Here is a 57,671-nt window from a genome sequence, read left to right on the forward strand (position 1 = left end):
CGCTCGCGCCGCAGCGGCACCAAACCACCCCGTCCCCGATGAGGACAAGACGCCCCTTAAGGCTTTCGCAATGAACCTTACGAAAGCGCAACCTGACTGTAAGGCAAATCGATGGATACGTGCGGGGCGGCCTGCGACTATAGGGTCAGGAGGTGGTTGTCATGCAGGCAACGAACATGAATCCCTATCGTCGCAGCCCCTATGATGTTCCAGAGGAAACGCAGGGTGTCGGCATGGGTGCGGTTGAGATGGTTCTGTGGCTGCTCGTGATGGCAGCGCTCTCGATCGTCATGATCTGGCTGCTGTGGGCGCATACCCGCTAGCGGCAGCGATGCAACGTACGAGGCGAACGGGGCGAGACCGGCCCGCATTCGCCAGGACCGAAAGGAATCTCATGATGGGTAAGCACAGTATGGGAGCGCATGTCGAGGTGCCCTCGGACGCCGCCGGCGGTGCCGCGCGCTCCCGCGTACATATGACCCTGCCGACCGTGCCTGCGCCTGCGCGCACATCCGCCACGGAGGCCGCTGCGGCGCCCGTGCTCGACGTGCGCCATATCGAGAAGGTGTACGGTTCTCGCAACAACGTGACGCACGCGCTCGCCGACGTGTCGTTTACCGTCTCGCGCGGCGAGTTCGTGGGCATCATGGGCGCTTCGGGCTCGGGCAAGTCGACGCTGCTCAACTGCGTGTCGACCATCGACGCGGTCACGAGCGGCAACGTGCTGATCGACGGCGTCGACGTGACGGCCATGAAGGCGTCGAAGCTCACGAAGTTCCGCCGCGAGCAGCTCGGCTTCATCTTCCAGGATTCGAACCTGCTCGACACGCTCACCGCGCGCGAGAACATCGCCCTGCCGCTCACCATCAGCCGCGTGCCGGCGGGCGAGACACTCGTGCGCGTGGAGGACGTGGCGGCGCGCCTGTCCATCTCGAACGTGCTCGACAAGTATCCCTATCAGATGTCCGGCGGCCAGCAGCAGCGCGTCGCCGCGGCCCGAGCGCTCGTGACCGAGCCTGCGCTCATCATGGCCGACGAGCCCACGGGCGCGCTCGATTCCAAAAACGCGCGCCTTCTGCTCGAGTGCTTCGAGACCATGAACCGCGCCTACCGGGCGACCGTCCTCATGGTGACCCACGACAGCTTCGCCGCGAGCTATACGCAGCGCGTGCTGTTCATCCGCGACGGCCGCATCTTCACCGAGCTGCGTCGCGGCACGTCGAGTCGCCAGGAGTTCTTCAACCGCATCATGGAGGTCGTGGCGATGATGGGCGGGGAGGCATCCGATGCTCTTTAAGCTCGCTTGGGGCAACGTGCGGCGCGCCGGGCGCGATTACCTCGTGTACCTGCTCACGCTGACGCTTGCCGTCACCGTGTTCTACGCGTTCAACACCATCTCGGTCCAAGTCGATATCGCCGGGGTGACCGAGCAGAATGCCGGCATGGGCGAGACGCTCGGCGGCATCATCAGCGGCCTCACCCTGTTTCTCGCCTTCGTGATGGGCTTCCTCATGGTGTACGCCAACAACTTCATCATGAAGCGACGCAAAAAGGAGTTCGGTCTCTACCAGGTGCTCGGCATGAGCCGCGGGCAGGTCGCGCGCATCATGGCGCTCGAGACGGTCTTCGTCTCGGCGGCGGCCCTCGCCTTCGGCATCGTGCTCGGTGTGGCGCTCTCGCAGGTCATGGTCTTCTTCACGGCGTCGCTGTTCAAGACGCAGATCGCTGATTTCCATTTCTTCTTCTCGCCGACCGCTCTGCTCATGACCGTGGCCTGCCTGGCCGCGATCTTCGCGGTCACGCTCGTGTTCAACCTGCGCGTGGTGGCGCGTGCCCGCATCATCGACCTGATGAGCGCCGGCCGTCAAAACGAGGCTATCAAGGCGCGCAACCCCTGGGTGTCGGCCGTGATCTTCGTGGTCGGTGCCGCGGCCATCGCCATCGCCTATGCGCGCCTGCTGCACGATGGGCTGCCCTATGACGGCGACCCTGAAAAGATGCGGGACTTCCTCATCACCACGGCGACGGTCATCGTCGGCACCATCCTGTTCTTCTTCGGTCTTTCGGGCTTTCTGCTCAAGGTGCTCCAGAGCGTGCGCGGTCTGTACTGGCGCGGGCTCAACATGGTGACGCTGCGCCAGCTTGCCGCCAAGGTGAACACGGCGAGCTTCTCCATGGCCGTGATCGCGATGATCCTGTTTTTGGCCATCACCTCGGTGACGACGGGCATGTCGCTCGCGAGCGTGATGAACGCCAGCGTGGAGCGGGGGACTCCGGTCGACTACACGCGCTGCCTGGTCTATTTCAGCGAGGAGACGGTCGCCGAGATGAACGCCGACCCCGACATCACGGGGGGCACGGCGACCTACGCCGTGGCCGAGCAGCCGGTCGACCTGGTTGAGGCGAGCGCCAAAGATACCATCCAGGAGGGCGAGCACGCCGGGCAGCCCTTCGACGTGCTGTCGATCGCCGGCGACTACGTGCAGCTGGAGGCCTACGACTCCACGCCGCGCGGCGCACGGGAGCCCCTCGTCACACTCGACGGGCTGTGCGAGGCCGTGGGGATGCCGATGCCCAGCGGCACGGAGACCTCCGGCGTCACCGGTCTCGGCCTCATGGTGATGCGCGAGAGCGACTACAACCGCTACCTGAGGTTCCGCGGTATGGACGAGGTCGACCTCGGCTCTGGCGGGTACCTGCTGCTCTCCGACATGGGCGCCACCGTGAACGACATCTACAACGCCGTGCTCGCGCAGGGCGTGACGATCGACTTCGGCGGCGCGGAGCTCTCGCCTGTCGCGGAGCGGGTGGATGAGGACGCGAGCGTGTTCGGAAACTCCATGATGGGCATGAACTCGGGCACGATCGTGGTGCCCGACGGGCTCGTCGACGCTTGCGACCTGCCGCTCTACTACGGCTATCTCATGCTCGACTATCCAGAAGGCGCCGACGTGGCGGCCGCGGACGGCTACATCGGGGTACCGCGCACCTATGGCACGGTGACCGACGACGCCGGCAACATCGTGGCGGCGTGGGGCACCGAGGCCACGCGCACGACCACCTACGAGAGCGTGAACTCCATGAACGGCCTCATCAGCTACCTCGCCATCTACATCGGCTTCGTGCTCGTGGTGGCCTGCGCGGCGATCCTCACGATCCAGCAGCTCTCGGGCGTGGCCGACGCCGGCGAGAACTACCGGATCCTCTCGGAGCTCGGTACGTCGACGCCCGAGATCGCCCATTCGGTGCTCGCGCAGCAGACGATCTTCTTCGTGTTCCCGCTCGCGATGGGCGTCGCGCACTCCGTGGTGGCGCTGTCGGTCATCATCGACCTGGTCGAGCTGTTCGGCGGCCTCACGATCGGCGGCATGGTGGGCTTCACGGCGCTCATCTTCCTGATCGCCTACGGCGGGTACTTCTGCGTGACCTATCTTTTGGGCAAGGGCATCGTGCGCGATGCGGTTCGCACACGCCATGCCAACTGAGGCAACCAGTGTTCGATGCCGCGACGCGCTCCTCAAAGGGGCGCGTCGCCCGTTAGAGGGAGGGCGATATGCGCAACCGAATGTTTGCCGTCGTGGCGCTGGCGTGCATCCTTGTGGGATGCGGCGGGTGCAGCACCCAGGGGGTTGCACGTCAGTTTGCCGACGAGCTGGGCGAGGTGGCCCTGTCCGCGCCGCCGACGGGCGCCACCTACTACCTGCAAGTCGACAACGCGCGCGTGATCGAGGATGCCGCGGGCGATGTCGACATGCCGTACTGCTACGACCTGCCCGCATGGAGCGAGGACGGCGCCGAGACAAGCGTGGTGTTCCGGACGGCGCGCAAGCTGCGCGACGGGGCGTACCTGCGCTTCGATGCGGCCCTCTTGCGCGGGATGATCTCGTGGGAAGAGGTAGGCTACGACGAGCTTCCCGATGCGGTGCGGGAGGTTATGTAGGCGTTGCGCGGACACGGCGTGCCGCCGGGTTCGCGCCGCACTTCCCGAGCAGCTGCAGCATATCGGAGACCGAAAGGGTCGCAACGGGTGCATGGCGCAGGAGCTTGTCATTGCTGGTAATCAGGCAGTCTGCCTGAGCGCGCTGCGCTGCGGCGATCATCAGCGTGTCTTCCAAATCGTCGTGAAGCTGCAGGTAACGCCGGGCGAGCCATGCGTCGGAGGCGTCTGTGCCCACCGCACATCCCACCTCGGCCATCGTGTCGACGCACGCCGCGGCATAGCGTGAGGCTGCCCGGACATCGGTATCGGAGAGCGTGCCGTGCGCGTCGCGCGCACGGCGCTTGAGGGATTGACGCAGCAGGTAATAGACGTCCTTGACGGATTCCACGGCGAACAGCAGCGTGATATCCAGCTCGATGCAGCGTTCCAGCAATCGGCTCGCATCATGTGAGCGGCTGCTGTTCCCGTCGAAGAAGTCCAGCCACACGTTCGTATCGAGCAAGAGGAATTGCGGCCGGATGTCCATCATGCCTATCCTTCCAGCTGCTCGTCGTAGAATTCATCGCGCAGCTTGTCCCATGAGGGGGTTGCTGCCGATGATGAGGCGTCCGCAAGGCCAAGCTCTTGGACGGTCTGCTCGTATTGGGCGCGGATCGCTTTGAGCATCGCAAACTTTCGTTGCGCCTCGTCTGAGGGCGCTGCACTGGCGGGGACAAGGATCTCTTGTATCGCCGCGGCGTCATCCTGATGGTCAACCACGTATTCCCAAAGCCCGCGGACTGCGGTAGACGGGGAGATACCCAGCCTCTTGAGTACGGTATCGCCCGCGGATTTGAGTCTCCTGCCGATGCGTACATTCATCCGGACGGCAGAAGTTGCTGTGCGGATACCATATCAATCACGCTCCTTAACGGCGTGCGCTATCCGTACAGCACATCATGCGGGGAGATGGACACGGGTGCGCCCGGGTAATGGGCGCTTCGAATGCTGCCGCGCCGCCCGCGGCTGCCCTCATCATGAAAACCCCGCGCCCGGAACGTTTCCGGACGCGGGGTGAGTCGCCATATGTGGCTGGGAGGGCGTCGCGCGCTCGCTGCTGCGTGCTAAATCGAGGCCGCGTAGGGCCGCATGGGCCAGGTCTCAGACGGTGAGGGAACGCTCGACGCTGCGTCTCCCGCTATCTTGACGGCTTCCAAGAAGGCTTCATAGCTGCGCTTAAGGTTGAGTCGCTGGTCCTTCGAGCGCTTGGGCCGCTTGGCTGCCATCGTGATCTTGGTGCTGGCATTCGCCGCCTGCTCAGGGGCGGCAGCCGGAGTCGTAGCTAGGTGGGGGTCGTCTTTCCTCTTGCGTTTGGCGCGCATGAGATCATCTCCAATTCTGCGTTGTCGACGCCATCGGGCGCCGGCGGTCGGTTCTTCGTGCGCCGATATGAATGTACCTCAGCTCGTCGCGAATAATCTAAAGAACCGGTTAAGGTTTTTCGCTACCTGCGGCGATACATCCGAACGGCACGGTTGGACGGTAAACGGTCGGCGGATGTGGAGAACCTGCGGACGTGCGTCCGCCCGCTGCAGCAAGACGGACGCACGGGGTGTCAGTTGATGAAGAACGTGGTCGTGCGCGCCGTGTGGCGGAAGATGGCGCAGCCTCCTATCAGCGAACAGGCTCCCAGGGCGATCACGATGCCATGCGTTGCCGCAAGGCCTAACAGGTCCGGGAGCACGATAACGCTCAGCGCTCCGAGCGCGAACGCGCAGACCATGCCGCCGAGCACGCAGACCATGATGGACGCGCTGCGCTTCACGACCTCGTTCGCCACAGTCCAGGAGAAGTTGGGGTGCGCCGCATCGATGGCGAGGCCGACGTTGACCCATAGGAAGAACATCCCGAAGCCTACGAGCACAACCTCGCACGTGCTGAGTATGTCGATCTCGCCGAATGCCAGCATCGCTGCGGCGCTTGCGCCCAGGCAGGCGATGCAGGGCAGCGCATTCGAGGCGAGCTTCGCCCCCAGGATCGCGCGCGGGGAGAGTGGGGCGGTCGCCATGATCCAGGATGAGCGGCCCTCGAGCGAGATGGATACGGCGGCGCTGCTGCAGGTGGTCGCCAAGAAGGCGAAGACCCAGGGGAAAAGAAGCATGATGTACCCCATTGCCGCGTCGATCTGCGCGGGATCGAGCGTGACGCCGTCGATTACGCCCGAGGAGAGGATGCCGCGCATGCCGATCAGCGAGATGGCGAGCGCCGCGGCGATCATGAGCAGATAGCCGAACAGGCAGTTGAACGCATAGGAGGGGATGCCGACAAGCGTGCGCAGCTCCTTGATGACGATGGCGGCAAACGGGGAGCGGTCCTTTGCGCGGTCCCGCCGGGTGCGCGCCCGTCCGCGGCTGCGGGCCGCAAGGGCGTCATTGATACCGAGGTAGGTGCGCTGCATGATTTCGATGCAGACCGCGGGCACGGCGATCGAGATGGCGGCGAACGCCGCGTACGCGGGCACTGAGCCGTGCACGATGCCCTGCGTCGCCCATGCGGCAGGAGGATAGCAGGCGTAGATGGTGTTCGAGATCTGCGCCATTGTGTCGCCCAGGGAGGCGGCAGCCTGGCCGGCATCCGCTCGCATGGAGAACGACCAGCCGTATGCTGCAACGAGCACGACGAGCATAAGCGCCATGGCGCCGATGATAAAGGCGAGGTTAGCGTGGCGGAAGCGCGTCGAGAGGGCCGTGACGCCCGCGGCGGCGAAGGCGGCGATACCGGTGATGGGCAGCGGGGCGAGCACCGCGCTGGCGAGGGCGAGCAGGACGGAGGGTGCCGTGGCGCCCGCGAACGCGAAGTACACCGCGTAGAGCGGCAGCATGATGAGGATGGCGAGCAGGATGCTGGCGCCGAACAGCGTCGCGCTGCGTGCGAGGATCACCGTGCGCCGGGGGAGGGGCATGGCCATGATGAGGTCGTGGTCGCGCGTTCCGAAGAGCGTCCCGCGCGCCTTGATGAAGGTGAACACGGCACCTGCCAGCGCGCCGGCCGCGACGGCGAGCGGCACGATCGCCTCGGTGGCGCCCAGCAGGGCAAGGCTGAGGCCGAGCATGACGATATAGGCGACGATGAACGTGCCGAGCAGCACGGAAAGCACGCCCATGAGCGCCAGACGGCGCCCCCGCGCCCGACGGCTCAGCTTGGCGGCACCGGGCGCAAGCGAGTTGATGAGACCGCGCGCTTGCACGCCGAGCAGGATTATGAACGAGCGCATGGTCCTCACGCCTCCTTCTCCACCAGCTCGAGGAAGATATCCTCGAGCGAGGCGTTGCCGCGGACGTCCTCGGTGGCGCCGCTTGCCAGCAGCTCGCCTGCCCGAATGATCGCCACCTTGTTGCAGAGCTTCTCGACCACTTCGAGCACGTGCGACGAGAAGAACACCGCGCCGCCTCGTTCCGCCAGCTCATGCAGGATTTTCTTGAGCTCATGGGAGGCCACGGGATCCAGGCCCACGAAGGGCTCGTCGAGCACGAGCAGGCGCGGTTCGTGGATGAGCGCGCCGATGAGCACGAGCTTCTGGCGCATACCGTGCGAGTAGGAGCCGACGGTGTCCCCCAGCGCGTCCGCAAGCTGCAGGCGCTCGGCGAGCTCGGTGCGGCGTGCGCGGCGCTCGGACGCGGACACGCGGTAGATGTCGGCGATGAAGTCGAGGTACTGCAGCCCGGTCATGAACTCGTAGACATCGGGGTTGTCGGGCACGTAGGCGCACGCCGCCTTCGCGGCTATCGGGTCGCCGACCACGTCGTGGCCGCAGATGCGGATGCTGCCGCCATCGACGGGCTGCGCGCCCACGATGGAGCGGATGAGCGTGGTCTTGCCGGCGCCGTTGTGGCCGATGAAGCCGTAGATGTCGCCGGGCTCGACGGTAAGCGACAGGTCGCGTACAGCGACCTTATCGCCGTAGCGCTTGGTGTAGTGCGCGATGGCGAGCACGGGGGAGGACCCCCGATGGGTAGGGGTAACCTGAGCAGAGCGTTGCATGTCTGCCTCCTCGGTCTGATGAGGTTGTTGTTGAGGGAGAAAGTCTGCCCGCGGGGCGTGGGCGCGGCTGCCGTAAGGGTCGGAGCGCCTCGGTTAGCGTCCGTCTGCGTCCTGCGGGGTCGAGGTGTCGTCTGCTGCCGACTTCTTGGGCAGCCTGCCGTAGCGCTTGAGGGCGTCGCGCAAGATCCATTCCACCTGGCCGTTCGCGCTGCGCATCTCATCGTCAGCCCAGCGTTGGACTGCCTCCCAGATAGCGGGATCTATGCGGAGCGGATACTGTTTGCGGGCCATGGGGACACCTGCTTTTGCGCGGCCGGGGAAAGGCCTGGTGCCTTTCCCCGTCGGGTTATCTAGAAATTAGTAGAGCGAGCTCGTGTTGAGCACGGGGTGCGCCTCGGATTCGCCGCAGAGCACGACCATGAGGTTGCTGGCCATCTGGGCCTTGCGCTCCTCGTCGAGCTCGATGGTGCCGCCATCGGCGAGCTCCCGCACTGCCATGTCGACCATGGACACGGCGCCCTCGACGATCTTCTTGCGCGCGGCGATGACGGCTTCTGCCTGCTGGCGGCGCAGCATCGCCTGGGCGATCTCGGGTGCGTAGGCGAGGTGCGTCAGGCGGGCGTCATCCACGGCTACGCCGGCAGGGGCCAGGCGCTGGGTCAGCTCGCGCTTCAGGGCCTCGGAGACCTCTTCGATATTGCTGCGCAGCGTGATGGAGGCCGTGTCGTCGGAGTTGTCCTCCAGATGGTCGTAGGCGTAGACGCTCGCCACGTGGCGCAGCGCCGTCTCGGCCTGCGTGGCCACGAACTGCTCGTAGTTGTCGACGTCGAACAGGGCCTTGGCGGTGTCCTCGACATGCCACACCACGACGTTCGCGATCTCGATGGGGTTGCCCATCTTGTCGTTCACCTTCAGGATCTCGCCGTTGAGCGTGCGGGCGCGGACGCTCACCTTGGTCGACAGGTTGCTCGCGGCGCGCGTCGCCACGTTGATCTGCTTGCCGAGCGAAAGGTTCGACTTGGAGAGGACCTCGGCCGTGGCGTCCTCAGCCGAGGCGTTCGAGCCCATGGAGCGGCTGTAGAATGGATTCGCCCAGTGGAAGCCGCCGTCGCGCACGGTGCCCTTGTACTCGCCGAACAGGATGCACACGCGCGCCTGTCCGGGCTGCAGGGTGAAAAAGCCGCTGACCGGGAAGAGCCAGATCACCACGGTGAGCACGATGGCGATGACGAGCCCCGCGATATTGGCAGCGGACATGGGTATGCCCGCTTCTTCGGCTGCCGCCATGCCGCTGATCGACCAGATGTACAGCGCGACGATGACGGCGAACAGGACGATGGTGACGATAAGCATGCCCCAGCCGGACTTGGCTTTCATCTGCTTTTCCACGCTCATGGTAGTTCCTTTCGAACGTAAACATCCGCGTTTGCGTGACGGCCCGGATGCTGCCCTGAGTTGCCTTGGGGAAGGGCAAGCCCCGACGAGCGCCTTGGTCGGTCTCGTTGATTGCATTGTGATATCACATTGGTATCCCGTCAAGCGCCGTTCACCGATTCTGGCGCCGATGAGCGGTAGAAAAAGAAGCAAAACAGCGCACAGCATGCGACATATGAATATGGGATGAACGCAAGCGGGATCAACGGGAACGCGGCTTGCGCCCAAGCAAAAAGAATAGAGGGTTAAAAAATAACGGAAATGAAATAGAAGCGATTTGGTTTGTCGATTCTGTCCAATTGCGAACCCCGGGAAGTAAACAAAAGATAAGTAGAATGACAAGAAAACGTAAAAGGAGCAGTTGCTATCCCTCTGACCAGTTGTTGCGCAACAAATATAGACGCTTCTATGCTACATCGTTCGAAAAACAGGGTGTTGGAAGACGGTAAGCAATTCCATACTGGATAGTTAAAACGGGTTGTGCTAGTGTGAACCCATGCAGAGGGTTTAACGGTAGCGTTTTGCCCACTGTAAGGTTTGATGGAAAGGAACCGTGCAGCTCTGGCTTGGGAAGGGCTAGAAAACGGAGTGATGGGATGCTGCCTACGTGAGTGGGCGGCTTCGTTGTCAATAGGTCCATTTTCTCCCTTGTGAGCACAGCTCATGTTTCCTAGTTCATCTGGCCGAGGTTGGCCGTGCTTGCGGCCGGCAATATGTCCATACATGCCGGAGTAATCTGAACCAACGATTAAGGAGGACTAGGCATGAAAGTAAGGCACATGGCAGTTGCAGCCGGGCTGGGTATGGCCCTGGCTGTTTCTCCCGTCCTGGGGGGTGTCGCCGCATTCGCTGAGCCTGTAGCGAACGAGGCGTCTACTCAGTACACGGTTACGTTCAAGAAGGGTGATAACCTCTGGGGCACCTATGAGGGCACGGGTCCCATCAGCCTGGGCGGCATTATCGAAGCGAAGGGCATTCCGTACGAGGTGGGCCAGACGTTTTTGGGCTGGGCCGATGCAAGTGGCGTAGTGAAAACTGATGACTATCTTATTACGGGTGACACCACTCTGACCGCTAAGTTTACCACCTCCAGCTCTACGTGGCATAACGTCAGCTTCTGGGACGGCCTGACTGGTGAGTTCATTTCTTATGAGCGGCCTAATGAGGGCGCTAAGGTCTCGTTCCCCGCTGCCCCAGAGCACGAGGGATACAAGTTTGTCGGCTGGGTCGACAATTCCTTCATCCCGAGCGACGTCGATCCCGACGCCGTGACCATGGGTAAGAGCGACGCGCGCTACAAGGCAATGTACGAGAAAGTCTCTACTAAGTATACGGTCACGTTTGCTGACGGTGTTACAGGTGAAACGATTTCTACTGCAGAGTACGAGGAAGGCGAGACGATTAACTTCCCGACTCTGAAAGAGAAGCCTGATTATCAGTTTGTTGGTTGGGTTGATATGAGCTTCAATTCTGTTGAGCCTGGCACCCTTACGATGGGTAACGCCGACATGAAGATCATTGCCCTCTGGAAAGAGATTGATCCCAGTAAGCTGCTTACGGTGACCTTTAAGGCGCCTTCCGCCACGCTTAATATCCAGGTTGCTCCTGGCACCAAGCTGAGCACTGCCGCTGAAATCTATCGTCAGGCCTGCGATGGCAATCCCACTTGGGAGGGCAAGCAGTTCATCGGTTGGGCGAACAGCGTGGACGGTAAGCCCCTCGCCGATGACTATGTCATCGAGGACAATATTCAGCTGATTCCTGTGTTCAAGAGCGTTGATCCTGCGAGCAAGTATGCCGTGACATTCAGGGCTCCCGGTGCCGATGACGTTATTATTTACATCGATAAGGCGACCACGCTTGACGCTCTCGTTGAGATGTACGGATGGGGCCATGAGAATCCGACCGCTGATGGCTACACCTTTGTTGGTTGGGCCGTTGACGGTATGGTGCAGCCCGGCGATTTCCTCATCGATAAGGATACCGTTCTGACCCCTGTCTTCCAGAAGGACGGCGAGGAGGCCGCTCAGTACTCCGTGACGTTTACTGCTCCCGGTCAGAAGCCGGTGACTGTGACGTTCTTTGCTCCTACGGCGCTCGATTACTTCATCGACCTGTACAATGACTCCCATGCCAATCCGTATCTCGAGGGCTACACCTTCCGTGGTTGGGCTCTTCCCGACGGCACTATTCTCTCTGGTGACTACATGGTTCCCGAGGGCAACGTCGTTCTGAACCCCGTCTTCGAGAAGAATCCCACCGTTTACACGATCACGTTCTTCGACGCTGAGGGTAACGGTCTTTGCACCACTTCGCAGGCTGGTGAGGTTGCGTTCAGCAACTACGTTGCCCAGTTTGTCGAGTCTGGCGTCAAGGTTCCGCATATCCACGGCTACGTCTTTGACGGTTGGGTGACCAAGAGCGGCGACCGTATCCTGTTGAGCGATACTATCGCCACCAACCTCAATGTTTATGCCAGCTATCGCAAGGCTCCGAAGCCTCCCGTGGCTCCGAAGCCTCCCGTTCAGCCGGGTGACCCGGATGTTCCGAACATCCCGCAGGAGGATTGCCCGAGCGAGGACTTCATCGACGTCGATCAGGGCCTGTGGTATCACGAGGCCATTGACTGGGCTATCGAGAACGGTGTCATGACCGGTTATGATGCCACGCACTTTGGTCCCAACGATGTCCTGACCCGTGCTCAGGTTGCTCGCGTCCTGTACAACATGGCGGGCCAGCCCAAGGTTGACGGCAGCACGATTGACGACAAGTTCACCGATTGCGGTGCCGACGATTGGTATGCCGACGCTGTTGTGTGGGCTGTCGAGAACGGTATCTTCACGGGCTATGAGGATGGCGAGTTTGGTCCGAACGACGCTATCTCTCGTGAGCAGATCGCCGTTGTGTTCTGGCGTCTCCAGGGCGAGCCGCAGTCCGATAACGATCTTTCCACGTTCCCCGATGGCGCCAAGGTGAGCGACTGGGCTACCGAGGCTGTCGAGTGGGCCAACGAGAAGGGTCTGCTGAAGGGCTATGACAACACCGGCGAGCTCAATCCGACCGGTGGCCTGACCCGTGCCGAGTGCGCTACGGTTACCATGCGCTATGTCGATATGTTCGGCATGGAGCTCTAATAGCTCAACAAGCAAGCTGTCAGCTGCGTAGGGAAGGGAGGCCCCGTAATGGGGCCTCCCTTCATTTGCATAGATTTGTGCGGTGAGCTCGACAAGACCGATAGACGCCTGGCGATAAACGGTTAACCTTGGGTGTGCGTGTGTTATGCCATGATGCGCGGTGAGCTTCGCTGACGGTCAAGTGGTATACGCGCATGCCGGAATAGTACTGAAGCAGCGCAAGATAATTGCACTATCGTTTTGGCCGTTATGCAAAAATGTGAAGATGGTGTCAAACCTATACCTGGCACGGTATCTTAACGATAGTCTTTAGATACCTGCCATTGACCTGGTTGAGCGGGTTTGCGCATGGGGCATTGGGTACCATGACACGTATTATCAAGCAACATGCAGGGGGATACGCAATGGTGGGAATCGTATTGGTATCGCACTCACGTGCCTTGGTTGAGGCATTGCGCGACTACACCAGAGTGATTGCTCCTCGCGCGGCGGTTGCTATGGCGGGCGGTATGCCAAATGGCGAGTTTGGAACGAGCTATGGCAGCGTGTACCGCGCCGTCAGCGAAGTCAACAACCCCGATGGCGTCATTGTGCTTATTGACATGGGTGCAGCGGCTATGGTGGTCAAAATGGTGCTGAGTGATTTGGACGATCCACGTGTGCGCATGGTCGATTGCCCCTTTGTGGAGGGCGCCGTCGAGGCGACGGTACAGGCGCAGGCGGGCGTCGAGCGGGACACCATCATCGAATCCTTGAAGTCGCTTACGAATCTGCGTAAGTTCTAGGGAAACGCCGACCACAGCGTTTTGCGCGGGTTCCCGCACCGGGCGCCCGCGGATGCGTGCTGTGTCAGCCCGGCTCCAGGGCGCCTTCTGCGCTCTAACCCTCATCAATCTCGCCTGCGCTATCGGCTGCAAAGCCGGTGGTCAGCGCTTTTCGAGCGGGTATTTCCCGGGCAAAGGGGAAGAGGTGTTCCGGGAGCCTTCTTTTGCTATGCATTTCCGGTTTTAGGCGGCCTGAAATCCTTGCGCTGAAAATCCTCTCGTGGCGGTCAACCTTGAGCAGGCCTTTCTTTGTTGAAAACGAGCCGATGGAACTCCAAGTCGCCAGAGGGTGCCTAATACCGTCGTGGAGTTGCAGTTTGCAGGTGAACCACCGCCGCCCGGCTGCGCGTGTCCGGCGGGGCATCTCGGGTCGGTGGTGAGATCTGTGAAGAAAATATGTAATAAAACTAGTAGCATTTATCGCGTTTGACCCTCGTTCAGACGGGTATGTCTTGTCTCGGTTATAAAACTACTTAATGAGTAGGAAAATGTAATGCCAGCATAGCGTAGGTTTCTGCACCGCAACGGGGTTTCTCAAAAAGTAAGAAACTTCTAACTTGCAAAGCAGCGATCTATGTTATCCTTGGCTTACATTTGATGCGGCAGACGGCCGCCGTGGCTCGGATTTGCGGTCGCTGCGCATCAAGGCCCCACTCATGTCGCACGTATCGCTACATCCGGTGCGTGCGTGATCCGCGAGGAGCGTGGTTTGACGATGTACAAGGCATGGGAAGACTTTGCTGGAGGAATCTGGCAGGATGAGGTCGACGTGCGCGACTTCATCCAGCGCAACTACACACCGTATGAGGGCGATGACTCGTTCCTCGTCGGCCCGACCGAGCGCACCCAAACGCTGTGGAGCCATGTGCTCGGCCTGCTCGAGGAGGAGCGTCGCCGCGGCGGCGTGCTGGACATGGATACCAAGGTCGTCACGGGTATCACGGCGCATCCGGCCGGCTACATCGTGGCCGATCACCCCGAGCTCGAGACCATCGTGGGCCTGCAGACCGACAGGCCCTTGAAGCGCGCCCTGCACGTGAACGGCGGCATCCGCATCGCGTGCCAGGCGGCCGCGCAGCACGGTTACGAGGTCGACCCTGAGATCGTCGACATCTACACGAATAAGCGCAAGACCCATAACCAGGGCGTCTTCGACGTCTACAAGCCCGAGATGCGCGCCTGCCGAAGCGCGCACATCATCACCGGCCTGCCGGATGGCTATGGCCGCGGCCGCATCATCGGCGACTACCGGCGCGTGGCGCTCTACGGCGTCGACTACCTCATCCGCGACAAGGAGGCCCAGAAAGCCGCCACGCCGCACGCGATGACCGAGGCGGTCATCCGCGATCGCGAGGAGCTCGCTGAGCAGATTCGCGCCCTGCACCAGCTGAAGGAGCTCGGTGACATCTACGGGTTCGACATCTCCCGCCCGGCGGAGAACACCCAGGAGGCTATTCAGTGGATGTATCTCGCCTATCTCGCCGCGGTGAAAGACCAAAACGGCGCCGCCATGTCCATCGGCCGCACCTCGACGTTCATCGACATCTACGCCGAGCGCGACCTCGCCCGCGGCACGTTTAGCGAGGAGGAGATCCAGGAGTTCGTCGACCACTTCATCATGAAGCTGCGCATGGTCAAGTTCGCGCGCACCCCCGAGTACCAGAACCTGTTCTCGGGCGACCCGCAGTGGGTGACGGAGTCCATCGGCGGCATGGGTGTGGACGGCCGCACGCTCGTCACGAAGATGAGCTTCCGCTACCTGCACACGCTCGAGAACATGGGCACCTCGCCGGAGCCCAACCTGACGGTGCTGTGGTCGGTGCATCTGCCGCAGGCGTTCAAGGAGTTCTGCGCCAAGACCTCCATCGCGAGCTCGTCGATCCAGTACGAGAACGATGACGTCATGCGCGTGTACCACGGTGACGATTACGCCATCGCCTGCTGCGTGTCCTCCATGCGCGTGGGCAAGGAGATGCAGTTCTTCGGTGCCCGTGCGAACCTGGCGAAGTGCCTGCTGTACGCGCTGAACGGCGGTATCGACGAGGTTTCCAAGAAGCAGGTGGGACCGAAGTACCGTCCCGTCGAGGGCGACACCCTCGAGTACGACGACGTCATGGCGAAGTACCGCGACATGATGCGCTGGCTTGCCGGCGTATACGTGAACACGCTGAACATCATCCACTACATGCACGACAAGTACAGCTACGAGGCCATCCAGATGGCGCTGCACGACCATCATGTGGTGCGCTGGTTCGCCACGGGTATCGCGGGGCTGTCCGTCGTGGCCGACTCGCTGTCGGCCATCAAGTACGCGAAGGTGCATCCGATCCGCGATGAGCACGGCGTGATCGTCGACTTCGATATCGAGGGCGACTTCCCCAAGTACGGCAACGATGACGACCGCGTCGACCGGATCGCGCACGACATCGTCCATGAGTTCATGGAGTACGTGCGTCGCAACGATACGTACCGCAACTCCGTGCCGACGACGTCGGTGCTGACCATCACCTCGAACGTCGTGTACGGCAAGAACACCGGTGCGACGCCCGACGGGCGTGCAGCGGGCGTGCCGTTCGCCCCGGGCGCGAACCCCATGCACCAGCGCGACACGCACGGGGCCATCGCGAGCCTGAGCTCGGTGGCGAAGCTGCCGTTCCGCGACGCGCAGGACGGCATCTCCAACACGTTCTCCATCATCCCGGGTGCGCTCGGCAAGGAGGACCAGGTGTTCTTCGGCGACATCGACCTGGGCGACATCGAGTTCGAGAACCCGCAGCCCAGCTGCGATTGCTGCTAGAACGGCGCCATATCACACATCGGGTCTTGCGGCGGGGCCAAGTCCGTCCTCGCCATGACAAGAAAGGAAGAGAAGACCATGAAGGTATCCGAGGTTTCCCAGAACCAGGCCGATAACCTGGTGAGCATGATCGATGCGTATGCTGAGAAGGGCGGCCATCATCTGAACGTCAACGTCTTCAACCGCGATACGCTGCTCGATGCCCAGGCGCATCCCGAGAAGTACCCGCAGCTGACGGTTCGCGTGTCCGGTTATGCGGTGAACTTCCATAACCTGACGAAGGAGCAGCAGGACGAGGTGATCTCGCGCACCTTCCATGAGGGCATGTAGACGCGCTTGATCGTGGGCGGCCCCCGGGTCTTCACGTGCGCACGTCCTCGCGCCTGCGGCGCTGCGGAAAGTGCGCACGTGAAGACCCGGGGGTCGGCGTTCTCGCTCGGTACCTGCTGCGAGGTCGGGTGCGGAGGTGCTGCGGGTCGGTGGCTCGACGCGGCCCTCCTCGCGCCGTTGGCGCTCTGAGTGCGGGGTCGCGACGGGGCGCGGTACCATGGGGGTGAGGTTTTCACCCGGTTGCGAGGAGGACGCATGGAGCGCGTGGGGTTTGCGGTCGTGGGGACGAGTGCCATCGCGGAGGCTATGGTCGAGGCGATGGCGGGGGTCGATCGGGCCCAGTACGTGGGCAGCGTGTCGCGTTCTGCGGAGCGCGCAGCGAGCGTGACGGCTCGTCTGGGGGGCACGACTCCCTTTTTGAGTCGTGAGGCGGCGTGCGCATGTTCCGAGGTCGATGCGGTCTACATCGCGAGCCCCAACGCGCTCCATGCCGAGCAGGCGCTTGCCTGCATTCGCGCGGGGAAGCACGTGCTCGTTGAGAAGCCGCTCGCAGCGAACGAGGCCGAGGCCCAGATGGTGTTCGACGAGGCGCGCGCCCACGGTGTGGTTGCGATGGAGGCCATGCGCTCGGTGCACGATCCGGGCCTAGACGTGATCCGCCGCGCGATCGAGCGCGTGGGGCAGGTGCGCCGGGCGAGCCTTCGGTTCGGCAAGTACTCGTCGCGCTATGACGAGGTGCTCGCGGGGCGTCAGACGAACATCTTCGACGCGCGCCTCGCAACCGGTGCGCTGATGGACATCGGCGTGTACTGCGTCGAGGCGATGGTCGCCCTGTTCGGCGCGCCGTCTGCCGTCGCTTGCGCGCCTGTGCTCATCGGGCATGCCGACACGCAAGCGACGGGCGGCGCGATCGACGGTGCGGGCACGATCATTGCCCGCTATGACAATAAGGTCGTAGAGCTCTCGTACTCCAAGATCACGCAGGATCTGCTGGCGTGCCAGGTCGAAGGCGAGCTGGGAACCGTCACGTTTCGCGGGGCGTCCATTCCCTCGGAGGGGACGATACGCCTGCGTGCGCAGGCGGCGGCGCGGCAACAGGGGTACTCTGCGGGGGCGAGCGACGCCGATCGAGTCGAGGAGCTCGCGTTCGAGCCGTGCGCCAACAACATGTGCTATGAGCTCGAGGATTTCGTAGGGTGCATCTGCGAGGGCGACAGCGTCGAGCCGTACCGTACGTTCACGATCGAGACGCTTTCCATTATGGATGAGGCGAGGCGCCAGGCGGGCATCGTGTTTCCCGAGGACGGGCGCGCGATGCGATAGGGCATACCCGGCGCGCCGCCCGAAAGGCAAATAAAGAGAGGGGCAGTGGCGCGATATGGCACGAAAGACGTTCGATGCGGTCGGGGAACAGCCCCGGTCCGTCTATGCGCTCGGGCGCATCCATTCGGTTGAGAGCATGGGCACGGTCGATGGCCCGGGTATCCGGTTCGTGGTGTTTACGCAGGGCTGCCCCATGCGCTGCCTGTTCTGCCACAACCCCGATACCTGGCAGACCGGCCCCTCTGCGGGGTCGCTCGTGTCGGTGGAGCAGCTCGTCAATGAGTTCGAGAGCAACCGGGCGTTTTATCGCACGGGCGGCATTACCGTCTCAGGCGGGGAGCCGCTGCTGCAGCCTGAGTTCGTGGCCGACCTGTTCGCCGCGATGCACGCCCGTCCGGCGGGGCGGGTCCACACCTGCCTCGATAGCTGCGGCTACGCGTTCGACCCCGCGCATCCCGAGCGGGTTGGGCGCGTGCTCGACGAGTGCGACCTGGTGCTACTCGACATCAAGCACGCGGACCCTGCCGGGCATCGCGCGCTCACGGGTCGCGACCCGGCGCGCATCCTGGCGTTCGGCGACGAGCTGGCGCGACGCGGCATCAAGACGGTAATCCGCCACGTTATCGTGCCGGGATACACGGATACGGTGGAGGAGTGCACGGCGCTCGGACGCCTGATCGCCCCGTGGGGCAACGTCGTGGGGCTCGAGATGCTGCCGTATCACACCATGGGCGTGGTCAAGTACGAGCAGCTCGGTCTTGCGTATCCGCTCGAAGGCGTGCCGCCGATGGACAAGGAGCGCATTCCCGAGCTGCGCGCCGCTGTGCTTGGCGGGATGCGGGCCGCACGCGCCTCGTCGGGAGCCTGATGGCGCAGGGGGATTGCCTTCGCACGTCGCGGTGAGCGGGCAGTTGGGGCCGCTCATCGCGCCCTGCGCCGCGACGTTCGCCGTGCATATACATAAGATATTGTTCGGGGTACGATTTTTCGGTGCGAATCGTCCATACGAGAAATACCCCGTATCATTCCCGCAGGAACGAACTGCGGAAATGATACGGGGTATGTTCCTGGTGGGCGCAGGGCACCGAAAAATCGTACCCCTCATCATGTTTTATATTACGTGCCCTTTTCAGCCGCTTTGATGCGACATGGTTTTATGCACATACAAATAGTTCTACCAGGTCAGATACTTAATAGTATACAGACCGGTCAGATGGTCGAAATTGATACTGTCGGCAGCCGGGTGCCCTGGGGCGACCGGCTGCCGGCAGGGGTGCTGCGAGGTGCGGGTAGCGCGCTACCTCCCCAGCCATTTCATGATGAAGTTCACGATCGCCGCCGCGTCGTTGATGCTGATGAACGGCGGCAGCGTGCGGGGCGCTCCGGTCTCGGTGGCCTCGCGCGTCGCGCGGGCGCGGAAATCGCGCTCCACGACGTCGTTGCAGGCGATGGCGACCGTGTTGCCGTCGATGAGGTCGAACGAGGTGTCGCCGCGCAGACGGTCGACGCCGGAGCGCGTGACCACGATGTTGGGGAGGCCCGCCGTCTTGTAGCCCTCGACGATGACGATATCGACATCGGTGTAGTGCGTGAGCAGGTCCGTGACGGGAACCTCGCCCTCGGTATAGGCGTATTCGGCGTACTGCCCCGGGGCGATAAGTCCCACGTGTCGGCTTCCCGCCTGCGCATGGCGCCAGGAGTCCTTGCCGGGCTGATCGATCTCGAAGCCCTTATGGCCGTGGTGCTTGATGGTGCCCACGCGCAACCCGCGCTGCGTGAGACGCGTGATGACCTTCTCGACAAGCGTCGTTTTGCCGGAATTCTGGTACCCGATGAAGGCGAGCGCGGGTGCGGGCGTCGCCGACCCGGGGCCGCCGGGCAGCGGCGAGACGGGTTCGGCCGGCTCCTGCTCGGTCTTTTCCACCTCGGGCTGCGGAGCTTCTTCTGCTGCGCCGGCGCGGTTCCACACGCCCGAGCGGCCGCCCTCCTTGTGCAGCAGGCGCACGTCCACGATCTCCATGCCGCGGTCGACAGCCTTGCACATGTCGTAGATGGTGAGGCAGGCGACCGATGCCGCGCAGAGCGCCTCCATCTCGATGCCGGTGACGCCGGTGACGCCGAGCGTCGCGGTGACGTGGAAGCCGACGCGGCCGTCCTCGCGCGCACCCTCGCCGGTGGCGGGGATGGGCTCGATATCGACCTTGCTCTTCGTGATCATGAGCGGATGGCACATGGGGATAAGGTCGCTCGTGCGCTTGGATGCCATGATGCCGGCGATGCGCGCGCAGGCGAGAACGTCGCCCTTCTTCGCACGGTCCTCGAGCACCATCGCCTGGGTCTCGGGGTGCATGAGGATGGAGCCCTCGGCGATGGCGAGTCGCTGCGTGGTCGCCTTCTCGGACACGTCGACCATGCGGACGTCGCCCTTTTCGTCGACGTGGGTCAGGGTGTCGCGGTAGGCGTCTCGCTCTTTGGGCGCGGCCGCCCTGTGGGCCGCGTTCGCCTTGGGCTGTGCGGTTGCTTTCGTCGTTCGTCTCGCCATGGCGTCAGCCTCCGATCTGTGACATGAAGCGCGCGGTGCCGTCGGTCGTCTCGTGCTCGAGCGGCTTGTGGTGCACGGCGTCGCGGTAGATGGCGAGCACGCGCGCGTCGTCGCTTGCGCGCAGCGCGTCGCGCACCGGATACTCGTCATCCGAGAACAGGCAGGGCCGCAGCTTGCCGTCTGCAGTCAGGCGCAGGCGGTTGCAGCGGTTGCAGAAGTGGTTGGACATCGCCGAGATGAAGCCCACGGTACCCTGCGCGCCCGCAAACCGCCAATACTGCGCAGGGCCGGCGCCTGCCGGCGCGTGCTCACCTACGGGCAGAAGCGGGCCGACCCCGGCGCGCTTTCCGGCTTCGGAGATCTGCTCGCGAAGCTCATCGGAGGGCACGATGTCCGTCACGTCCCAGGCTTCCGGATGCAGCTCGGGGGCGGCACCGGAGACGCCGGGCGGGCAGTGGGGCTCGTTTTTGCAGGCGCCGATGGTCTCCTCGCTGCCGATGGGCATGTACTCGATGAAGCGGACGTGCACCGGTCGGTCGATCGAGAGCCGGGCGAGGCCGAACGTGTCCTGCTTGAGCCTGCGCACGACGACGGTGTTGACCTTGACCGGGTCGAAGCCGAAGGCGAGCGCGGCGTCGATGCCGGCGAGCGCCTGCTCCAGGCGACCCAGGCGGGTGATGCGGGCGAACTGATCGGCGTCGAGCGTGTCGAGCGAGATGTTGACGCGGTCGAGCCCGGCGTCACGCAGCTCGGGCGCCAAGCGCGGCAGCAGGGCGCCGTTCGTGGTGAGGGAGATGTCCTCGATCTCGGGAATGGCGCGGATCTCGCGGATGAGCGGGACGATGCGGTGGCTCACCAGCGGTTCGCCGCCGGTGAGGCGGATCCGCCGGATGCCCTCCTGCGCGACGAGGCGGACGAAGCGCGCGATCTCCTCGGCCGAGAGCAGCTCATCGTGTCCGCGCGCGGCCACGCCCTCGGCGGGCATGCAGTAGACGCAGCGGTAGTTGCACTTATCTGTTACGGAGATGCGCAGGTAGGAGATGCTGCGCCCGTATTCGTCGTGAAGGTCGTGGGATGCCAAGATGCCCTGCCCTCCCAGGTTGGATGATATTCGTTTAAGAATAACACCGATATGCGGGACCAACAGGGCACCGGGCAAAGCATTCCGCGCGCGTCGGTGCGCAGGCGTGCTGTGCGCATGGGCGCCGCACACCTGTGCGCGACCGGTGTCGTGCGCCCGTGCTATGCTGCACGGGAAAGCGCATGCGGCACGTGTGCCTGCGGACGCGAAAGGGGATTTGCCATGGATAAGATCGCAAGCTTCACCGTCAACCATCTCGTGCTCGAGCCGGGCGTCTACGTGTCACGCCAAGATCGCGACCCGGCGACCGGGGCTATCGTCACGACGTTCGATATCCGTCTCACCGCGCCGAACCGTGAGCCGGTCATGAATACAGCCGAGTGCCATACCATCGAGCATCTGGGTGCGACGTTTCTGCGGAACCATCCCGTCTGGGCGCCACGCGTCGTCTACTTCGGCCCCATGGGATGTCGCACGGGCTTCTACCTGGTGGTGTTCGGTGAGGTGAGCTCGGAGGAGATCCTGCCGCTCGTGCGCGAGCTCTTCGCGTTCGTGCGCGACTTCACCGGCGAGATCCCGGGCGCCCGTCCGGAGGAGTGCGGCAACTACCTCGACCAGAATCTCCCGATGGCGCGCTGGCTCGCGGAGCGCTACCTCACGCGCGACCTAGCCGAGGCCGATGAGAGCCGCCTGCACTATCAGGAGGCATAGGCCGGCTTCGGGTCGGTGTGCGCGCACCCGGCGAAACGAGCAAACTCGGACAGAGAGGACATGATGGCAACGCTGTATCTCATGCGTCACGGCCAGACGCTGTTCAATGTGCTGAAGCGCAAACAGGGGTGGTGTGACTCGCCGCTGACAGAGCTTGGTATCGAGCAGGCGCGCCGTGCCGGTGCGTGGTTCGCTGGGCAGGGGATTTCGTTCGACCACGCGTACGCAAGCACGTCGGAGCGCGCTTGCGACACGATGGAGCTCGTGGCGCCGGGGATGCCCTATGAGCGGGTAAAGGGCCTGAAGGAGTGGAACTTCGGCACGTTCGAGGGGCTCACGGAGGACACGAACCCGCCGCTGCCCTACGGCGATTTCTACGTGCCGTTCGGCGGTGAGGGAGAGATGGAGCTCCGTGCGCGCCTGATGGCCACGATCGACGAGATCATGCGCAGGCCCGGCCACGACAGCGTGCTCGCGGTGAGCCACGGTGCAGCATGCGCCCAGGTCCTGCGCGCGCTCGGGTATGACTGGCGCAAGGATGGCAAGCGCTTGGGCAACTGCTGCATCATTCGCCTTGGGTTCGATGCCGAGACGGGCTTTACCGTCGAGGACCTGGTGAATCCGAACGACTGATTGAGCCGCCAACCGAACCGCCGGTCGAGGCGTGCTGCACCTGGGCCCCTTCCGGGCGCGGTCCGCCCCGGTCGGCGGTTACTTATATGCCCTTGTCGGGTTCTGGTGAGAGGCGCGTGTAGGGGAGCGCCCGCTTGAGAAAGCCCGCGCTCCTATCGTAGTCGGCGGCGAAGACGCAGCTGAACAGCGAATCGAGCACGAACTGCACGGAGATATGGCTCGCGAACTGCGTGATGCGCTCCTGCAGGTGCTCGGCGTCGCTCACGAGCAGGTAGCAGGCGAGCCCGGGGTGGCGCCGCCTCGCCGCTGCGGTGCCGATGTAGATCACGGGTACGCGCCGCTCGGCGAGCAGCGCCAGCTTGCGGTCGATATCGGGTGCAAGCCCCGAGTACGAGATGAACAGCGCGACATCATGTTCGTCGCTTGCCAGGGCGCACCGGTATTGGCGCTCGACGTCCGCATGGCAGAAGGCGTCACGCCCGATGGAGAGCAGCCGGTCGCAGAACATCTGCGCGGGGTGCAGGTTGTGCGACTGCGTGTAGATGCCGATGCGCCGTGCGCCCCCGATGAGCTGGGCGGCGCGCACGAGCTCGGCGGTGTCGAGCACCTCGCAGGTGTCGCGCACCGTGGTGGCGTACAGCGAGCGCATCTGCGGAACGATGCGGCCGGGCTGCTCGCCGGGACCGAAGGGGAAGTTGATGTCCACGTCGGAGATCTGGCCGGCGCATACCGCGGCCGCGCGGGCGATCTCGACCTTGAGCTCTTTGAACCCCTCGAGGCCGATCTTTTTGCAGAAGCGGTGGATGCTTGCGATCGAGACGCTGGCCGCGTGGGCGAACTCCTTGATGGACACCTCCTGGAGCCGCTCTCCCATGGAGAGGATGACCGATGCGATCTGCTGCTCGGTTGGGGTGAGACCCCGCTCATCGCGGATGCGTCGGCGGATATCCAAGGCTAGCTCCTCTCGAAAAGTATCAAAATGTATCATACCGCTGCACAACGTGCTATGTTCCATAAAAAGAAGTGTCTGTTGTGGCGCGCGCGATTGAGTGGGGCGCCCGCGGGGGCATACAGTAGCTATGAGGAGACGCGACCGTGCCCGCAGAGGGGCGGGAAGCGATGATGCCGCGGTCGCCTGAGCAGAAAGGACGAAGATGGGTTTTCCTGAGGGCTTCCTGTGGGGCGGCGCGACGGCTGCCAACCAGTGCGAGGGCGCGTACAACGAGGGCGGGCGCGGCCTGGCGAACGTCGATGTGATCCCGCATGGACCTGAGCGCTATGCCGTGACGGCGGGTCTGCGCCGCATGCTCGATTTCGAGGACGGTTACTACTATCCCGCCCAGACCGCCATCGACATGTATCACCACTACAAGGAGGACATCGCGCTGTTCGCGGAGATGGGCTTCAAGACCTACCGCCTGTCCATCGGCTGGACACGCATCTTCCCGAACGGCGACGAGGAGGAGCCCAACGAGGAGGGCCTGGCCTTCTACGAGGACCTGTTCCGCGAGTGCAAGAAGCACGGCATCGAGCCGCTCGTGACCATCACGCACTTCGACTGCCCCATCCATCTCATCAAGGAGTACGGCGGCTGGCGCAATCGCAAGCTCATCGAGTTCTACAAGCGGCTCGTGACGGTGCTGTTCAACCGTTACAAGGGCCTCGTGAAGTACTGGCTCACCTTCAACGAGATCAACATGATCCTGCACCTGCCGTTCATGGGCGCCGGCCTCGTGTTCGACGAGGGCGAGGACCGCGAGGCGATCGAGTATCAGGCGGCGCACAACGAGCTCGTCGCGAGCGCGTGGGCGACCAAGATCGCGCACGAGATCGACCCCGAGATGAAGATTGGCTGCATGCTCGCCGCGGGCACGGTCTATCCGTACTCCTGCCGTCCGGAGGACGTGCGCGAGGCGCAGGTGAAAAACCAGGAGAACTATTTCTTCGTGGACGTCCAGAGCCGCGGCTCCTATCCCAACTATGCGAAGAAGTTCCTGGAGCGCCACGGTATCGATGTCGGCATGACCGAGGAGGACGAGCGCATCCTCGCTGAGAACACCGTGGACTTCATCTCCTTCTCCTACTACAACACCCGCTGCGCCGCCGCGCCCACGACCGAGGCGGAGCGGACCGAGGGTAACGCCTTCTCCGGCGCCAAGAACCCCTACCTCAAGGTGAGCGAGTGGGGCTGGGGCATCGATCCGTTGGGCTTCCGCATCACCATCAACGACCTGTGGGATCGCTATCAGAAGCCGCTGTTCGTGGTGGAAAACGGCCTGGGTGCGAAAGACGAGGTCAACCCGGACGGCTCCATCGATGACGATTACCGTATCGACTACCTGCGCCAGCACATCGAGGCCATGAAGGCCGCGATCGAGGAGGACGGCGTCGAAATGCTCGGCTACACCACGTGGGGCCCGATCGATCTGGTGAGCGCCGGCACCGGCGAGATGTCCAAGCGCTACGGCTTCATCTACGTCGATCGCGACGATGCGGGCAACGGCACGCTCGCGCGCTCCAAAAAGAAGAGCTTCGACTGGTACAAGAAGGTCATTGCCACCAACGGCGAGGACCTTGCGTAGGTCTCATGTGGATGGCCATCGCCGTGGTGCTCGCCATGGTCATCAGCTTCCTCCTGACGTTCTTCTTCTATGATCCCAACAAGTCCGCAAAGCAGGCGGCATAGGCTTCATCGCCTTTGGGGCGGCGGCCGGGCGCTTATCGAGCCCGTCGCCGCCCACTTCATCTCGGCCATCTGCGGCCGAGTGCGGCATCGGGGCTCGTTTGAGCAACAACACGAATCGTGTGCGATCATATGCCGGTATACATTCCCGCGCGTTCCGTAACGGGACGCGCAGTCCACGTAAAGGAGATAGACATGGCAGTCAAGTTCCCTGAGGGCTTCTTCTGGGGCGGTGCCACCGCGGCCAACCAGTTCGAGGGCGCGTGGAATGTCGACGGGCGCGGCCCGAGCGTCGACGACCACTTCATGGGCGGCAGCTTCGAGAAGCCGCGTGAGATTACGGTCGATATCGAGGCGGACAAGCTCTATCCCAACCACGACGGCATCGACTTCTACCACCACTACGCCGAGGACATCGCGCTGTTCGCCGAGATGGGCTTCAACATCTTCCGCATGTCCATCTCCTGGAGCCGCATCTTCCCGAACGGCGACGACGAGCAGCCGAACGAGGCCGGCCTCGCCTTCTACGACCGCGTGTTCGACGAGTGCAAGAAGCACGGCATCGAGCCGCTCGTGACGCTGTCGCACTACGAGATGCCCTACCACCTGGTCGAGAAGTACAACGGCTGGGAGAGCCGCGAGCTCATCGACCTCTTCGTGAAGTACGCCGCCACCGTGTTCGAGCGCTACCAGGACAAGGTGACCTACTGGCTCACCTTCAACGAGATCAACACCGGCACCTCCTCGCTCGGCGCCATGATGTCGACGGGCCTCATCAAGGGCTATGAGGGTCCGGCCTCCGGCATCGAGGTCACTCCGCAGCAGTGCTACCAGGCGCTGCACCACCAGTTCGTGGCGAGCGGCCGCGTGGTGCGCCTCGCCCACGAGAAGTACCCGCAGTTCAAGATGGGCAACATGGATTGCTTCATCCTCTCCTATCCGGCTACGTGCGATCCTGCCGACATCCTGGCCAATCAGGAGGAGATGCGCCGCATGAACTGGTTCTGCTCCGACGTGCAGGTCCGCGGCGCCTATCCCAGCTATGCGCGCCGTTACTTCCGCGAGCACGGCGTGGAGCTCAAGATCGAAGACGGCGACCTGCAGGATATTGCTGACGGCACGGTCGACTTCTACACCTTCAGCTACTACATGTCCTCGATCGTGGGCACGCACGATGACGTGGAGCAGACCCAGGGCAACATGACCTTCGGCGGCAAGAACCCCTACCTGGAGTCCACCGACTGGGGCTGGCAGATCGACCCGACGGGCCTGCGCTTCGCCCTGAACGAGATCTACGATCGCTACCAGATTCCGCTGATGGTCGTGGAGAACGGCATGGGCGCCAAGGACGAGGTCACGGCGGACGGCAAGATCCACGACGACTACCGCATCGAGTACCTGAAGAAGCACGTGCGCGCCATGGGCGAGGCCATCGACGACGGCGTCGATCTCATCGGCTACACCTGGTGGGGCCCGATTGACCTGGTGTCCGCGGGCACCGGCGAGATGCGCAAACGCTATGGCTTCATTTACGTCGACAAGCACGACGACGGCACGGGCACCTATGAGCGCCTCCGCAAGGACAGCTTCTTTGCGTACCAGAAGATTATCAAGTCCAACGGGGCCGAGGGCTTGGAGTAGACTGACAGCTCGAGTTCCCGGCTCCATGGGGGTTGTCCTCACATGGAGCCGGTCTGATATCGGAAGGGGCGGCGCATGTCCGACAAGAAGGTGATCTTTCTCGATGTGGACGGCACGATCACCACGTACGAGAACGTGATTCCCGCATCCGCCAAGCGCGCGATCCGCGCTGCGCGCGCCCGCGGCCACAAGGTGCTCATGTGCACCGGTCGCAGCAAGGCGGAAAACCCGCCCGAGCTGATCGAGATCGGATTCGACGGCATGATCGGCGGCAACGGCAGCTATGTAGAGGTCGACGATCAGGTGCTCATGCATGTACATGTGAGCTCCGAGCAGTGCGCACACATCGTGGACTGGTGTCATGGGCGCGGGCTCGAGTTCTACCTCGAGAGCAACAACGGCCTGTTCGCGAGCGAGAACTTCCGCGAGGCCGCGCGCCCGGTGCTGCGACGCTACGCGGGGCGCAAGGGCGTCGAGGGGGCGGATCGGCTCGAGACCGACGACGTCATGCACGGCATGGTCTATGGTGCCGAGCTGTACCGCGACGACGTCAACAAGGTGAGCTTCATCCTGTCGAGCTATCAGGATTACCTGGACGCCGTCGAGGAGTTTTCCGACATGAAGGTCGGTACGTGGGGCGGCGCGGGTGAGACCGCGCTGTTCGGCGATGTGGCCACGAAGGATATCGACAAGGCCGTGGCGGTCGAGAAGGTGGTCGAGCACCTGGGGGCCGGCCCGTCCGACACCATCGCCATGGGCGACGCGAAGGTCGATATCCCGATGTTTCAGGCCTGCGCGACGAGCGTGTGCATGGGCAGCGGAGGCGAAGAGGCCAAGACGGCCGCCGACTTTGTGACCACTGACGTTGCCGAAGACGGCCTTTGGAACGCTTTCTCGCGTCTCGGTCTGGTGTAGGCGAGTAAAGTATGGATATACAACGGGGTCCAAATGAGCAGGGGGTGCCCCGACCGGTAAGGAGTGATTAACCATGGGACTGTTTGACATGTTCAAGAAGAAGGCCGACGCCGCGCCTGCTGGCCCCGCTTCCGTGACCGCTACGGAGGGTGCCGACGTTGTCGCCGCGCCCGTGAGCGGTCGCATCATCAAGATGACCGATGTGCCCGATCCGGTGTTCTCCGGTGAGGTCGTGGGCAAGGGCTGCGCCATCTGGCCGGACGAGGAGACCGTGTACGCACCGGTCTCCGGCACCGTGAGCGTCACCATGGGCCACGCCGTGGGCATCACGGGCGACAACGGCATTGAGGTCCTCGTCCACATCGGCATCGACACCGTGGACATGGAGGGCAAGGGCTTCACCGGCTACGTCAAGCAGGGCGACAAGGTGAAGGCCGGCGATCCGTGCATCAAGATGAGCAAGGCCGCCATCGCTGAGGCCGGGCATCCCGACTGCGTCGTGTGCGCCGTGTCCAATTCCGCTGAGTTCTCCGATGTCGCGCTGTCCGTCGACGCCGAGTCGACCGTTGCCGCCGGCACCGCGGTGCTGAAGGTCACGAAGTAGCGTCAACCGCCGACAGGTGGTTTTGTTGGGAGGCGGGCGGTGCGCATGAGGCGTGCCGCCCGCCTGCATGAGGGGCGTCCGGCCCGCATCGCCCGCTATGCTCGAAGACCCGAATGAGGAGGCCCGATGATTCAGTTCTCGCATGCAATCGCCGACCCCGAAGGGCTGCATGCCCGTCCTATCGCCGCGATCGCGGCGACGCTCGCGCCGCTTTCCAGTGCCGTGACGATACGGGTGGGGGAGCGGTCGAGCGAGGCGCGCGACCTTATGGGCATGCTCGGGCTCGAGGCTCGCGGCGGCAGCACGATCGAGGTGACCATCGAGGGGCCTGACGAGGAGCAGGCGGCGGAGGCCCTGCGGGCTGTGCTGCCCTAAAAGCGGTTTTGGGTCCAGCATCTCGCACTCGGGTTGCCGTGGTGGTTCCCGAGGGCGCTATGCGAAAGGCGCGGTGGGGCCGGGGCCGCGTCGACGGCATCGTTCTCGCCGCCGCGCTTCGCGTGTCGTCTAGCCGCTTTCGGTGTCGACAAGGATATCGGCCGAACTGTCGTCCCGCGGGCGCAACGGTTGGCGTATAGTCTTCCCTATGGGCTTGTATTTCGAGCCGTCCGCTGTATCGCAGGAGGTATCCCATGATTAAGTTTCAGCATCTTATCGAAGCCGAAGAGGGTCTGCACGCCCGTCCCGTCGCGCTGGTCGCCTACACGCTGACCAAGTGCGCGAGCGATGTCCAGATCTCGTTTAACGGCAAGACCGCATCGGGTCGCGACCTGATGGAGATGCTGACGCTTGACGCCAACAAGGGCGATCTCATCGACATCACCATCGTGGGCGGCAACGAGGAGCAGACCAAGGAGGAGCTGCTCAAGGTGCTTCCGTAAACGGTGGAGCAACCAAAACGGTATGTGCGCAACCGGGCGCTGCGGGGCAACTCGCGGCGCCCGGTTTCATGTTGCCGCCGTGCGCGCTCCCGTTCGCGCTGCGCGGTCGATTTTGCGTGTCGCCGTCGGCTCGGAGACCGGTTCCGGCTCTCAAACCCTGCTCCGGACACGAAGGGTGCCCACTTTCAGTACTTTTTTCGGGCTGTGCCGGGAAGACTCGCCGCTGGCGTCGTTTCCCGTCATCATTCTCCCAGTTGAGCACTTTATCAAAATAAAGCGTACGTTTGGTCGCGCTCAACATGTACTGAAAGTGGGGGGTCCTCGTTTTCGGAAGGCCGCAATGCGACGATTGGGCGCATCCGGAGCGGCTTCGGTGAGCACCTGGCGGCCATCTTGCCTCGAGCGTGGAATCCGCGGCCCGGCGTTTCCCGGGCCGGCTTGTCCTATCGGGTCAGATTGGTTACGCCTTGTCGGCCACCTGCGGCGCCGCAGGTGGCTTGCGTATAATGGTGGGCGTTCGACCTTATACGGAAGGAGAGCGCCCATGGCACTCACCGAAACCGATGTGCGGGGCATCGCCGACTACGCCCGCATCGCCCTGGAGGGCGATGAGCTCGCGGAGATGACCTCCTACCTCAACGACGCCGTCGACATGCTCGCGCCGGTGCTCGACTACGACCTGCCCGACGTGGAGCCCACGTTCCATCCGATCGGCGACCTTGCGAACGTCATGCGCGAGGACGAGGAGCTGGGTCAGCGCGATCTGCCGCTCGAGGTTGCCCTCGAGAACGCAGGCAGCACGCGCGACCGGTATTTCCGCGTGCCCTCGATTCTGGGAGAGGCGGGTGATCGCTGATGGCGCAGTATATCGATACCCTGAGCGCGGCGCGCATCGCCGCCGGCATCAAGGCGGGGGAGTTTTCCGCCCGCGAGGTCGCGCAGGCCTCGCTTGATGCCATCGCCGCTCGCGAGGACGCGGTGCAGGCGTTTCTGCAGGTGTGCCCCGAGCTCGCCCTGGCCGCGGCGGACCGCGTCGACGCCGCGCGCGCGGCGGGCGGGGAGCTGCCGCCGCTTGCGGGCGTGCCGTTTGCCATCAAGGACAACATGAACCTCGTGGGAACGCGCACGACGTGCGCCTCGCGCATGCTCGAGAACTACGAGAGCGTCTACACCGCCACGTGCGTGCAGCGCATGCTCGATGCCGGCTGCGTGCCGGTGGGCAAGGCGAACATGGATGAGTTCGCCTTCGGCTCCACGACCGACAGCTCCGCGTTCCACCCCACGCACAACCCGTGGGATACCGAGCGCGTCCCGGGTGGCTCGTCGGGCGGCTCGGCTGCGGCGGTCGCCGCGGGCGAGGTGCCGCTGGCGCTCGGCTCCGATACGGGCGGCTCGATCCGCCAGCCTGCGGCGCTGTGCGGCGTGGTGGGCATGAAGCCGACCTACGGCGCGGTGTCGCGCTACGGCGTCGTGGCCTTCGGCAGCTCGCTCGACCAGGTCGGCCCCTTCGGCCGTACGGTCGAGGACGTCGCGCTCGCCATGAACGCGCTCACGGGTGCCGGGAAGGATCCGTATGACGGGACGAGCCAGGACTGCCCCGTGGACTTCTGCGAGCACCTGAACGATCCGATCGAGGGGCGCCGGGTGGGCATCATCCCCGCTTTCATGGAGGCCGAGGGCCTGACGCCCGAGATGCGTGCAGCCGTCGAGGCCGCCGCGCGCGAACTCGAGAACCAGGGCGCTGAGCTCGTTGAGGTCGACCTGCCGCATCTGGATGCGGCCATCGCCGCCTACTACGTCATCGGCCCCGCCGAGGCGTTCTCGAACCTCGCGCGTTTCGACGGCATCCGCTACGGCTATCAGGAGCCCGACTGTGCGAACCTCGATGCGCAGAGCTCGCTGTCGCGCGCCCACGGCTTCGGACCCGAGGCGAAGCGCCGCCAGATGCTCGGCGCGTACCTGCTGTCCTCCGGCGTGTACGACAAGTATTACTACGCCGCCCAGAAGGCGCGCACGCTCATCACGGCGGACTACGCGTCTGCCTACGAGCGCTGCGACGTGATTCTCATGCCGTCCAGCCCGCGCACCGCCTGGCGCCACGGCGAGATCTCGGATCCCACGCAGATGTATTTGGCCGACCTGTACACCATCTCCATCAACATCGCCGGCAACGGTGGCGTATCGGTTCCGCTGGGGCTGGGCGCCGATTCGGGCCTGCCGGTCGCCTCGCAGCTCGTGGGCCCCGCCTTCAAGGACCGCACGATGCTCATGTTCGCCCGCGCGCTCGAGCGCGGTCTGACCGATGCCGCCACGGGTGCGCCGGCGCTTTCCGTCGCGCCCGCATTCGCCGGGAAGGGGGGTGAGCTCGCATGAAGGAACTCTCCGAGGTCCTGAAGGACTGGGAGGCCGTCATCGGCCTCGAGATCCATACCGAGCTCACGACGCTCGAGACCAAGATGTTCTGCAACTGCAAGAACACCCACGATGCCAAGCCCAACGCCAACGTGTGCCCGGTGTGCCTGGGCCTGCCCGGTGCGCTGCCGGTGCCCAACAAGCGCGCGATCGAGAGCATCGTGAAGGCGGGCCTTGCCACGAACTGTGAGGTCCAGAAGCACTCGATGTTCTACCGCAAGCACTACTTCTATCCCGATATGGCGAAGAACTTCCAGACCACGCAGGGCCCGGTAGCGTTTTGCATGCATGGTCATCTGGACCTGGAGGTTACCGGCCGCGGTGCCGCCGAGCGCCCGGAGTGTGCCTTCGGAGCGGCTGAGGCGCAGAGCCTGGCGAGCGCGAGCGCGAACGCCGTGGGCCTGTCGACTGCTATGGCCACCCAGATGCGCGAGGGCTCCCACGGCGGCGCCTTGGCAGGTATGAGCGGGTACAACACTGCCAACCTCGCGCTGCCCGAGCGCCATGAGGACGGGTCCTACACGGTGCCCATCCGCATCCTGCGCATCCATATGGAGGAGGACGCGGCGAAGATGGTGCACGTGGGCGGCGAGGAGGGCCGCATCGCGGCGGCGAGCGAGTCACTGATCGATTACAACCGCTGCGGCACCCCGCTCATCGAGCTGGTGACCGAGCCCGACCTGCGCACGCCCGAGGAGGCGCGCCTGTTCATGGAGAAGCTCCGCCGCATCTTCCTGACGCTCGGCATCTCCGACTGCTCCATGGAGCACGGATCCATGCGCTGCGACGGCAACGTGAGCCTGCGCCGCCGCGGCGAGACGAAGCTCGGCACGAAGACCGAGCTCAAGAACCTGAACTCGTTCAAGGCGCTGCACGATGGCCTGGCCTACGAGATCTGCCGCCAGGCGGAGGTGCTCGAGGAGGGCGGCATCATCTACCAGGAGACGCGCCACTGGGAGCCGGGCCGCAAGCGCACGGTCGTCATGCGCGTGAAGGAGACCGCCGACGACTACCGCCTGTTCCCCGATCCCGATCTGGCGCCGTTCGACCTCTCCGATGAGTTCATCGCTCACTGCGCCGCCGAGATTCCCGAGCTTCCGGACGCCAAGCGCGACCGGTACGAGACCGCGTTCGGCATCAAGCGCGCGGACGCTGAGCAGATCGCCGGCGATCCCGAGACGGCGGCGTTCTTCGAGGCCTCTGCTGAGGGCCTGTCCGGCAAGCCCGCGCAGGCGGTGGCGAACCTTATCGTGAACGAGCTCGCCGCCTACCTGAAGGGCGTGGAGGGCGGCATCACCGACTGCGGCATCGCGCCCGCCCAGGTGGCTTCGCTCGCCAAGCTGCTCGCCGAGGACGCCATCAGCTCCAATCAGGCCCATGAGGTGTTCGGCCTGATGGCTGAATCCGGTGAGGACCCGGAGAAGATCGTGGACGAGCGCGGCATGCGCCAGGTGAGCGATGCGGGCGCGCTGCAGCCCATCGTGGACGAGGTGCTTGAGCGCTGCGCCGACCAGGCTCAGCAGTACCGCGACGGCAACCAGAAGGTGCTCGGCTTCCTTGTGGGCCAGTGCATGAAGGAAAGCCGCGGCCAGGGCAACCCGAAGCTGTTCAACGAGCTGCTGCGCGCGAGCCTGTCGTAAGGACGGCGCGAAGCGCGTGATGGTAGGGCTCCCCGTGACGGTGGCGGATTTGCTGCCGTTACGGGGAACCTTCTTTTTGGAGCGCGACTCCTCGGCATAAAGAAAAAGCGGCAACGCATATGCGCTGCCGCTCAAAGCAAGCTGTCTTATGTGCGTGCCGCGCGGGGGCGGCGAGTAGGTTCGTTTCTACAGCGTGGAGACCTGAGCCTTGATGACCTGGGACTCGGCGATGCGCTCGGCGGCCTCCAAGGTGCCAGTGTGCTCGATGGCCGCGAGCGAACGGTAGATCCAGGAGTTGACGTTCTGGTTCTCGTTCGTCTTCTCCTTGACGGCCGCGGCGACGTTCTGGAGCTCGCCCAGAAGCTGCGACTTGACGCCGCCGATCTTGAGCATGTCGGCGATGGAGTGGGCGGGCACGCCGCGCTTCTCGCTCACGTGGTCGATCATGTCGGTCACGGTGCTCATCTGCTCAGCGCGCTGCTCATCGGAAAGGGTCCGATCGAGTGCAGACAGGCCGTCGATGATGACGGATGCGGGGTGACCGCAGGGCACGAAGTCCTCGATCTCGTCCATGGCCTGCGTGATGGTGGCGCCCAGGCCGACCAGGGCTCCGGCGAGCTGTGCGTTCTGTGCGTTCATGTGTAACCTCCAAATACGAGGGCAAGCAATGTGCAGTGAGAACGATACCGGTTGTGTCCAGCCCCATTCAACAATTGTGGTGCAGTCTTCACGTTTGTGAAGACTATCAGAACAGTGGGTAAACAGCGTGATAAAACGATATATCACGAGGTAAACGGTATTATTTTGAAATATCTTCCAACTTTTTCATCATTACCGTTCGCCGATTGAACAGATGCGTCCGCCGGAAATGATTGAGTTGGAATGTCCATTATGGTTGTTTTTATGTACAAGAACGTGCTCTTTTGCGCACAAGGGATTATCGATTGCGCACGACGACATAGGTGTGCATGCCATCGTCACAAAAGAAGCCGAACCGCCAGCGTGCGGCAGTTCGGCTTCGCTGCGTGTGGTGGAGCCGCGGAGAATCGAACTCCGGTCCACGAAAGCCCCCTGATCGGCATCTCCAGGCTCAGTCGCTGATTTCATCTCGGGCACGTTGCGCGCAGCGACACGCTCGCGGTACCCCAATCGGTTCGATCTTAGCCCGCACCATACCGATTACGTGTGCGGGCGCATTCCCCTTAAATGACATCGGGCTCGGGTCGGGGAAGCTCCCGAGCGCGACGCGCTGCAATTAAATACTAAGCAGCGAGAGCCAGCTGGGGCTCATAAGAAGAATTCTTGTCAATTCATTTTGACGGTACCCCTGTTTAACGTGGGCGAGGAGACCACGGCCTGCTTCCTCTCTCAGAACTATCGTGTCGAAACCAGTCGGCCCCAAAAGGGTCGGAGGGCGGCATCTGCCGCTCGACCTGTCAATGTGCACGCACGCGAGAACGCGTACGGGATAGCTATTCTACCACGGCCGGCGCGTGCGTATACGCGCCCCAGATCGGGATAGCTCATCGCTTCGCGGTGTCCTCTGGGGGGGACGGGGTAGTTTGGGGACATCCTGCGCCCGGTCGGGCGCAGGATGTCCCCAAACTACCCCGTCCCCCCAGAGGAACCCTTCGTTTACGTTGGGCGATTTGTGGTAGAAGAGGACCAGGGAACATCGACGAAAAAGGATAGGCGGCTATGGATCAGCGGGCGGAGAATGCGGGCAAGACAGCGATCATCCTCGAAGGCGGAAGCTTCCGCGGGCAGTTCACCGCAGGAGTACTCGACGTGCTGATGGAGCACGGCATCTGGCCGGACGCGTGCTTCGGCGTGAGCGCCGGCGTCCTGAACGGCCTCAGCTACAAATCGCGCCAGATCGGACGTCCGAACCGCGTGAACCTGGCCTTTTGCAACGACGAACGCTACATGGGCACCCGTTCGCTCGCGCGCAGCGGCAGCTTCATCGGGTACGACTTCATGCTGAACGACGTGCAGGACCGGCTCGATCCCTTCGACAACGACGCTTATCTGGCGAATCCGATGCCGCTGTGGGCGACAGCGACCGATATCGTGTTCGGGACCGCGGCCTACCTGGAGGTCAAAAACGCCGTGCTCGACATCGACGCGGTGCGCGCCTCGACATCGCTTCCGCTCATGGCTCCACCGGTCGAGATCGACGGGCACCTGTACCTCGACGGCGGCGTGGCGGATTCCGTGCCCATCGAGCACGTGTTGGAGGACGACGGCTTCGATCGCGCTGTCGTGGTCCTCACGCAGCATCGCGCCTACAAGAAGGGCCCCTATGAGTTCATGCCTGCGGCGCGTGCGCGCTACGGGGAGTACCCGTATCTGCTCGACGCCATCGAGAGCAGGCATGAGCGCTACAACGAGCAGCGCGAGCATATCTGGGCCTATGAGGATGAGGGGCGCGCTCTCGTGATCGCGCCGGTGCGCCCGGTCGAGGTGGGGCACATTGAGCACGACGCCGCAAAGCTCCTCGACTTGTATATCCAGGGCCGTCAGGAATGCATCCATAGGCTTCCGGACATCAAGGCGTTTCTCGAGCGCTAGTGTCTTAACCGTGCAGCCGCGCCCGGCCCCGGAGCCACGCACACATGTGCAGAAACTCTGCGTGCGTGCAAACGCCACATTGACCCCGCATCCGTGCGCGCTATAATTCTTCAGTCATTTGCAGAGCCCCGTGAATCTCTGTTAAGACACGTACTGTACATGGAGGAGTCAAGTGATTCAGAAGTCGACTCACTACGCCAAGCAGGGTGAGGTTGCCCGCAATTGGGTCCTCGTCGATGCCGAGGGCGCTGTCCTGGGCCGTCTCGCCACTCAGGTCGCCATGATCCTGCGCGGCAAGAACAAGCCCCAGTTCACCCCCAACTCTGACTGCGGTGACTTCGTGGTGGTCATCAATGCCGATAAGGTCCAGCTTACCGGTAACAAGGCCGACCAGAAGGTCTACTACCGTCACAGCGGCTACAACGGCGGCCTCAAGGCTGAGAGCTTCCGTCAGGCCATGGCCAAGCACCCTGAGAAGGTCATCGAGCGCGCCGTCCGCGGCATGCTCCCCAAGACCACCCTTGGCCGTCAGCAGCTCAAGAAGCTCAAGGTCTACGCTGGCCCCGAGCATCCGCACGCTGCTCAGAACCCCACCAAGATCGAGCTGGAGGCATAAAAGATGGCTGAGAACACCGTTGTTTATTACGGCACCGGCCGTCGCAAGAACGCCGTTGCCCGCGTCCGCATCGTCCCCGGTACCGGCAAGGTCACCGTCAACAAGCGTGACGCCGCCGAGTACTTCGGCCGCAAGCAGCTCGTCGAGAACGCTCTCGCCCCCTTCAAGGTCACCGACACCGCCGGCACCTTCGACGTCATCGCCCTGTGCGACGGCGGCGGCATCACCGGTCAGGCTGGTGCCCTGCGCCTGGGTATCGCCCGCGCCCTGCTGAAGGCTGGCGATTACCGCGCCGACCTCAAGCGCGCTGGCTTCCTCACGCGCGATGCGCGTGTCGTCGAGCGCAAGAAGTACGGCCTCAAGAAGGCCCGTCGCGCTCCGCAGTTCTCCAAGCGCTAAGCTTTACTGCATGTATTGGCAGGGCCTGTCGACCGCCTCGACAGGCCCTGTTTTTGTGCGGAATTCCTGCCTTCTTACCAGGCCCGGTTCACATACGCTGGGCGAATGGGAGCAAGGGGGTCGATATACCGCGGCACGTGGTCCAAAACAGCCAAAATGGCGTGTGCCCGGTTGTTTCTTTGCGGTACGATAGCGATACGAACACTCTGTTTCTTCGCACGGGTGAACAAGGGGGATCATGTTCAGCGAGTTTCTCAAGTCGTTTGGCTTTGGGAAGCGGAACAACGTTCTGCTTTCTCCGATGGCGGGCAAGGTTATCCCGCTCTCCGAAGTCAACGACCAGACATTTGCTGCTGGCCTTTTGGGACAGGGCGTTGCGATCGAGCCGACGGGCAACAAGGTCGTGGCACCATCTGATTCTAAGATCGAGGCGATTTTTCCGACGGGGCACGCGCTCGCGCTCCATACCAACGAGGGCCTCGATATCCTGATTCACGTCGGCCTGGATACCGTCAAGCTTGACGGGAAGTACTTCAACGTGAAGGCTTCCGTGGGGCAGATGGTCAAGAAAGGTGACGTGCTGATCGAGTTCGACCGTGAGGCGATCGAGCGGGAGGGATACGACGTCACGGCGCCGATACTCATCTGCAACTCCGTTGAGTTCTCGAGCATCAAGGGCAACGTCGGCGACACCGTATCCGAACTCGACCAGCTGATCACCGCTCGCGAGCGGTGAGTGAGACCGGGTAGAATCGGCCCCGGCGCCGGATGTCGGGAGCGGTTGGATATCGTTAGGTATAGCGAGAAAGGGTTCCGGCATGATTTCTATCGTACGCGCGCGTGATTACAACGACATGAGCCGCAAGGCGGCGAATATCATCTCCGCGCAGATCATCCTCAAGCCGAACTGCGTGCTGGGCCTTGCGACCGGCTCGACGCCGATCGGCGCCTACCAGCAGCTTGTCGAGTGGTACAAGAAGGGCGACCTCGATTTCTCCCAGGTGTCCTCCTATAACCTCGACGAGTATCGCGGCCTGTCGGGCGACAACCCCCAGAGTTACCGCTACTTCATGAACACCAACCTGTTCGATCACGTGAACATCGACAAGGCCAACACCCACGTGCCCGACGGCATGGCCGAGGACGGCGAGGCCTCCTGCGCCGCTTATGATGCCGCCGTCGCCGCTGCCGGCTATCCCGATCTTCAACTTCTCGGTATCGGCAACAACGGCCACATCGGCTTCAACGAACCCGACGACCACTTCTCCAAGGGTACGCACCTGGTCGATCTGACCGAGTCCACCATTGAGGCCAACAGCCGCCTGTTCGACAGCATCGACGAGGTGCCGCGTCAGGCTTACAGCATGGGTGTTCAGACCATCATGTTCGCCAAGATGATCCTCGTTATCGCCAACGGCGAGAAGAAGGCCCAGGCCGTGCACGACATGTGCTTCGGCCCGGTGGCCCCGAGCTGCCCGGCGTCCATCCTGCAGCTGCATCCCAACACGGTGCTCGTGGCTGACGAGGAGGCCCTGTCGCTGTGCGCTGACGAGCTCGCGTAAGTTCCGCATACCAAAGATGGGAAGCTGGGCGCTTCCCGCTGACGCAAGGCGTCTCCTGAAGGAGGCGCCTTGTTTCGTAATCGAGCGGTCTAAGCCTGTGCGTCTTTTCGCGCCTGGCGGGCACAAAGCGCCTCGCGACAGAGCGGCCCCTATTATCAACTCTCAAAGAAATATAGCATACTTAACATAAAACTTTATATTAACGAACCAAAAGTTTGCGAAAAGTGCTTTACTGTACCTCACGCCAACGTGGCCGACCCGACACGGCATCGCGCGGGCGCATACCAAAGGGGCCCAGCCGGGCCGATGTGCAAGGAGGTAGCCATGGCGGACACGACGGTACAGAAGCAGGAGACGGTTCAGCAGGCGGAGGATGCCGGGGCGGAGCGCTCGCAGACCGCACGCGAGCAGGGGTATACAGGCCGTCTGGTCCGCCGCGACCACCTGCTGCGCAGCATCGGGGGCAAGGGGACGGAATCGGGCATCGTGCTGATCGTCGCCCCCGATGGATTCGGCAAGACGGCGCTGCTCATCCAGTACGCCCATGCGGCTGCAGCGCAGCGTGGGCGCGAGGGCGCGCTGGCCATCGATGGGGCGAATCTGAGCTGCGAGGAGCTGCTCGAGCGTCTTGCGTGCCCGGGGGATGCCCTGCCCTGGGCGACCCGTCCGCTTGTGACCCTTGATGGGATTCCGCGCCTGACGCGCAACGAGACGAAGGCGCTCGCTGCTGCCCTGCGCGCGCTGCGCGACCGCGGTGCCGAGGTGGTCGTGGCATGCACCCCTGCCCGCAGGCAGCTGTTGGATGAGCTGTCCGATGCAGCGCGCATCGAAGCGCAGGCGCTGCTGGTCTCGCCGCGCGAGTACTCCGAGTGGGTCGCGCTGTACTCCATCGCCCGGACGCTCGATGTCTACGGGTTGACGGAGGGCATTCCGGCGCTGGTGGCGTGCCTGGAGTCGGTCAGCGAGCGCGCGAGCGACACAAGCCCGCTCGAGGACGGCATCCAGAAGCTCTACCAGGAGACGCTGGACGACCTACGTCGCGAGCGCGATCCGCTCCACCGCGTCGTGTGCATGCTGCTGCTCATGGGTGCCGGGACGCTCGGCGATCTGACACATGGGGAGGTGAAGCTGCGCCAGGAGACGATCGGGCGGCTGGTGCGCGACTACCCTATGTTCAACATCGACCAGCAGCATGGGGCGTTTCGGTGCCTGACGCGGCGAAAAGATGCCCTGGCCGGTCTGCGCCGGAAGATCGCTTCGAGCAAGCCCGGCTACGCGCTGGTCGCCGCGCGCGCGTTGGCGCGGGCGGAGCGCATCGACGACGCGGTGGCGCTTGCGCAGGCCGTCCTGTCGCGCTCCGAGCGCGTCGAGCTGATCGTGCAGTTTCCCGCGGCGTTCGCGCTGGCAGGACAGGGTGCGTTCGTGGCCAAGACGCTTGCGGCGACAGGCGAGGTCCTGTCGAGCGGCATCGAGACGGGAGCGCTGATCGCCGCCTACGTCTCCGCGCTGACGATGGGCGATTACCGCCTGGCACGCGGGGCCGCCATCGAGCTCAGACGCCGCGCCACCGCGATTCCGCAGCAGGTGGCGCCTGCGGACTGGGCGTGCGCGCGGGCGGTGGCCGAGACGTGGGAGAGCGTCAGCGGCATCGCGCTGCCGGACGTGCGCGAGCCCGCCGCTGCACGCCTGGGCGTACGTGCCGCCACGCTGCTGCGCGCCCACGTGCGCGTCTACGATGAGCTCGTGGCGGGAACCGGCGATGTGACGTGGGGAGAGGACGTAAAGCTGCTCGAGGACGGCGCGAGTGCCAACGAGATCGATATCCCGCGGCTGCTGCTGCTTTGCGACAGGTATCTCGATGATATTATGCACGGCAAGGGGCTGGAGGTGGGCAACCGCGAGGCGCTTGAGCGCCTGGTCGAGCGCCTCATGATGCGGCGCCTGGCGCCTATCGCCGTGCGCGTGCGCTGCGTGGTGAACATGGCGCGCCTGTTCGCGGGGGACCCGGTGGTCGATGAGCGCGGCTTCGTCGACGCGGGCACGACGGCGGTTCGAGAGTCCGACCTGCCCACGCAGCTGTTGTGCCTGGCTGCGGAAGGGTGGCAGGGCCTCGCGGTCGGTCAGGCGATCAACGGGCAGTTCCGCGGGCAGCAGGTCATCAAGCTCGCAGGGGAGGACCAGGTGTTCCTGCACTCGTGGGGAACGCTGCTCGAGCGCGTGGCGCACCTGCGGGGCACCTCGCGCGTCAAGGTGCGCGAGGAGGCGGAAACGCTCGATCTGTCGGAGGAGGACCCCACGCCGGCGCGCGCCTGGTGCGTGGCGCTGCACCTGGCGGCAGCCCGCTTCGATTCGGAGCTTTCGGCATGGTACTCGCTGCACAAGGACCTGATGCTCGAGGCGCGCTTCAGGCCCTGCGCGCGGCTCGCCATGAGCATGCTCGGGAGCAAGGCCGACTCCATGCGCAAGCTGCTGCCGCGTACCGTCGCGCCGACGCTCGTGCCGGCAGGCGAGCCGGCACCCGCCCCGGACACGCTGTTCGAAGTCGTTCCGGGCGGTATCGCCTCGGAGGTGGGGCAGGTGGTCATCAACCTGTTCGGCGGCTTCCAGGTGGAGCGCAACGGCCATACGCTCACCCAGACCGTATGGCGCCGGAAGAAGGCGAGCGTGCTCGCGGCGCGGCTTGCGCTGTCGCTGGGAACGTTCGTGAGCAGGCGGACGATCATCGACGAGCTGTGGCCGAAGGCCGAGTACGCACGCGGGCGCGAGAGCCTATACGTGACGCTTTCGGCCTTGAGGTCGGCGATGGGGCAGCGCGCGGGCGGTCCGCAGTACGTGCTGACCCAGGGCGAGGGTATCGCGCTGAACGGCGAGTTCGTGTACTCGGACACGAAGCGATTCGAGGGATTGGCGCGCGAGATTCTCTTGAGCGGGGACACGGTGCCCGCGCAGCAGATCGTGGAGGCGGCACTCAAGATGGAGCAGATCTACCGCGGACCGCTCTACCTGCCCGACAGCGGCGATGCGAGCTTCTTTGCGAACATGCGCCGCGCCTACCTCTCGCGCTATATCGACTGCATGATGCGCGGGGTGGATGCGGCGCTGCGCATGGAGAACCTCAACTCGGCGGCGTGGCTGGTCGAGGCGGCGCTGAAGCAGGCGCCGACGCGCGAGGACGTGATTCGGCATGCGATGACGGTGTTCGACCAGTGCGGGCGCCGGCGTGAGGTGGTGGAGCTCTACAACAGCCATCTGCACTATCTTGAGCGCGAGCTCAGCACCCTGCCGGAGCAGGAGACGCGCGAGGCGTACGACCGCATCATCAACCAGACGCGTCGCGTGGCCATGCTGTAGGGGAGAGGGGCGTGCAGCTGTCGTGTCGGCGGCACGCGCGTTTAGCTTCGGGGCCGCCAGCGCGCGCGATGCGATGGCGGCCCCGAAGGCGATAGGCGGCGGGAAATCGCCGGTGCGTCCGCGCAGCCGGGGGATACGGCGGCTACGCGGACGCACCGGGGCACTCGGTGTCGCAGTGCCCGCAGGCACCCGGCTGGGCGGTTCGGGGTAGCTGCGCTCGAGTTGCCCGCCCGCAAAAGCCGGCATAAACAGGCCTGTCCGGCAGCGTCTACCTTAGCTGCCCGACGCGCGGTGTCGGCACTCCCCAGGAAGCGCCTTGACGAGCGCAGCGCTAGCAGAGCTTGATCTTCTCGATGTCCTTGCGGGAGCTCTCGCGGTAGATGGTGAAGCGGTGGCCAATCACTTGGACGACCTCGGCGCCGGCGAGCTCGGCGAGCGTGCTGGCCGCGTCGCGCGTCTCGAGGCCGCAGCCATCCTGCACCGCGCACTTGACGAGCTCATGGGCCTCGAGGGACTCCTCAGCCTGCTCGACGACCGCGTCACTGACACCGCCGCGTCCGATCTGGACGGTGGGGTTCAGGTGATGCGCAAGGGCGCGAAGCTGGCGAACCTGCTTGCCGGTAAGTGCCATAGGGTGAGCTCTCTTTCTTTGTGGTGATCGGTTAGCGGGTACACGATAGAACACCCCACCCGACAATGCCAGAGCGCAAGCCAATTTTGCACAAGTCGGGCTACCTGCGGGATGGATGCCCCGGGGTCGCCGAACGCGCGTCCCAGGAGAGGTGCGCCCAGCGGACCATGCGGATGTGATCGAGCATGTACGCGCCTTGCGGCCGTCCCTTGGAACCTGGCTCGCCGACGTGCGGGTTTTCAACCATGTGCTGGGCGATGTAGGCGCGAAGCTCGTCGATGCGGTCCTCGTTGCCATCTTCGAGCATGCGGGAGAAATCGGCCACGCCGTCCTCCAGCGAATCGAAGGTGTCGCGCCGCGGCGAGGCGATGTAGCGCACCTCGGGCGTGAGCCCCATGCCGATAAGGATGTTGAAGGCGTAGACGTAGTCGCCGGACCGTGTGACCGAGGCTCCGATGGCATCCATGATGTGCTCGTCATAGCGCGGGCTCGCGCCGGCGATCAGGGTGATCGCGCAGCGCCGACGGGCTGCGGCGGTGAGCTTTCCGAGCGCCGCCTTGAGGTCGGCGGTCGCGATGGACCGGCTCGCCAGGGCGACATCGACCGACTTGGGCTCGATGCCCGCCAGGCGCCAGTCATCATCCCAGGCGAGCTGGACGGGGTCTATGCGGTCGAAAAGGCCGCATTCGCGCGCCGTCTCGTCGAGCACGGCGAGCATACGCGGCGAGAAGTCCACGGCGATGACGCGATGCCCCGCATGCGCGAGGGGGATGGCGAGCGACCCCGCGCCGCATCCCATGTCGAGTACCGTCTCGCCCGCCCGGATGCCGGTGAGCTCCAAGAAGGCTTGGGCATAGGGATGCGTCTCCCGCGGTCGGAAATGCCGCGCCCGCGCGTCCCAGAACGAAGGGTCGTCCGGACCGCGCCGCTTGGCCTGCAGCGCCTTCCACTCCTCATTCCAATCCGTCTCCAACAGCCGCGACCTCATCGCATCCCCTTACGTAAAAAAGCGCGGCGCCCAAGCGCCGCGCGCCATATTTCCTCTAGCAAGAACCGCTTCCCACGCCGGTAGTGCCGCCCACCGCGCCGGCCGCTTCCCGGCGCCAACCGAGAAACATGGGCAACGGAGCCGGCAGCGGGGGCCTCCCATCACCCCCTGCGCGAGATTCCGCACGCAAAGGAGAGCCCAGCGGGCTCTCCGTCTTGCGCAGGACTGCCCGAGCGCAGGGGATGATGGGGGCCTCCCGCGCTCGGGCCAGAAACCTAGTTCTTCAGCGAGTTGAGCGGCGCCGGGAAGCGTCCGCCGCGGTGGGCGAACACGGTGCCGGCGTGGGGGTTTACCGGCATGATGGGCGCGCGCCCGAACAGCCCGCCGTAGTCCACGGACTCGCCGAGCCCCTTGCCGATGGCGGGGATGATGCGCACCGCCGTGGTCTTGTTGTTGATGACGCCGATGGCCATCTCGTCGGCGATGATGCCCGCGATGGTCTCGACCGAGGTATCGCCCGGAATCGCGATCATGTCGAGGCCCACGGAGCACACGCAGGTCATGGCCTCGAGCTTCTCAAGCGAAAGCGCGCCGGCCTCGACGGCCTCGATCATGCCGGCATCCTCGGACACGGGGATGAACGCGCCGGACAGGCCGCCCACGCTGGAGCTCGCCATGACGCCGCCCTTCTTGACGCAGTCGTTCAGCAGGGCGAGCGCCGCGGTGGTGCCGGGGCCGCCGCAGGTGCCCACGCCGATGATCTCGAGGATGCGGGCCACGGAGTCGCCGACGGCGGGGGTGGGGGCGAGCGAGAGGTCGACGATGCCCTTCTCCACGCCCAGGCGGCGGGCTGCCTCACGGCTCATGAGCTCGCCGGCGCGCGTGATCTTGAAGGCGGTCTGCTTGATCTTCTCGGCGACCTCCATCATGTCGGCGCTCTCGGGCAGCTGCTCCAGGGCGGCGGCCATGACGCCGGGACCCGAGACGCCGACGTTGATGACGGCGTCGGCCTCGCCGGAGCCGTGGGTGGCGCCGGCCATGAAGGGGGAGTCCTCGACCATGTTAGCGAACACGACGAACTTCGAGGCGCCGACCGACTCGCGGTCCGCCGTGAGGCGCGCGGAGTCGAGCACGGTCTGGGCGACCATGAGCACGGCGTCCATGTTGATGCCGGCGCGCAGGCTCGCCACGTTTACGCTCGAGCACACGCGGCTCGTCTGGGCGAGCGCCTCGGGGATGCTCTGGATGAGGCGACGGTCGGCGTTACCGATGCCCTTCTGGACGAGTGCGGAGAAGCCGCCGAGGTAGTCGATGCCGAGGGTCTCGGCGGCGCGGTCGAGCGCGTGCGCGAGCGGGGTGAGATCCTCGTCGGGGCAGGCGGCGGCGATCTGCGCGATGGGCGTTACGGAGACGCGCTTGTTCACGATGGGGATGCCGTACTCGCGCTCGAGCGCCTCCGCGGTCGGGACGAGCTGCTCGGCCGTCTTCGTGACGCGGTCGTAGATCTTCGTGCTCATCTTCTCGATGCTCTCGTCCGCGCATCCCATGAGCGAGATGCCCATGGTGATGGTGCGGATGTCAAGATGCTGCTCTGAGACCATGCCACGGGTCTCGGCGATTTCTGCGGGCGTGATCGCCATGGGCGCTCCTTTGTTCGCAACGGTTGCATGCCTATACCAAACCCCATTCTAACAACCCGCCTGCGCACCTGCGCTCTCGACGGGGTGCTGGCGGCTTCTCTGCAACAAATCGGTTGCCGTGGGGCAATGCGGTGCAGCAGCGAGATGGAGAGGGGCTCCCTTGCTGCTGTCCGATGTGGGGCGCTGCCGCCATGGCGTCTTCATCACCATCGCGAACGGCCGGGTAGCCTGCCGCCGGAAGTGCGGCCTGGTCTGCATGATTGCGGCAGTCACGCGCGGCTTCCGTGTGGTCGCTCTGGGCTGCCTGTTCCTCTTCGGTTCCTGGTTCGCCGTGCTCGGCGTCATAGGGTGGCGCCGCGCCGTCGCAAGCGTCCTTGGGCGTATGCGGCGCGGCCAGGGAAACGCTGGGTGAACCATTTCGCGCCCGGCGTGTTCGTGTGTCGGGCATCTGCAAGCGATCGCGCGCTACGCCGACTGAGTGGCTGCGCCGGTCTCGCCTGCACGTCGTTTCGCCGCGAGAGCCTTTCGTTCAACGGCTCCCACGGGTGCATCCGCACGGCTTCGCGCGCATGCGGCTACGCGTCCGCGCCGAAGAGCTCCTCGGCGATGCGCGCGGTCTCGGCGGCGTCCTTGGCGTAGTAGTCGGCGCCGATCTGGCTCGCATATTCCGGCGTGAGCACCGCGCCGCCCACGACGACCTTCACGCCCGGGACCTGCTCGTGCAGAAGGTCGATGGTCTGCTCCATGGCGGGAACCGTCGTGGTCATGAGGGCGGAGAGGCCCACGAGCTCGACGCCGCGGGCGCGGACCTCATCGACGATGGCCTGCGGGTCGACGTCGCGGCCGAGGTCGAACACGGTGTAGCCGTAGTTGTCGAGCAGCATCTTCACGATGTTCTTGCCGATGTCATGGATGTCGCCCTTGACGGTGGCCAGGCAGATGGAGCCCTTTGAGGCGATGTCGCTCGCGGGCATGAGACGCCGGATGGTGTCGAAGCCCACGCGCGCGCATTCGGCCGACGCCATGAGCTGGGGCAGGAAGTAGGCCCCCTTGTCGAACAGCTCGCCCACCTCGTCGAGCGCGGGGATGAGGTGGTCGTTGATAAGGTCCATGGGGTCGCATGTGGCCAGCAGGCGCTCGGTCGCCGCCGCCATCTCGTCCTTCTTGCCGGTGAGGATGAGGTGGCGAATCGGGTCGCCTGCGTCGGCGGCGATCGTGTCGCCGGCGGCTTGGGCGGTGTTCGCCGGATGCCCCTTGTAGGGGTCCGCCCAGGTGGCGTAGCGCTCGATATAGGCCACAGAGCCCGCATCCTCCATGTTGAGCACGCGGAAGGCGCGCACGGCGTCCATGTAGCGCGCCGATCCCGGGTTCATGATGGGGGCGTCGAGGCCCGCGCCGAAGGCGGCGGCGAGAAACGTCGCGTTCATGAGCTCGCGGGCAGGCAGGCCGAAGCTGATGTTCGAGACGCCGAGCGCGCAGTGGACGCCCAGGCGCTCGCGGCACATGGTCACGGCGCGCAGGATCTCGAGCGCCTGCGCTTGGTTCGTGGACGCCGTCATGACGAGGCAGTCGATGAGGATGCGGTCGGGCCCGATACCGTAGCGCGCGGCCTCGTCGACGATGCGCTGCGCGATGGCGAAGCGCGCCTGCGCGGTGTCGGGGATACCGTCCTCGTCGAGCGTGAGGCCGATGATGTTCGCGCCGTAGTGCGCGGCGATGGGCAGGATGGCATCCAGGCTCTCGCGCTTGCCGTTGACGGAGTTGATGATGGGCTTGCCCGCGTAGCGGCGCACGGCGCGCTCGATGGCGGCAGGGTCGGTGGAGTCGATCTGCAGGGGCAGCACCGTCGCGGCGGAGAGCTGCTCGCAGACGCGTGCCAGCACGGCGGGCTCGTCGATGCCGGGAAGTCCCACGTTGACATCGAGGATGTCGGCGCCCTGCTCCTGCTGGCTGATGCCCTGGCCGATCACGTAGTCGATATCGCCCTCGCGCAGGGCCGCCTGCAGGCGCTTTTTGCCCGTGGGGTTGATGCGCTCGCCGATGACGGCGACGCGCCGCTCGGCCTCGGGCAGCGCTACGAGCGTCTGGGCGCTCGCGACCGTGAGAGCGCCCGCAGCCGGGTGCGCCGCGGGCACGCGGTCGCGCACGATGTCGGCGAGCAGGCGGATGTAGGCGGGCGTGGTGCCGCAGCATCCGCCGATGACGCCCACGCCGCCCTCGACCATCGCCTGCACGCCGGCGGCATAGGTTGCGGGGTCGATATCGTAGACGGTCTTCCCGTCGCGCACCTTCGGCAGGCCGGCGTTCGCCTGCACCATGACGGGCTTTGCCGTTGAGGCGACCATGCGTCGGGCGAAGGGTGCAAGTTCGGCGGGGCCGAGCGAGCAGTTGATGCCCACGACGTCGGCGCCCAGGGCGTCGAGCGTTGCCGCCGCCACCTCGGGCGGGGTGCCCAGAAACGTGCGGCCGTCCGCCTCGAAGGTCATGGTGGCGAAGATCGGCAGGTCCGCGTGCTCTTTCGCAGCGAGCACCGCGGCGCGGACCTCGGCGAGATCGGTCATGGTCTCGATGACGATGAGGTCCACCCCGGCCGCGACCGCCGCGCGCACCTGCTGAGCGAACAGCTCGTAGGCCTCATCGAACGTGAGGGTTCCCAGGGGCGCGAGCAGGGCGCCGGTGGGGCCGATGTCGCCGGCCACGTAGCGCGCACCGGCGTCGCGGGCGCAGCGCACGGCGGCGCAGAAGACGTCCTCGACCGTGGCGGCATCCCCGAGCTTGCGGGCGTTCGCGCCGAACGTGTTCGTGGTCACGACCTCCGCGCCCGCCTCGACGTATGCGGTGTGCACGGCGCGGATCTCGTCGGGATTCGTGAGGCACAGAAGCTCCGGCAGCTCGCCGGCGGCAAGGCCCGCCGCCTGCAGCATCGTGCCCATGCCGCCGTCGAAGAGCAGGTGGCGCCTCCCTTCGAGGACGGCGCGCAGGTCGTCATCGGCGATGCGCAGGGTATCGAGCGTGCGGGGCGTGTAGTCGGTCATGGGGGTCCTCACGGTCGCGGTCGTGTTGCAGGTATTGTACTCGTGCGATGCGCGCGCGGTGCGCCATCAGGTGCCCGCGTAGCAGGTGGTGCCGCGCGCCCGGAAGGAGCAGGAGCCGGCCAGGCGGCAGATGGCGCAGCTCGGGCGCGTATCGGCGGCGTGCGCGTCGCCATCGAACAGCCCCACCATGGCCGTCACGCTCTTGGCGGGCAGCAGCAGATGGCTGTCGGTCACGGTGAGGCCGATGCGCCTCGTCGCGTCGAGGGCGGCGACGATCGCATCCTGCGCCGCAAGCGGGCAGTCGCCGTAGCCGCAGGAGAAGCGCCAGTTGCGCGTAAGGCCCGCCTCCTGGGCGGCGTTTCCCACTGCGGCGTCCATCTCGTCGACGGCGGCTTCGATGTAGGCCGATCCCGCGGCGTCCAAGATGGCGGCGTCCAGCGGATTTTGCCGCGCCAGCAGGCGCAGGCGCCGCTCGCTTGCCATACCGAGCGTGGCTGCGACAAGCGCGCAGCAGCGGGCGTCCTTCAGGTGGCGGAAGACGTCGCGGCCGCGCAGCTCGACGGTCGTGCCGACAAGGCGGATGCAGGGGTCGCCGGCAGCATCGGTCCCCGTCGCGTCGACGGCGAAGACGCGCCGCACGCCGCGCGGGGCGACCTCGTGCTCGAGTTCCGCCACGATGCGCTCGATGCGCCCGGCGAGCTCCTCGTCGATGTGCTGCCCAGCGTATCCCAGGTAGCGCAGGACCTCGGCGCGGTCGATGGCGGGGCGCTGCGCCGCATCCGGCTGGTAGGGGACGGGAGCCTGGAGCGCCTCGGGTACGGTGCACATGCGGATGTCACTCACGGTCGCGCCTACGCGCGCAGCGCGCTCATGGCGGCCTTCGCCACGTCGGCGCGGTTCATGGTGTAGACGTGCAGGCCGTCGGCGCCGTGGCGCTGCAGGTCCTCGAGCTGGCGGCAGGCGTACTCGATGCCCGCCTGGCGCAGCGAGTCGGGGTCGTTCTCATAGCGGGCGAGGATCTTGATCACCGGCGCGGGCAGCGATGCCGCGCAGGTGAACACCATGCGCGTGACCTGCTGCTTGCTCGTGAACGGCATGATGCCCGCCGTGATGGGGACGGTGATGCCCGCGGCGTCGGCGAGCTCGCGGAACCGGTAGAAGTAGTCGTTGTCGAAGAAGAGCTGCGTGACGAAGAAGCTCGCGCCCGCGTCCTGCTTCTGGCGCAGGTGCTTGACGGAGGTCGTCAGGTCGTCGCAGGTGAGGTGCCCTTCCGGATAGGCGGCGGCGCCCACGCAGAACCTGGCGTCCACGAGCGCGGGTATGAGGTCTTTGGCATAGGGGAAGGCGATCTCGCCGGCCTCGGCCTCGCTCATGCCCGCCGGCAGGTCGCCGCGCAGCGCGAGAACGTTTTCGACCCCCGCGGCGAGGAACTCCTCGATCTTGGCGGCGAGCGTCTCGCGCGTGAGCGAGATGCACGTGAGGTGCGCGACGGAGGGGATGTCGAGCTCCGAGGAGATCATGTGCGCGATCTTCGCGGTGGCGGCGGAGTTGCCCGAGCCGCCGGCGGAATAGGTCACGCTGATGAAGTCGGGCGCGAGCGGCGCGAACCCAGCTGCGACCTCGCGGGCGCGCTCGAGCGTGAGCTCGCCTTTGGGCGGGAACATCTCGAACGAGATGGGCTGGCATCCAGCGGATTTCGCACGGCTGAAGATCTGGTCGACTCTCATGATGTGTCCCCTTTGGCTGCACATGTTACGGCGTGGGGCATCATACACCGCGCGCGTGGGGGAACTGCGTGCGCCGGGAGGGCGAAACGCGTTGTTCACGGCATGACGGCGGCGGTTGTCGGGCGCGCGGCGCGCCTGATCGTCCGGTTCGGCAGAAGACACTGGCCCTTATGTCCGTTTGGTACCCACGTCACATCGAGGAGGTGCCACTTTCAGTACATTTTTTGCGGGCTCATCTGAAGAGCGGATTTTACATGCATAAAAAATATAAGAAACCGCAGGAAAATGATAAATTGCTGCATAAAATTGTTCCGGCAGCGAAGGTGGCTCCGAGAAAGGTACTGAAAGGGGCACCTTGTCGTCCGACAAGGTCGCAATCGTGGCGAAACGGCGGCGCGCCCGCGCGCTCGGCGACAGTGCCGAACGTGCGGGCGCGCACAATTTACAGCTTGCAGGCGCGGGCGAGCTCGTGCGCGCATGCGACGCCGTCGGCGATGGCGTTGACCACGAGCGACGAGCCGCCGCGGGCGTCGCCGCAGGCCCAGATTCCCAGATCGGGCGTAGCCGCACCGTCGACGCCGGCGCAGCGATGGCTCTCGGTGGCGTCCATGATGGGCAGCGGCCTGCCAGCGCCCGCGGCGGGGACGGCAACGCCGAAGGCGTCGAGCACGCCTCGCTCGGGGCCGGTGAAGCCGCAGGCGATGAGCACGAGCTGCGCGGGCAGCTCGCGGACGCTGCCTTCGATCTCGGCGGGCGAGCCGCCTGCCCACTCGACATCGACGACCTCGAGCGCCCGCACGTGCCCGCTCGCGTCGGCAAGTGCGGCGCGGGTGTTCACCGACCAGCTGCGGATTTCGGCGCCCGCGGCGGCGATGGCCTCCTGCTGGCCGTAGTCGGTCTTCTTGACGTTCGGCCACTGCGGCCAGGGGTTTTCGGGCAGGCGCTCAGCTGGCGGCTCCGGCATGACCTCGATCTGCCGGACGCTTGCCGCGCCCTGGCGCACGGCGGTGCCCACGCAGTCGTTGCCGGTGTCGCCGCCGCCGATCACGACCACGTCGAGCCCGCGCGCGGAGATGGCCGGCTGCGTGCCCGCGAGCACCGACTTGGTCGAGGCCGTCAGGTAGTCGACGGCCATGACCACGCCTTCACTGTCCATGCCGGGCACATCGAGCGTACGCGCCGCGCCCGCGCCCACGGAGAGCACGACGGCGTCGAACTCGTCGACAAGCTCGGCGGCGATGGCGGGGTCGGCGGCGTCGCTTTCGAGCCTGAAGGCGATGCCGCGCTCCTCCATCAAGCTGCAGCGGCGCTCGACGATCTCCTTCGGCAGCTTCATGTTCGGGATGCCGTACATGAGCAGGCCGCCGGGGCGGTCGGCGCGCTCGATTATCTCGACGCGCGCGCCCAGGCGGGCGAGCTCCCAGGCGCAGGCGAGGCCTGCGGGGCCGGAACCCACCACGGCGATGCGCGGCGCGTCCGCACGAGGGGCGGCAAACGCCGCAGGGCCGCCGTGTGCCCATTCCCAGTCGGAGATCGCGCGCTCGGTGTCGTGGATGGCCGTCGGCTCTCCCTCGACCGATCCCAGGTTGCACGCCGCCTCGCAGGGGGCGGGGCACACGCGGCTCGTGAACTCAGGCAGCGGGCTCGTGAGGGCGAGGCGGTCGGCCGCCTCGCGCCAGCGCCCGCGCCACACGAGGTCGTTCCACTCGGGGATGAGGTTGTGCAGCGGGCAGCCGCTTGAGCGCGCCCGTCCGAAGGGGTGCCCCGTCTGGCAGAACGCCACGCCGCACATCATGCAGCGGCTCGCCTGCACGCGCCGCTCGCCCTCGTCGAGCTCGCGATAGAGCTCATCGAAGTCGCGGACGCGCTCGTCTACGGGGCGCAGCTCGTGAACCTTGCGGCCGTATGTCAGAAACGCTCCCGGCTTACCCATGGCGCTTCACCTCCTGTGTACCGGTAACGACCTCGAAGGCCGTCTCGAGTGCCTCCTCATGCGTCGCGCCGGAGCGCTTTGCATCCTCCACGATGGCCATGACGCGCTTGTACTCGACGGGCACGACCTTCACGAAGTGCTCCGCGATCGCGTCGAAGCGGTAGAGCATCTTGATGCCGAGCGGGCTTTGCGTGGCGTGCACGTGGTCGACGATGAGCTGGCGGATGTCCTCGAGCTCGCGCGCGCTCGGCTGGCGCAGGACCACGGTGTCTTGGTTGCAGCGGTGGGCGAGCGTGCGGTACTCGTCGTACACATATGCGATGCCGCCCGTCATGCCCGCCGCGAAGTTGTGGCCGACCTCGCCCAGGATGAGCACGCGCCCGCCGGTCATGTACTCGCAGCCGTGCGCGCCGACGCCCTCGACGACGACCGTCGCGCCGGAGTTGCGCACGCAGAAGCGCTGGCCGGCGCGTCCGTTCACGAAGCCGCGCCCGCCGGTCGCGCCCATGAACGCCACGTTGCCCACGATGATGTTCTCGTCGAACTTGTAGCTTGCCGACGCGAAGGGGCGGACGGAGACGGTGCCGCCCGACAGGCCCTTGCCGAAGTAGTCGTTCGCGTCGCCCTCGACGTTGAGCGTGACGCCGCGTGGCAGGAAGGCCGCGAAGCTCTGGCCGGCCGATCCCGAGCAGTCCACGGTGATGAGCCCGTCGGGCAGGCCGTCGGGATGCGAGCGCGTGACGGTGTGGCCGAGCATGGTGCCCACGCAGCGGTTGACGTTGGCGATGTCGGCGTGGAAGCGCACGGGCGTGAGGTGCTCGCGCGCCCGCTCGGTGAAGGGGATGAACAGCGTCGCGTCGAGGGTGCGCTCCAGATGCACGTCGGCGGCCATCGAGGGGAGGAAGTGCGCGCCATCGGCGCCGGGGATGGTGGCTCCGAACTCGCAGGTGCTCGGCGCGAGGACGCGGGAGAGGTCGATGCGCTCGCTTTTCCAGTTGCCCTCGGCCGCGACCTGGCGCAGGCACTCGGGGTGGCCCACCATCTCGTCGACGGTGGTGAAGCCCAGGCGCGCCATCACGCCGCGCAGCTGCTCGGCCACGAACAGCATGAAGCGCTCGACGTACTCGGGCTTGCCGGAGAAGTGCGCGCGCAGGCGGCAGTTCTGCGTGGCGATGCCGGCCGGGCAGGTGTCCTGCTGGCAGTCGCGCTGCATGAGGCAGCCCATGGCGATGAGCGGCATGGTGGCGAAGCCGAACTCCTCGGCGCCCAGCAGGCAGGCGACCGCGACGTCGGTACCGTCCATGAGCTTGCCGTCCGCCTCGAGCACCACGCGCGAGCGCAGGCCGTTTTGGACGAGCGTCTGCTGCGTCTCGGCGAGGCCGAGTTCGAGCGGCAGGCCGGCATGCCAGATGGAGTCGCGCGGCGCCGCTCCCGAGCCGCCGTTGTGGCCCGAGACGAGGATCTTGTCGGCAGCGCCCTTGGCCACGCCGGTGGCGATGGTGCCCACGCCCGCCTCGGACACGAGCTTCACGCTTACGCGGGCGTGCGGGTTGGCGCACTTCAGGTCGAAGATGAGCTCGGAGAGGTCCTCGATGGAGTAGATGTCGTGGTGCGGCGGCGGCGAGATGAGGCCGATGCCCGGCGTGGACTGGCGCACGCGCGCGATCCACGGGTACACCTTCTTGCCGGGCAGGTGCCCGCCCTCGCCGGGCTTGGCGCCCTGAGCCATCTTGATCTGGATCTCGATGGCGGAGGTGAGGTAGCGGCTCGTCACGCCGAAGCGGCCGCTCGCCACCTGCTTGATGGCAGAGTTCGCGCTGTCGCCGCCGGGAAGCGGGGTCTCGCGGCGCGGGTCCTCGCCGCCCTCGCCGGAGTTCGAGCGACCGTGCAGGCGGTTCATGGCGATCGCCATGCACTCGTGGGCCTCCTGGCTGATGGAGCCGTAGCTCATCGCGCCGGTGTTGAAGCGCATCACGATGCTCTCGGCGCTTTCCACCGCGTCGAGGGGCACCGGCGCTCTCCCGCTTGCATCGAAATCCAGCAAGTCGCGCAGGCGCACGGCGCGCCCTGCTCGGTGCAGGTGGTCGCTGTAGGCGAGAAACGTGTCGTAGGAATCGGTGCGCACCGCCTGCTGCAGCAGGTAGATGGTATCGGGGTCGATGAGATGATCCTCGCCGCCCACGGGGCGCCACGCGGTGAGGCCGAGGCTCGGCAGCGCATTCGGGGCCGGCGAGGCGGCATGCCCGCGCGCGGCGTCGAAGCGCTCGTCGAGCTCGCGCTCGATGTCGTGCACGTCGAGGCCACCCACGCGCGACACGGTGCCCGTCAGGTAGCGCTCCGTGAGGCTCGGCGCTAGGCCCACAGCCTCGAAGATCTGCGCGGAGTGGTAGCTCTGGACGGTCGAGATGCCCATCTTGGACATGATGGACACGATACCCGCTACGGCGGCGCGGTTGTAGTTGGCGATGGCCTCGTCAGCGCTGAGCGCGTGCCCGTCCTTGGCCACCAGATCTCCCTCGTCCGCGAGCTGCTCCACGAAGGCGTGCGCCATATAGGGGTAGATGCCGCTTGCCGAGTAGGACACGAGCGCGGCGAAATCGTGGGCGGAGACGGCGTCGCCGCACTCGACCACGATGTCGGCGAACGTCCGCAGCCCCGCGCGCATGAGGGCGTTGTGCACCGCGCCCACGGCGAGCAGCATCGGGATGGGGACCTCGCCGTCCTGCGTGCGGTCGGAGAGCACGACGATGTTCACGCCCGCGCGTACCGCGTCGAGCACGCGCTCTCCCAGGCGCTCCAGCGCATCCTCGAGCGCCCCTGCCCCCGCGGCGCGCTCATAGGTCGCACCGAACGTGCGCGCTTCGAAGCCGGCGCGGTCGATGGCGCAGATGCGGCGGAACTCGCGTGCGGTCAGAAGCGGGCTCTCGAGACGGATGAGGCGGCAGGAGGCGCGGCAGTCCTCGAGCAGGTTGCCGTGGTTGCCGAGATAGAGCACGGTGGAGGTCACCAGATGCTCGCGCAGCGCGTCGATGGGCGGGTTCGTGACCTGTGCGAACAGCTGGTAGAAGTAGTCGTAGAACGAGCGGGCGCGCGTCGACAGGCAGGCGAGCGGGGCGTCGATGCCCATCGAGGCGAGCGGTGTGGCACCGGTCGCCGCCATGGGGCGCAGCACCTCCTGCACGTCGTCCCAGTGGTAGCCGTACTTCATGGCGCACGACGGGTGCGCCATGCTCGCGGCGGCCGACTCCCAGGTATCGGGCGCCGGGTCGTCGAGGTCGGCAAGCGACAGGGTCTCGTCGGCGATCCAGTCCGAGAAGGGTTTGAGCTTGGCGTAGCCGTTGCGGATCTCGTCGTTGTAGCGGATGCGCGCGTGCTCGAGGTCGACCTCGAGCATCTCGCCGGGACCCAAGCAGCCGCTCGTCAGGATGTTGGCGGGGTCGATCTCCAGCGCGCCCACCTCCGAGCACAGCAGGAACCGGTCATCGCGCGTGACGATGTAGCGGGCAGGGCGCAGGCCGTTTCTGTCGAGCGCCGCGCCGAGCGTGCGGCCGTCGGTGAACGCGATGGCTGCGGGTCCGTCCCAGGGCTCCATGAGCATGGACTGGTAGGCGTCATAGGCGCGCCGGGCCGGCGACAGGGCGTCGTTGCGGTCCCAGGGCTCGGGCATCAGCATCGAGACGGCGCGCGTGAGCGGCCTGCCGTTCATGACCAGAAACTCCAGCACGTTGTCGAGGATGGCGGAGTCGGAGCCCTCGCGGTTGATGATGGGCAGCACGCGCTTAAGGTCGTGCTGGAACACGGGGGAATACAGGTTGGGCTCGCGCGCACGGATCCAGTTGACGTTGCCCTTCAGCGTGTTGATCTCGCCGTTGTGGATGATGAGGCGGTTGGGGTGCGCGCGCTCCCAACTGGGCGTGGTGTTGGTGGAGTAGCGCGAGTGGACGAGCGCCACCGCGGTCTTCACGGCGGCGTCGTTCAGATCGGTGAAGAAACGGCGCATCTGCGTGGCCACGAGCATGCCCTTGTACACGATCGTGCGCGAGCTCATGGAGCACACGTAGAAGATCTTGTTGGCGAGTGCGTGCTCGGCGTCGGCGCGCTTCTCGATGGCGCGGCGGCATACGTACAGGCGGCGCTCGAACGCGTCGCCCGGCTCGGTGTCGGCGGGGCGTCCCAAAAACGCCTGCTTGATGGTGGGCATGCAGGCGCGCGCCGTCTCGCCCAGGTCGTGCGCGTCGACGGGCACGTCGCGCCAGAACAGCACCGGGATGCCCTCCTGCGCGCAGCCCTCCTCGAACAGGCGCTTCGCCACCTGGACGCTCACGGCGTCCTGCGGGAAGAAGAGCATGGCCACGCCGTAGTCGCCCTCTGCGGGCAGCAGCTGCCCGCACTTTTGGGCCTCTTTGCGGAAGAAGCGATGGGGGATCTGGAACAGGATACCCGCGCCGTCGCCCGTGTTGTGCTCGAGGCCCGTGCCGCCGCGGTGCTCGAGGTTGACGAGCACCGAGAGGGCATCGTCCAGGATCTGGTGGCTGCGCGTGCCGTCGAGGGCGGCCAGGGCGCCGATACCGCAGGCATCATGCTCGAACTCGGGCTGATACAGGGTCTGGTGGGGCTCACTGCTCATATATAGTCCTCCCGCGGGTCGAATCGTATGGATGGCGCGCCCGGGCGCGGGGTGCGCCCGGGGCCGGGCGACTTATGGTAGGAAGCCTTGATTGCGGGCGGTTTTCCCAACTATTGCAACGCGGTTTCGATTTGGGGGCGAAACGGTGTCAACAGGGTGGCGGCGCTGTGGGGAGCTCGGCCCCATGACACCGATGAGCTGCGCAAACGATGCGTTGTACAGCGAGGGGGCGACCGGGGTGCGCCGGGCCGTCCACCTGGTGCGCGCGACTTCAGATGGTCATCTGGGCGTTGCTGCGCGGTAACCTGCGTGAAATTGCCTCGAAACCCAGGGCCTGTAATCTACAATTCGTTCGTTGGGACAAAACGCCGGCGGCACGAGGCCGGCGTGATACGAAGGGAGCCCCTATGGCCGATACCGAGCTTACCAATCGATTCGGTACCATGGTCTTTTCGGAGGACGTGATGCGCAAGCGCCTGCCGAAAGACATCTACAAGCGCCTGGCCGCCACGATGGACCAGGGCGCGCCGCTCGATCTGGATGTGGCGAACGCCGTCGCGCACGCCATGAAGGAGTGGGCGATCGAGAACGGTGCCACCCATTTCGCGCATTGGTTCCAGCCCCTGTCGGGTATCACGTCCGAGAAGCACGACAGCTTCCTCGAGCCCAACCACGACGGCACGGCCATCACCAAGTTCACCGGCAAGAACCTCATCCAGGGCGAGCCGGACGCCTCGAGCTTCCCCAACGGCGGCCTGCGCGCCACCTTCGAGGCCCGCGGCTACACCGCCTGGGATCCCACGAGCCCCGCGTTCATCAAGGACGAGGTGCTGTGCATCCCCACCGCGTTTTGCGGCTACAACGGCGAGGCGCTCGACAAGAAGACGCCGCTGCTGCGCTCCATGAAGGTACTCGACACCCAGGCCAAGCGTGTGCTGGCGCTGTTCGGCAAGCACCCCAAGCGCGTCGTGCCCAACGTCGGCCTTGAGCAGGAGTACTTCTTGATCAAGAAGGATGCCTACCGCAAGCGCCGCGACCTCGTCATCTGC

At 65.0% G+C, this 57,671-nt stretch carries 47 protein-coding genes and 1 other RNA gene (1 of these 48 running past the window's edge); 29 read left to right on the top strand and 19 right to left on the bottom strand.

Annotation, left to right across the window (positions count from 1 at the left end; translation table 11 throughout):
* The first annotated feature begins 161 nt into the window (after positions 1–161).
* The 4 genes from H6A21_RS02110 to H6A21_RS02125 all read left to right on the top strand — a co-directional run bounded on the left by H6A21_RS02110 (position 162) and on the right by H6A21_RS02125 (position 3,940).
* Positions 162–323 (top strand): hypothetical protein, encoded by a 162-nt coding sequence (locus H6A21_RS02110; RefSeq protein ID WP_204559943.1) that lies wholly within the window; start codon positions 162–164, stop codon positions 321–323.
* 152 nt (positions 324–475) lie between these two features.
* On the top strand, positions 476–1,297 hold the full coding sequence (locus H6A21_RS02115) for an ABC transporter ATP-binding protein (protein WP_204560039.1): 822 nt from the start codon (positions 476–478) through the stop codon (positions 1,295–1,297).
* Entirely contained in the window at positions 1,287–3,485 is a 2,199-nt protein-coding gene (locus H6A21_RS02120; RefSeq protein WP_204559944.1) for an ABC transporter permease, read from the top strand. Before H6A21_RS02115 ends, H6A21_RS02120 begins: the two co-directional genes overlap by 11 nt.
* 68 nt (positions 3,486–3,553) lie before the next feature.
* Complete coding sequence (locus H6A21_RS02125) at positions 3,554–3,940, top strand: YxeA family protein (protein ID WP_204559945.1); 387 nt, start codon at positions 3,554–3,556, stop codon at positions 3,938–3,940.
* On the opposite strand, the gene H6A21_RS02130 is transcribed toward H6A21_RS02125, so the two are convergent.
* The 6 genes from H6A21_RS02130 to H6A21_RS02155 form a co-directional block, all read right to left on the bottom strand.
* A complete protein-coding gene (locus H6A21_RS02130) occupies positions 3,933–4,469 on the bottom strand; it encodes a type II toxin-antitoxin system VapC family toxin (RefSeq protein WP_204559946.1) in 537 nt (178 codons plus the stop codon). The two genes, H6A21_RS02125 and H6A21_RS02130, sit on opposite strands and share 8 nt — an antisense overlap.
* A gap of 2 nt (positions 4,470–4,471) precedes the next feature.
* Positions 4,472–4,606, bottom strand: coding sequence for a hypothetical protein (locus H6A21_RS11105; RefSeq protein WP_275052432.1), 135 nt, complete (start codon positions 4,604–4,606; stop codon positions 4,472–4,474).
* Positions 4,607–5,534: 928 nt separating this feature from the next.
* Positions 5,535–7,193: a hypothetical protein gene (locus H6A21_RS02140; RefSeq protein ID WP_204559948.1), complete on the bottom strand. Its 1,659-nt coding sequence runs from the start codon at positions 7,191–7,193 to the stop codon at positions 5,535–5,537.
* A gap of 5 nt (positions 7,194–7,198) precedes the next feature.
* A complete protein-coding gene (locus tag H6A21_RS02145; protein WP_204559949.1) occupies positions 7,199–7,960 on the bottom strand; it encodes an ABC transporter ATP-binding protein in 762 nt (253 codons plus the stop codon).
* 93 nt (positions 7,961–8,053) lie between these two features.
* Complete coding sequence (locus tag H6A21_RS02150) at positions 8,054–8,251, bottom strand: Arc family DNA binding domain-containing protein (protein ID WP_204559950.1); 198 nt, start codon at positions 8,249–8,251, stop codon at positions 8,054–8,056.
* Positions 8,252–8,317: 66 nt separating this feature from the next.
* Positions 8,318–9,355, bottom strand: coding sequence for an SPFH domain-containing protein (locus H6A21_RS02155; protein WP_204559951.1), 1,038 nt, complete (start codon positions 9,353–9,355; stop codon positions 8,318–8,320).
* Between the two features lie 803 nt (positions 9,356–10,158).
* Between H6A21_RS02155 and H6A21_RS02160 the strand changes: the two genes are divergently transcribed.
* The 6 genes from H6A21_RS02160 to pflA all read left to right on the top strand — a co-directional run bounded on the left by H6A21_RS02160 (position 10,159) and on the right by pflA (position 18,670).
* On the top strand, positions 10,159–12,528 hold the full coding sequence (locus H6A21_RS02160; protein ID WP_204559952.1) for an S-layer homology domain-containing protein: 2,370 nt from the start codon (positions 10,159–10,161) through the stop codon (positions 12,526–12,528).
* Between the two features lie 365 nt (positions 12,529–12,893).
* Positions 12,894–13,313: a PTS-dependent dihydroxyacetone kinase phosphotransferase subunit DhaM gene (locus H6A21_RS02165; protein WP_204559953.1), complete on the top strand. Its 420-nt coding sequence runs from the start codon at positions 12,894–12,896 to the stop codon at positions 13,311–13,313.
* Between the two features lie 754 nt (positions 13,314–14,067).
* The gene (gene pflB / locus H6A21_RS02170) at positions 14,068–16,149 is read left to right on the top strand and encodes a formate C-acetyltransferase (RefSeq protein WP_204560040.1); all 2,082 of its coding nucleotides are present in this window, start codon (positions 14,068–14,070) and stop codon (positions 16,147–16,149) included.
* Between the two features lie 78 nt (positions 16,150–16,227).
* Complete coding sequence (gene grcA3 / locus H6A21_RS02175) at positions 16,228–16,479, top strand: autonomous glycyl radical cofactor GrcA3 (RefSeq protein ID WP_204559954.1); 252 nt, start codon at positions 16,228–16,230, stop codon at positions 16,477–16,479.
* Positions 16,480–16,734: 255 nt separating this feature from the next.
* On the top strand, positions 16,735–17,802 hold the full coding sequence (locus tag H6A21_RS02180; RefSeq protein ID WP_204559955.1) for a Gfo/Idh/MocA family protein: 1,068 nt from the start codon (positions 16,735–16,737) through the stop codon (positions 17,800–17,802).
* A 55-nt stretch (positions 17,803–17,857) separates the two neighbouring features.
* The gene (gene pflA, locus H6A21_RS02185) at positions 17,858–18,670 is read left to right on the top strand and encodes a pyruvate formate-lyase-activating protein (RefSeq protein ID WP_204559956.1); all 813 of its coding nucleotides are present in this window, start codon (positions 17,858–17,860) and stop codon (positions 18,668–18,670) included.
* 429 nt (positions 18,671–19,099) lie between these two features.
* Here pflA and moaC read toward each other — a convergent pair whose 3' ends face one another.
* Both moaC and H6A21_RS02195 read right to left on the bottom strand, forming a co-directional pair.
* Positions 19,100–20,344: a cyclic pyranopterin monophosphate synthase MoaC gene (moaC, locus tag H6A21_RS11275; RefSeq protein WP_204559957.1), complete on the bottom strand. Its 1,245-nt coding sequence runs from the start codon at positions 20,342–20,344 to the stop codon at positions 19,100–19,102.
* Positions 20,345–20,348: 4 nt separating this feature from the next.
* The gene (locus H6A21_RS02195; RefSeq protein WP_239462581.1) at positions 20,349–21,425 is read right to left on the bottom strand and encodes a GTP 3',8-cyclase MoaA; all 1,077 of its coding nucleotides are present in this window, start codon (positions 21,423–21,425) and stop codon (positions 20,349–20,351) included.
* A 222-nt stretch (positions 21,426–21,647) separates the two neighbouring features.
* Here H6A21_RS02195 and H6A21_RS02200 point away from each other — a divergent pair, with 222 nt between their 5' ends.
* The gene (locus H6A21_RS02200) at positions 21,648–22,136 is read left to right on the top strand and encodes an S-ribosylhomocysteine lyase (protein WP_204559959.1); all 489 of its coding nucleotides are present in this window, start codon (positions 21,648–21,650) and stop codon (positions 22,134–22,136) included.
* Positions 22,137–22,199: 63 nt separating this feature from the next.
* Positions 22,200–22,769, top strand: coding sequence for a histidine phosphatase family protein (locus tag H6A21_RS02205; protein ID WP_239462582.1), 570 nt, complete (start codon positions 22,200–22,202; stop codon positions 22,767–22,769).
* Between the two features lie 82 nt (positions 22,770–22,851).
* Here the strand turns inward: H6A21_RS02205 and H6A21_RS02210 are convergent, their stop codons facing one another.
* The gene (locus H6A21_RS02210) at positions 22,852–23,721 is read right to left on the bottom strand and encodes a MurR/RpiR family transcriptional regulator (protein WP_204559961.1); all 870 of its coding nucleotides are present in this window, start codon (positions 23,719–23,721) and stop codon (positions 22,852–22,854) included.
* Between the two features lie 202 nt (positions 23,722–23,923).
* Between H6A21_RS02210 and H6A21_RS02215 the strand changes: the two genes are divergently transcribed.
* From H6A21_RS02215 to gatB, 9 genes are all read left to right on the top strand, one after another.
* Positions 23,924–25,351, top strand: a complete 1,428-nt coding sequence (locus H6A21_RS02215; RefSeq protein ID WP_204559962.1) for a 6-phospho-beta-glucosidase — start codon at positions 23,924–23,926, stop codon at positions 25,349–25,351.
* A 296-nt stretch (positions 25,352–25,647) separates the two neighbouring features.
* Positions 25,648–27,093: a glycoside hydrolase family 1 protein gene (locus tag H6A21_RS02220; RefSeq protein ID WP_204559963.1), complete on the top strand. Its 1,446-nt coding sequence runs from the start codon at positions 25,648–25,650 to the stop codon at positions 27,091–27,093.
* A 75-nt stretch (positions 27,094–27,168) separates the two neighbouring features.
* A complete protein-coding gene (locus H6A21_RS02225; RefSeq protein WP_204559964.1) occupies positions 27,169–28,008 on the top strand; it encodes a Cof-type HAD-IIB family hydrolase in 840 nt (279 codons plus the stop codon).
* Between the two features lie 73 nt (positions 28,009–28,081).
* Positions 28,082–28,612: a PTS sugar transporter subunit IIA gene (locus H6A21_RS02230; protein WP_204559965.1), complete on the top strand. Its 531-nt coding sequence runs from the start codon at positions 28,082–28,084 to the stop codon at positions 28,610–28,612.
* 126 nt (positions 28,613–28,738) lie between these two features.
* Complete coding sequence (locus H6A21_RS02235) at positions 28,739–28,987, top strand: HPr family phosphocarrier protein (RefSeq protein WP_204559966.1); 249 nt, start codon at positions 28,739–28,741, stop codon at positions 28,985–28,987.
* A 254-nt stretch (positions 28,988–29,241) separates the two neighbouring features.
* A complete protein-coding gene (locus H6A21_RS02240; RefSeq protein WP_204559967.1) occupies positions 29,242–29,490 on the top strand; it encodes an HPr family phosphocarrier protein in 249 nt (82 codons plus the stop codon).
* A 544-nt stretch (positions 29,491–30,034) separates the two neighbouring features.
* Positions 30,035–30,346 (top strand): Asp-tRNA(Asn)/Glu-tRNA(Gln) amidotransferase subunit GatC, encoded by a 312-nt coding sequence (gene gatC / locus H6A21_RS02245; protein ID WP_204559968.1) that lies wholly within the window; start codon positions 30,035–30,037, stop codon positions 30,344–30,346.
* On the top strand, positions 30,346–31,863 hold the full coding sequence (gatA, locus tag H6A21_RS02250; protein WP_204559969.1) for an Asp-tRNA(Asn)/Glu-tRNA(Gln) amidotransferase subunit GatA: 1,518 nt from the start codon (positions 30,346–30,348) through the stop codon (positions 31,861–31,863). Before gatC ends, gatA begins: the two co-directional genes overlap by 1 nt.
* Positions 31,860–33,542 carry an Asp-tRNA(Asn)/Glu-tRNA(Gln) amidotransferase subunit GatB gene (gatB, locus tag H6A21_RS02255; RefSeq protein WP_204559970.1) on the top strand — a complete coding sequence of 561 codons (1,683 nt, stop codon included), beginning with the start codon at positions 31,860–31,862 and terminating at the stop codon, positions 33,540–33,542. Before gatA ends, gatB begins: the two co-directional genes overlap by 4 nt.
* Before the next feature lie 186 nt (positions 33,543–33,728).
* Here the strand turns inward: gatB and H6A21_RS02260 are convergent, their stop codons facing one another.
* Both H6A21_RS02260 and ssrA read right to left on the bottom strand, forming a co-directional pair.
* Positions 33,729–34,181, bottom strand: a complete 453-nt coding sequence (locus tag H6A21_RS02260) for a hypothetical protein (RefSeq protein WP_204559971.1) — start codon at positions 34,179–34,181, stop codon at positions 33,729–33,731.
* A gap of 389 nt (positions 34,182–34,570) precedes the next feature.
* Positions 34,571–34,942, bottom strand: a transfer-messenger RNA (tmRNA) gene (ssrA, locus tag H6A21_RS02265).
* 298 nt (positions 34,943–35,240) lie between these two features.
* On the opposite strand from ssrA, the gene H6A21_RS02270 reads away from it, so the two are divergent.
* From H6A21_RS02270 to H6A21_RS02295, 6 genes are all read left to right on the top strand, one after another.
* Positions 35,241–36,113, top strand: coding sequence for a patatin-like phospholipase family protein (locus H6A21_RS02270; protein WP_204559972.1), 873 nt, complete (start codon positions 35,241–35,243; stop codon positions 36,111–36,113).
* Positions 36,114–36,285: 172 nt separating this feature from the next.
* Positions 36,286–36,729 carry a 50S ribosomal protein L13 gene (gene rplM, locus H6A21_RS02275; protein ID WP_204559973.1) on the top strand — a complete coding sequence of 148 codons (444 nt, stop codon included), beginning with the start codon at positions 36,286–36,288 and terminating at the stop codon, positions 36,727–36,729.
* Positions 36,730–36,732: 3 nt separating this feature from the next.
* Entirely contained in the window at positions 36,733–37,128 is a 396-nt protein-coding gene (gene rpsI, locus H6A21_RS02280; protein WP_204559974.1) for a 30S ribosomal protein S9, read from the top strand.
* Positions 37,129–37,366: 238 nt separating this feature from the next.
* Positions 37,367–37,864 carry a PTS sugar transporter subunit IIA gene (locus H6A21_RS02285; protein ID WP_204559975.1) on the top strand — a complete coding sequence of 166 codons (498 nt, stop codon included), beginning with the start codon at positions 37,367–37,369 and terminating at the stop codon, positions 37,862–37,864.
* Positions 37,865–37,946: 82 nt separating this feature from the next.
* On the top strand, positions 37,947–38,690 hold the full coding sequence (gene nagB, locus H6A21_RS02290; protein WP_239462583.1) for a glucosamine-6-phosphate deaminase: 744 nt from the start codon (positions 37,947–37,949) through the stop codon (positions 38,688–38,690).
* A gap of 324 nt (positions 38,691–39,014) precedes the next feature.
* On the top strand, positions 39,015–42,041 hold the full coding sequence (locus tag H6A21_RS02295; protein ID WP_204559976.1) for an AfsR/SARP family transcriptional regulator: 3,027 nt from the start codon (positions 39,015–39,017) through the stop codon (positions 42,039–42,041).
* Between the two features lie 331 nt (positions 42,042–42,372).
* Here H6A21_RS02295 and yhbY read toward each other — a convergent pair whose 3' ends face one another.
* The 3 genes from yhbY to H6A21_RS02310 all read right to left on the bottom strand — a co-directional run bounded on the left by yhbY (position 42,373) and on the right by H6A21_RS02310 (position 45,300).
* Entirely contained in the window at positions 42,373–42,672 is a 300-nt protein-coding gene (gene yhbY / locus H6A21_RS02300; protein WP_204559977.1) for a ribosome assembly RNA-binding protein YhbY, read from the bottom strand.
* A 100-nt stretch (positions 42,673–42,772) separates the two neighbouring features.
* The gene (locus H6A21_RS02305; RefSeq protein ID WP_204559978.1) at positions 42,773–43,660 is read right to left on the bottom strand and encodes a class I SAM-dependent methyltransferase; all 888 of its coding nucleotides are present in this window, start codon (positions 43,658–43,660) and stop codon (positions 42,773–42,775) included.
* Between the two features lie 275 nt (positions 43,661–43,935).
* Positions 43,936–45,300, bottom strand: a complete 1,365-nt coding sequence (locus H6A21_RS02310; protein WP_204559979.1) for a PFL family protein — start codon at positions 45,298–45,300, stop codon at positions 43,936–43,938.
* A 160-nt stretch (positions 45,301–45,460) separates the two neighbouring features.
* On the opposite strand from H6A21_RS02310, the gene H6A21_RS02315 reads away from it, so the two are divergent.
* Complete coding sequence (locus tag H6A21_RS02315) at positions 45,461–45,712, top strand: hypothetical protein (RefSeq protein WP_204559980.1); 252 nt, start codon at positions 45,461–45,463, stop codon at positions 45,710–45,712.
* 163 nt (positions 45,713–45,875) lie between these two features.
* On the opposite strand, the gene H6A21_RS02320 is transcribed toward H6A21_RS02315, so the two are convergent.
* The 5 genes from H6A21_RS02320 to gltB all read right to left on the bottom strand — a co-directional run bounded on the left by H6A21_RS02320 (position 45,876) and on the right by gltB (position 56,622).
* Positions 45,876–48,335, bottom strand: a complete 2,460-nt coding sequence (locus tag H6A21_RS02320; RefSeq protein WP_204559981.1) for a homocysteine S-methyltransferase family protein — start codon at positions 48,333–48,335, stop codon at positions 45,876–45,878.
* Between the two features lie 66 nt (positions 48,336–48,401).
* Positions 48,402–49,178, bottom strand: coding sequence for a hypothetical protein (locus H6A21_RS02325; protein WP_342636030.1), 777 nt, complete (start codon positions 49,176–49,178; stop codon positions 48,402–48,404).
* A gap of 8 nt (positions 49,179–49,186) precedes the next feature.
* A complete protein-coding gene (locus tag H6A21_RS02330; RefSeq protein ID WP_204559982.1) occupies positions 49,187–50,062 on the bottom strand; it encodes a methylenetetrahydrofolate reductase in 876 nt (291 codons plus the stop codon).
* A 442-nt stretch (positions 50,063–50,504) separates the two neighbouring features.
* Positions 50,505–51,995: a glutamate synthase subunit beta gene (locus H6A21_RS02335; protein ID WP_204559983.1), complete on the bottom strand. Its 1,491-nt coding sequence runs from the start codon at positions 51,993–51,995 to the stop codon at positions 50,505–50,507.
* A complete protein-coding gene (gene gltB, locus H6A21_RS02340; protein WP_204559984.1) occupies positions 51,988–56,622 on the bottom strand; it encodes a glutamate synthase large subunit in 4,635 nt (1,544 codons plus the stop codon). Before gltB ends, H6A21_RS02335 begins: the two co-directional genes overlap by 8 nt.
* A gap of 407 nt (positions 56,623–57,029) precedes the next feature.
* Between gltB and H6A21_RS02345 the strand changes: the two genes are divergently transcribed.
* Positions 57,030–57,671 carry the 5' portion of a glutamine synthetase III gene (locus tag H6A21_RS02345; RefSeq protein WP_204559985.1) on the top strand. 1,455 nt of this gene lie beyond the right edge of the window, so only the first 642 of its 2,097 coding nucleotides appear in the window; it begins with the start codon at positions 57,030–57,032; its stop codon lies off the right edge, out of view.

This window comes from Collinsella tanakaei (assembly GCF_016902615.1).
GTDB lineage: Bacteria > Actinomycetota > Coriobacteriia > Coriobacteriales > Coriobacteriaceae > Collinsella > Collinsella tanakaei_A.

What these genes read in the sequence shown, in the direction of transcription:
- pflB (WP_204560040.1), top strand. Translation starts at nt 14,068, where the DNA reads ATGTACAAGGCATGGGAAGACTTTGCTGGAGGAATCTGGCAGGATGAG.
- H6A21_RS02165 (WP_204559953.1), top strand. Translation starts at nt 12,894, where the DNA reads ATGACACGTATTATCAAGCAACATGCAGGGGGATACGCAATGGTGGGA.
- H6A21_RS02215 (WP_204559962.1), top strand. Translation starts at nt 23,924, where the DNA reads ATGGGTTTTCCTGAGGGCTTCCTGTGGGGCGGCGCGACGGCTGCCAAC.
- H6A21_RS11105 (WP_275052432.1), bottom strand. Translation starts at nt 4,606, where the DNA reads ATGCTCAAAGCGATCCGCGCCCAATACGAGCAGACCGTCCAAGAGCTT.
- gatA (WP_204559969.1), top strand. Translation starts at nt 30,346, where the DNA reads ATGGCGCAGTATATCGATACCCTGAGCGCGGCGCGCATCGCCGCCGGC.
- H6A21_RS02225 (WP_204559964.1), top strand. Translation starts at nt 27,169, where the DNA reads ATGTCCGACAAGAAGGTGATCTTTCTCGATGTGGACGGCACGATCACC.
- H6A21_RS02125 (WP_204559945.1), top strand. Translation starts at nt 3,554, where the DNA reads ATGCGCAACCGAATGTTTGCCGTCGTGGCGCTGGCGTGCATCCTTGTG.
- H6A21_RS02160 (WP_204559952.1), top strand. Translation starts at nt 10,159, where the DNA reads ATGAAAGTAAGGCACATGGCAGTTGCAGCCGGGCTGGGTATGGCCCTG.
- moaC (WP_204559957.1), bottom strand. Translation starts at nt 20,344, where the DNA reads ATGGCGAGACGAACGACGAAAGCAACCGCACAGCCCAAGGCGAACGCG.
- pflA (WP_204559956.1), top strand. Translation starts at nt 17,858, where the DNA reads ATGGCACGAAAGACGTTCGATGCGGTCGGGGAACAGCCCCGGTCCGTC.
- H6A21_RS02200 (WP_204559959.1), top strand. Translation starts at nt 21,648, where the DNA reads ATGGATAAGATCGCAAGCTTCACCGTCAACCATCTCGTGCTCGAGCCG.
- H6A21_RS02240 (WP_204559967.1), top strand. Translation starts at nt 29,242, where the DNA reads ATGATTAAGTTTCAGCATCTTATCGAAGCCGAAGAGGGTCTGCACGCC.
- H6A21_RS02120 (WP_204559944.1), top strand. Translation starts at nt 1,287, where the DNA reads ATGCTCTTTAAGCTCGCTTGGGGCAACGTGCGGCGCGCCGGGCGCGAT.
- H6A21_RS02145 (WP_204559949.1), bottom strand. Translation starts at nt 7,960, where the DNA reads ATGCAACGCTCTGCTCAGGTTACCCCTACCCATCGGGGGTCCTCCCCC.
- H6A21_RS02180 (WP_204559955.1), top strand. Translation starts at nt 16,735, where the DNA reads ATGGAGCGCGTGGGGTTTGCGGTCGTGGGGACGAGTGCCATCGCGGAG.
- grcA3 (WP_204559954.1), top strand. Translation starts at nt 16,228, where the DNA reads ATGAAGGTATCCGAGGTTTCCCAGAACCAGGCCGATAACCTGGTGAGC.
- gltB (WP_204559984.1), bottom strand. Translation starts at nt 56,622, where the DNA reads ATGAGCAGTGAGCCCCACCAGACCCTGTATCAGCCCGAGTTCGAGCAT.
- H6A21_RS02130 (WP_204559946.1), bottom strand. Translation starts at nt 4,469, where the DNA reads ATGATGGACATCCGGCCGCAATTCCTCTTGCTCGATACGAACGTGTGG.
- H6A21_RS02205 (WP_239462582.1), top strand. Translation starts at nt 22,200, where the DNA reads ATGGCAACGCTGTATCTCATGCGTCACGGCCAGACGCTGTTCAATGTG.
- H6A21_RS02295 (WP_204559976.1), top strand. Translation starts at nt 39,015, where the DNA reads ATGGCGGACACGACGGTACAGAAGCAGGAGACGGTTCAGCAGGCGGAG.
- H6A21_RS02310 (WP_204559979.1), bottom strand. Translation starts at nt 45,300, where the DNA reads ATGGCGATCACGCCCGCAGAAATCGCCGAGACCCGTGGCATGGTCTCA.
- H6A21_RS02330 (WP_204559982.1), bottom strand. Translation starts at nt 50,062, where the DNA reads ATGAGAGTCGACCAGATCTTCAGCCGTGCGAAATCCGCTGGATGCCAG.
- gatB (WP_204559970.1), top strand. Translation starts at nt 31,860, where the DNA reads ATGAAGGAACTCTCCGAGGTCCTGAAGGACTGGGAGGCCGTCATCGGC.
- yhbY (WP_204559977.1), bottom strand. Translation starts at nt 42,672, where the DNA reads ATGGCACTTACCGGCAAGCAGGTTCGCCAGCTTCGCGCCCTTGCGCAT.
- H6A21_RS02235 (WP_204559966.1), top strand. Translation starts at nt 28,739, where the DNA reads ATGATTCAGTTCTCGCATGCAATCGCCGACCCCGAAGGGCTGCATGCC.
- H6A21_RS02320 (WP_204559981.1), bottom strand. Translation starts at nt 48,335, where the DNA reads ATGACCGACTACACGCCCCGCACGCTCGATACCCTGCGCATCGCCGAT.
- gatC (WP_204559968.1), top strand. Translation starts at nt 30,035, where the DNA reads ATGGCACTCACCGAAACCGATGTGCGGGGCATCGCCGACTACGCCCGC.
- H6A21_RS02260 (WP_204559971.1), bottom strand. Translation starts at nt 34,181, where the DNA reads ATGAACGCACAGAACGCACAGCTCGCCGGAGCCCTGGTCGGCCTGGGC.
- rpsI (WP_204559974.1), top strand. Translation starts at nt 36,733, where the DNA reads ATGGCTGAGAACACCGTTGTTTATTACGGCACCGGCCGTCGCAAGAAC.
- H6A21_RS02285 (WP_204559975.1), top strand. Translation starts at nt 37,367, where the DNA reads ATGTTCAGCGAGTTTCTCAAGTCGTTTGGCTTTGGGAAGCGGAACAAC.
- H6A21_RS02220 (WP_204559963.1), top strand. Translation starts at nt 25,648, where the DNA reads ATGGCAGTCAAGTTCCCTGAGGGCTTCTTCTGGGGCGGTGCCACCGCG.
- H6A21_RS02230 (WP_204559965.1), top strand. Translation starts at nt 28,082, where the DNA reads ATGGGACTGTTTGACATGTTCAAGAAGAAGGCCGACGCCGCGCCTGCT.
- H6A21_RS02140 (WP_204559948.1), bottom strand. Translation starts at nt 7,193, where the DNA reads ATGCGCTCGTTCATAATCCTGCTCGGCGTGCAAGCGCGCGGTCTCATC.
- H6A21_RS02270 (WP_204559972.1), top strand. Translation starts at nt 35,241, where the DNA reads ATGGATCAGCGGGCGGAGAATGCGGGCAAGACAGCGATCATCCTCGAA.
- nagB (WP_239462583.1), top strand. Translation starts at nt 37,947, where the DNA reads ATGATTTCTATCGTACGCGCGCGTGATTACAACGACATGAGCCGCAAG.
- H6A21_RS02150 (WP_204559950.1), bottom strand. Translation starts at nt 8,251, where the DNA reads ATGGCCCGCAAACAGTATCCGCTCCGCATAGATCCCGCTATCTGGGAG.
- H6A21_RS02305 (WP_204559978.1), bottom strand. Translation starts at nt 43,660, where the DNA reads ATGAGGTCGCGGCTGTTGGAGACGGATTGGAATGAGGAGTGGAAGGCG.
- H6A21_RS02110 (WP_204559943.1), top strand. Translation starts at nt 162, where the DNA reads ATGCAGGCAACGAACATGAATCCCTATCGTCGCAGCCCCTATGATGTT.
- H6A21_RS02155 (WP_204559951.1), bottom strand. Translation starts at nt 9,355, where the DNA reads ATGAGCGTGGAAAAGCAGATGAAAGCCAAGTCCGGCTGGGGCATGCTT.
- H6A21_RS02335 (WP_204559983.1), bottom strand. Translation starts at nt 51,995, where the DNA reads ATGGGTAAGCCGGGAGCGTTTCTGACATACGGCCGCAAGGTTCACGAG.
- H6A21_RS02115 (WP_204560039.1), top strand. Translation starts at nt 476, where the DNA reads ATGACCCTGCCGACCGTGCCTGCGCCTGCGCGCACATCCGCCACGGAG.